At 64.8% G+C, this 52,042-nt stretch carries 42 protein-coding genes (1 of these 42 cut by a window edge); 22 read left to right on the top strand and 20 right to left on the bottom strand.

Features of this window, described 5'->3' with window-relative positions:
* Positions 1-419: 419 nt before the first annotated feature.
* Both smpB and dapA read right to left on the bottom strand, forming a co-directional pair.
* Complete coding sequence (smpB, locus tag AC1DYL_RS14860) at positions 420-884, bottom strand: SsrA-binding protein SmpB (RefSeq protein WP_477151375.1); 465 nt, start codon at positions 882-884, stop codon at positions 420-422.
* Between the two features lie 33 nt (positions 885-917).
* The gene (dapA, locus tag AC1DYL_RS14855) at positions 918-1,799 is read right to left on the bottom strand and encodes a 4-hydroxy-tetrahydrodipicolinate synthase (protein WP_477151214.1); all 882 of its coding nucleotides are present in this window, start codon (positions 1,797-1,799) and stop codon (positions 918-920) included.
* 299 nt (positions 1,800-2,098) lie between these two features.
* Here dapA and AC1DYL_RS14850 point away from each other — a divergent pair, with 299 nt between their 5' ends.
* Positions 2,099-4,204, top strand: a complete 2,106-nt coding sequence (locus tag AC1DYL_RS14850) for a lytic transglycosylase domain-containing protein (protein WP_477173742.1) — start codon at positions 2,099-2,101, stop codon at positions 4,202-4,204.
* Positions 4,205-4,216: 12 nt separating this feature from the next.
* Entirely contained in the window at positions 4,217-5,218 is a 1,002-nt protein-coding gene (locus AC1DYL_RS14845) for an alpha/beta fold hydrolase (RefSeq protein WP_477173741.1), read from the top strand.
* A 2-nt stretch (positions 5,219-5,220) separates the two neighbouring features.
* Here AC1DYL_RS14845 and AC1DYL_RS14840 read toward each other — a convergent pair whose 3' ends face one another.
* From AC1DYL_RS14840 to AC1DYL_RS14825, 4 genes are all read right to left on the bottom strand, one after another.
* Complete coding sequence (locus tag AC1DYL_RS14840; RefSeq protein WP_477173740.1) at positions 5,221-6,510, bottom strand: hypothetical protein; 1,290 nt, start codon at positions 6,508-6,510, stop codon at positions 5,221-5,223.
* 129 nt (positions 6,511-6,639) lie between these two features.
* The gene (locus AC1DYL_RS14835) at positions 6,640-9,999 is read right to left on the bottom strand and encodes an OmpA family protein (RefSeq protein WP_477173739.1); all 3,360 of its coding nucleotides are present in this window, start codon (positions 9,997-9,999) and stop codon (positions 6,640-6,642) included.
* A gap of 223 nt (positions 10,000-10,222) precedes the next feature.
* On the bottom strand, positions 10,223-11,560 hold the full coding sequence (locus tag AC1DYL_RS14830; protein ID WP_477173738.1) for a porin family protein: 1,338 nt from the start codon (positions 11,558-11,560) through the stop codon (positions 10,223-10,225).
* A 312-nt stretch (positions 11,561-11,872) separates the two neighbouring features.
* Positions 11,873-13,633, bottom strand: coding sequence for a tetratricopeptide repeat protein (locus AC1DYL_RS14825; RefSeq protein ID WP_477173737.1), 1,761 nt, complete (start codon positions 13,631-13,633; stop codon positions 11,873-11,875).
* Between the two features lie 102 nt (positions 13,634-13,735).
* Here AC1DYL_RS14825 and AC1DYL_RS14820 point away from each other — a divergent pair, with 102 nt between their 5' ends.
* Entirely contained in the window at positions 13,736-14,479 is a 744-nt protein-coding gene (locus AC1DYL_RS14820; RefSeq protein WP_477173736.1) for an SDR family oxidoreductase, read from the top strand.
* A 216-nt stretch (positions 14,480-14,695) separates the two neighbouring features.
* On the opposite strand, the gene nagA is transcribed toward AC1DYL_RS14820, so the two are convergent.
* The 3 genes from nagA to AC1DYL_RS14805 all read right to left on the bottom strand — a co-directional run bounded on the left by nagA (position 14,696) and on the right by AC1DYL_RS14805 (position 17,799).
* Entirely contained in the window at positions 14,696-15,856 is a 1,161-nt protein-coding gene (gene nagA, locus AC1DYL_RS14815) for an N-acetylglucosamine-6-phosphate deacetylase (RefSeq protein ID WP_477173735.1), read from the bottom strand.
* A gap of 106 nt (positions 15,857-15,962) precedes the next feature.
* Positions 15,963-16,973: an SIS domain-containing protein gene (locus AC1DYL_RS14810; RefSeq protein ID WP_477151376.1), complete on the bottom strand. Its 1,011-nt coding sequence runs from the start codon at positions 16,971-16,973 to the stop codon at positions 15,963-15,965.
* Between the two features lie 52 nt (positions 16,974-17,025).
* Positions 17,026-17,799: a GntR family transcriptional regulator gene (locus AC1DYL_RS14805; RefSeq protein WP_477173734.1), complete on the bottom strand. Its 774-nt coding sequence runs from the start codon at positions 17,797-17,799 to the stop codon at positions 17,026-17,028.
* A 272-nt stretch (positions 17,800-18,071) separates the two neighbouring features.
* Between AC1DYL_RS14805 and AC1DYL_RS14800 the strand changes: the two genes are divergently transcribed.
* A complete protein-coding gene (locus AC1DYL_RS14800) occupies positions 18,072-19,346 on the top strand; it encodes a neutral/alkaline non-lysosomal ceramidase N-terminal domain-containing protein (RefSeq protein ID WP_477173733.1) in 1,275 nt (424 codons plus the stop codon).
* 94 nt (positions 19,347-19,440) lie between these two features.
* Positions 19,441-20,490 carry a Gfo/Idh/MocA family protein gene (locus tag AC1DYL_RS14795; RefSeq protein ID WP_477151226.1) on the top strand — a complete coding sequence of 350 codons (1,050 nt, stop codon included), beginning with the start codon at positions 19,441-19,443 and terminating at the stop codon, positions 20,488-20,490.
* Position 20,491: 1 nt separating this feature from the next.
* Here AC1DYL_RS14795 and AC1DYL_RS14790 read toward each other — a convergent pair whose 3' ends face one another.
* Positions 20,492-20,716, bottom strand: coding sequence for a hypothetical protein (locus AC1DYL_RS14790; RefSeq protein WP_477173732.1), 225 nt, complete (start codon positions 20,714-20,716; stop codon positions 20,492-20,494).
* A gap of 127 nt (positions 20,717-20,843) precedes the next feature.
* On the opposite strand from AC1DYL_RS14790, the gene AC1DYL_RS14785 reads away from it, so the two are divergent.
* From AC1DYL_RS14785 to AC1DYL_RS14770, 4 genes are all read left to right on the top strand, one after another.
* Entirely contained in the window at positions 20,844-22,829 is a 1,986-nt protein-coding gene (locus AC1DYL_RS14785; RefSeq protein ID WP_477173731.1) for an acyltransferase family protein, read from the top strand.
* A gap of 59 nt (positions 22,830-22,888) precedes the next feature.
* The gene (locus tag AC1DYL_RS14780; RefSeq protein WP_477173730.1) at positions 22,889-23,374 is read left to right on the top strand and encodes a hypothetical protein; all 486 of its coding nucleotides are present in this window, start codon (positions 22,889-22,891) and stop codon (positions 23,372-23,374) included.
* 91 nt (positions 23,375-23,465) lie between these two features.
* Entirely contained in the window at positions 23,466-24,287 is an 822-nt protein-coding gene (locus tag AC1DYL_RS14775; RefSeq protein ID WP_477173729.1) for an amidohydrolase family protein, read from the top strand.
* Positions 24,288-24,663: 376 nt separating this feature from the next.
* Positions 24,664-26,205, top strand: coding sequence for a tryptophan halogenase family protein (locus AC1DYL_RS14770; RefSeq protein ID WP_477173728.1), 1,542 nt, complete (start codon positions 24,664-24,666; stop codon positions 26,203-26,205).
* 81 nt (positions 26,206-26,286) lie between these two features.
* Here the strand turns inward: AC1DYL_RS14770 and AC1DYL_RS14765 are convergent, their stop codons facing one another.
* Positions 26,287-26,679 (bottom strand): DUF3224 domain-containing protein, encoded by a 393-nt coding sequence (locus AC1DYL_RS14765; protein ID WP_477173727.1) that lies wholly within the window; start codon positions 26,677-26,679, stop codon positions 26,287-26,289.
* A gap of 82 nt (positions 26,680-26,761) precedes the next feature.
* Between AC1DYL_RS14765 and AC1DYL_RS14760 the strand changes: the two genes are divergently transcribed.
* The 3 genes from AC1DYL_RS14760 to AC1DYL_RS14750 are packed head-to-tail and all read left to right on the top strand — an operon-like array spanning position 26,762 to position 28,367.
* Entirely contained in the window at positions 26,762-27,085 is a 324-nt protein-coding gene (locus AC1DYL_RS14760) for a hypothetical protein (RefSeq protein WP_477173726.1), read from the top strand.
* An 11-nt stretch (positions 27,086-27,096) separates the two neighbouring features.
* Positions 27,097-27,933, top strand: coding sequence for a DUF6597 domain-containing transcriptional factor (locus tag AC1DYL_RS14755; protein ID WP_477173725.1), 837 nt, complete (start codon positions 27,097-27,099; stop codon positions 27,931-27,933).
* On the top strand, positions 27,930-28,367 hold the full coding sequence (locus AC1DYL_RS14750; RefSeq protein WP_477173724.1) for an EamA family transporter: 438 nt from the start codon (positions 27,930-27,932) through the stop codon (positions 28,365-28,367). Before AC1DYL_RS14755 ends, AC1DYL_RS14750 begins: the two co-directional genes overlap by 4 nt.
* Positions 28,368-28,478: 111 nt before the next feature.
* Here AC1DYL_RS14750 and AC1DYL_RS14745 read toward each other — a convergent pair whose 3' ends face one another.
* The 6 genes from AC1DYL_RS14745 to AC1DYL_RS14720 form a co-directional block, all read right to left on the bottom strand.
* Entirely contained in the window at positions 28,479-28,910 is a 432-nt protein-coding gene (locus AC1DYL_RS14745) for a CBS domain-containing protein (protein ID WP_477173723.1), read from the bottom strand.
* Between the two features lie 199 nt (positions 28,911-29,109).
* The gene (melA, locus tag AC1DYL_RS14740) at positions 29,110-30,477 is read right to left on the bottom strand and encodes an alpha-galactosidase (protein WP_477151236.1); all 1,368 of its coding nucleotides are present in this window, start codon (positions 30,475-30,477) and stop codon (positions 29,110-29,112) included.
* 30 nt (positions 30,478-30,507) lie between these two features.
* Positions 30,508-32,178: an ABC transporter ATP-binding protein gene (locus tag AC1DYL_RS14735; RefSeq protein ID WP_477173722.1), complete on the bottom strand. Its 1,671-nt coding sequence runs from the start codon at positions 32,176-32,178 to the stop codon at positions 30,508-30,510.
* Between the two features lie 8 nt (positions 32,179-32,186).
* Positions 32,187-33,332: an ABC transporter permease gene (locus tag AC1DYL_RS14730; protein ID WP_477173752.1), complete on the bottom strand. Its 1,146-nt coding sequence runs from the start codon at positions 33,330-33,332 to the stop codon at positions 32,187-32,189.
* A gap of 20 nt (positions 33,333-33,352) precedes the next feature.
* Positions 33,353-34,366, bottom strand: coding sequence for an ABC transporter permease (locus tag AC1DYL_RS14725; protein WP_477173751.1), 1,014 nt, complete (start codon positions 34,364-34,366; stop codon positions 33,353-33,355).
* A 106-nt stretch (positions 34,367-34,472) separates the two neighbouring features.
* A complete protein-coding gene (locus AC1DYL_RS14720) occupies positions 34,473-36,560 on the bottom strand; it encodes an ABC transporter substrate-binding protein (RefSeq protein ID WP_477173721.1) in 2,088 nt (695 codons plus the stop codon).
* Between the two features lie 160 nt (positions 36,561-36,720).
* On the opposite strand from AC1DYL_RS14720, the gene AC1DYL_RS14715 reads away from it, so the two are divergent.
* Both AC1DYL_RS14715 and AC1DYL_RS14710 read left to right on the top strand, forming a co-directional pair.
* Positions 36,721-37,647 (top strand): helix-turn-helix domain-containing protein, encoded by a 927-nt coding sequence (locus AC1DYL_RS14715; RefSeq protein ID WP_477173720.1) that lies wholly within the window; start codon positions 36,721-36,723, stop codon positions 37,645-37,647.
* Positions 37,648-37,709: 62 nt separating this feature from the next.
* Positions 37,710-38,279 carry a LysE family translocator gene (locus AC1DYL_RS14710; RefSeq protein WP_477173719.1) on the top strand — a complete coding sequence of 190 codons (570 nt, stop codon included), beginning with the start codon at positions 37,710-37,712 and terminating at the stop codon, positions 38,277-38,279.
* On the opposite strand, the gene AC1DYL_RS14705 is transcribed toward AC1DYL_RS14710, so the two are convergent.
* The 3 genes from AC1DYL_RS14705 to AC1DYL_RS14695 form a co-directional block, all read right to left on the bottom strand.
* Positions 38,276-40,006 carry a diguanylate cyclase gene (locus tag AC1DYL_RS14705; RefSeq protein WP_477173718.1) on the bottom strand — a complete coding sequence of 577 codons (1,731 nt, stop codon included), beginning with the start codon at positions 40,004-40,006 and terminating at the stop codon, positions 38,276-38,278. The genes AC1DYL_RS14710 and AC1DYL_RS14705 overlap by 4 nt on opposite strands.
* Before the next feature lie 65 nt (positions 40,007-40,071).
* The gene (locus AC1DYL_RS14700) at positions 40,072-41,922 is read right to left on the bottom strand and encodes a DUF5054 domain-containing protein (protein ID WP_477173717.1); all 1,851 of its coding nucleotides are present in this window, start codon (positions 41,920-41,922) and stop codon (positions 40,072-40,074) included.
* Positions 41,923-41,932: 10 nt separating this feature from the next.
* Positions 41,933-42,970, bottom strand: a complete 1,038-nt coding sequence (locus AC1DYL_RS14695) for a LacI family DNA-binding transcriptional regulator (protein WP_477173716.1) — start codon at positions 42,968-42,970, stop codon at positions 41,933-41,935.
* A gap of 319 nt (positions 42,971-43,289) precedes the next feature.
* Between AC1DYL_RS14695 and AC1DYL_RS14690 the strand changes: the two genes are divergently transcribed.
* From AC1DYL_RS14690 to AC1DYL_RS14655, 8 genes are all read left to right on the top strand, one after another.
* A complete protein-coding gene (locus AC1DYL_RS14690; protein WP_477173715.1) occupies positions 43,290-44,651 on the top strand; it encodes an extracellular solute-binding protein in 1,362 nt (453 codons plus the stop codon).
* A gap of 336 nt (positions 44,652-44,987) precedes the next feature.
* Positions 44,988-45,905 carry a carbohydrate ABC transporter permease gene (locus tag AC1DYL_RS14685; protein WP_477173714.1) on the top strand — a complete coding sequence of 306 codons (918 nt, stop codon included), beginning with the start codon at positions 44,988-44,990 and terminating at the stop codon, positions 45,903-45,905.
* Positions 45,902-46,732: a carbohydrate ABC transporter permease gene (locus AC1DYL_RS14680; RefSeq protein ID WP_477173713.1), complete on the top strand. Its 831-nt coding sequence runs from the start codon at positions 45,902-45,904 to the stop codon at positions 46,730-46,732. The genes AC1DYL_RS14685 and AC1DYL_RS14680 overlap by 4 nt, the downstream gene beginning before the upstream one ends.
* Entirely contained in the window at positions 46,732-47,844 is a 1,113-nt protein-coding gene (locus AC1DYL_RS14675) for an ABC transporter ATP-binding protein (RefSeq protein ID WP_477173712.1), read from the top strand. Before AC1DYL_RS14680 ends, AC1DYL_RS14675 begins: the two co-directional genes overlap by 1 nt.
* A complete protein-coding gene (locus AC1DYL_RS14670) occupies positions 47,841-49,256 on the top strand; it encodes a CehA/McbA family metallohydrolase (protein ID WP_477173711.1) in 1,416 nt (471 codons plus the stop codon). Before AC1DYL_RS14675 ends, AC1DYL_RS14670 begins: the two co-directional genes overlap by 4 nt.
* A gap of 3 nt (positions 49,257-49,259) precedes the next feature.
* Positions 49,260-50,111, top strand: coding sequence for a sugar phosphate isomerase/epimerase family protein (locus AC1DYL_RS14665; protein ID WP_477173710.1), 852 nt, complete (start codon positions 49,260-49,262; stop codon positions 50,109-50,111).
* A complete protein-coding gene (locus AC1DYL_RS14660; protein ID WP_477173709.1) occupies positions 50,111-51,193 on the top strand; it encodes a Gfo/Idh/MocA family protein in 1,083 nt (360 codons plus the stop codon). Before AC1DYL_RS14665 ends, AC1DYL_RS14660 begins: the two co-directional genes overlap by 1 nt.
* Before the next feature lie 237 nt (positions 51,194-51,430).
* Positions 51,431-52,042 carry the 5' portion of an extracellular solute-binding protein gene (locus AC1DYL_RS14655; protein ID WP_477173708.1) on the top strand. 540 nt of this gene lie beyond the right edge of the window, so the window shows 612 of its 1,152 coding nt (coding positions 1-612); it begins with the start codon at positions 51,431-51,433; the stop codon falls past the right edge of the window.

Here is a 52,042-nt window from a genome sequence, read left to right as displayed (position 1 = left end):
GGTCCCACGTTCTCGCGATGCGGCAGGGGATGCGCCCCGGCACTGGTGGCATAGGCCCAAAACCCCGGCCGGCCGGCGAGGCGTGAGCCTCATTCATTCGCGGACTACCGCTACGGGGCAAACGCCTCGCCGGTCCCGCTTCGTTCCCTCCCGGGAACGGCTCTTTGAAACCTCCGAAGCCCGGTGGGCTGTCGGATGCATCAGTGTGCCTCAGTCACTCCACCGCACCAGCCGTCATCCCGGCGAAAGCCGGGACCCACTGCTCAGACGGCTGGGTTGGTACGGGCCGCGCCGGTCTTTCGCGGCGAGGTGGCAAGGTCGGCGAGTTCCGAGCAATTGGAACGTGCTGTAACTGGGTCCCGGCTTTCGCCGGGATGACGGCCGGTGAGGGTGGAGCTTATGCAAGCGCCCGCAGTCTTCTACCCGCGCCCGCCCTCTTTCATGATGCGCGACTTATCGCGGTTCCAATCCCGATTGCGCTCGGTCTCGCGCTTGTCGAAGCTCTTCTTGCCCTTGCCGACGCCGATCAGCAGCTTCGCCCGGCCCTGCTCGTTGAAATAGAGCTTCATCGGCACGATGGTGTTGCCGGCACGCTCGACGTCCTGGCTCAGTCGGGCCAGGTCCTTCTTCTTCACCAGCAGTTTCCGCGGCCGCTTCTCCTCATGGTTGAAGCGGTTGGCCTGCAGGTATTCCGGGATATGCGCGTTGATCAGCCACAACTCACCGCGCTCCGGCGAGGCGTAGGCCTCGGTGATCTGGGCCTTGCCGATGCGCAGCGACTTCACCTCGGTGCCGGTCAGGACGATGCCGGCCTCGAGCGTGTCGGTGATCTCATAGTCATACCGGGCCCTGCGGTTCTCCGCGATCGGGCCGGTGACGATCATCGCCGGTTTGTTGGGTGTCTTTGCCATAGGGAGTTAGTTGGGGAGCAACCCCGCATGCGACAAGGCGAGATCGATCGCCTTCTCGTTGTCCCTCGACACCGGCACCACTGGCAGGCGGAACTCGTTCTGGCAGAGCCCGAGCTTGAAGGCCGCGTACTTCACGCCGCCGGGATTGTTCTCGAGGAACAGCGCGCGGTGCAGCGGCACCAGCTTGTCCTGGAGCGCCAGCGCCTCGGCGAAGTTGCCCTGCTGGCAGGCATTCTGGAACAGCGCGCTGAGCCGCGGCGCGACGTTCGACGTCACCGAAATGCAGCCGTGCCCGCCATGCGCGTTAAAGCCGAGCGCCGTCATGTCCTCGCCCGAGAGCAGGATGAAATCGGCGCCGAGCCGCATTCGCTGCATGCTGGCGCGTTCCATGTTCGCCGTGGCGTCCTTCACCCCGATGATGTTGGGATGAGCTTCGCGCAGGCGGACGATGGTGTCGACGCTCAGGTCGACCACGGTCCGGCCGGGGACGGAGTAGAGAACGATCGGCAGCGAGGTCGCCGAAGCCACGGCGGAGAAGTGCTGGAACATCCCCTCCTGGGTCGGCTTGTTGTAGTACGGCACGACCGAGAGCACCGCATCGGCGCCGACTTCCTCGGCAAAGCGGGCGAGCGACACTGCCTCCGCCGTCGAGTTCGAGCCCGCGCCGGCGATCACCGGAACGCGCTTGGCCGTCACCTCGACGCAGATTTCGATGACCCGGCGGTGCTCCTCGTGGCTGACGGTCGGGCTCTCGCCGGTGGTACCGACCGGTACAAGGCCGTGCGAACCCTCATTGATTTGCCAGTCGACGAAATGGCTGAAGGCTTTCTCGTCCAGCGCCCCGTTCGCGAACGGAGTGATGAGCGCTGTGATCGAGCCTCGCAACATTTCAGGCAATTCCTCGTCGGTATGGGCGCCGCCCCGGGCGGTCGCGGCTGTGATGAACGGCCAATCGACTACATCGCTGGCCAGAATGTGGCCACATCCCGATCATCGGGGAGCCACAGTCGCGCACCATAGTTTTTCTCGTGCGGCGCGACAAGCAAGCTGTCGACAGAGGGCGCGACGCACACCCACAAGGACCGAGTGGCTAACCAAAAGTTCACGGGCACCGTGCGAACCTATGGCTGCTGCAAGGGTGGGGGCACCTTGTTGGACGTGTACCGAGGACCAACAGGACGGTTACCATGGTCGTTGCGCGGGGCGCTCGTCGCCTAGCCGCCGCAGGTATTCTCGCCGTAGGCGTGATCGGCGCTGCATTGCTGCCGATCCTGTTGTCACGCGCCAATGACAAGCCCACCGCCGACGTCGTCGTGCCGGTTGCGCGCCATGCCCTGCAGCCCGCCGTTGAAGCGTCGCTGCTCGACCCCGTCACCACCGGCTCGATCGAAGCCAAGGTGCCCGCCGCCACCACCGACAGCTCGACCCCGTTCAAGCAGGCCCTCGAACTCCTCGCCGACGGCAAGCATGCCGACGCCTATGAGCTCGCCCGCAGCTTCACCAACACGGCCGAGCGTCACGCCATCCAGTGGGCCGCGATCTATAACGGCGAAGGCGATGTTCCCGCCGCCGCAGTTCAGAGCTTCATTGCCGACGCACCGGATTTCGCCACCGCCCCCGTGTTCAAGACCCGTCTCGAGCAGGCGCTGATCAGGGAAAAGGCCGACAACGCGACGCTAATCAAGCAGCTCGGCGGCGCCATGCCCACCACGCTGTCCGCGCAGATCGCTCTTGCCCAGGCCTATGTCGCCGATGGCCAGAAGGACCGCGCGGCGCGCATCGCCCGCGCTATCTGGACCGAGAACTTCCTCGACAAGGCCACCGAGGCCCGGGTGCTCGACAAGCTCGGCAGCCTCATCGATCGCGATGCGCACTGGGCCCGTGCCGTCCACCTGATGATGCACGACCGCGCCACCGGCGTCGAACGGCTGATCAAGTTCATGACCCCGGCGCAGAAGTCGCTGGCCCTCGCCCGCAACGCCGTTTCCCGCAACGCCAAGACCGCCAAGAAGCTGCTCGACGCGGTCGATCCGTCGATGCACTCGAACCCGGTCTACCTGTTCAGCCGCGCCCAGCGCGCCCGGCAGTTCGAACTGTGGGACGACGCCATCAAGTGGCTCGACAAGGCCAAGGGGGTCCCACCCGATTCCGAGGAATTCTGGTACGAACGCCGCACCCTGAGCCGCCAGCTGCTGGCGCTGGGCGAAGTGAAGCGGGCCTATCGCGCCGCCGACGGATATCGCGAAGGTCCGGACGGCCGGCTGGTGGAAGCGCATTTCCATGCCGGCTGGATCGCGCTGTCGTTCCTCCGCGACGCCAAGGCCGCCGCCCCGCACTTCGCGGCGATGGCCGAAAATGCGACCCTGCCCGACTCCGTCACCCAGGCCAACTACTGGCTGGGCCGTGCCCTGACGGCGCTCGGCGACGACAAGGGCGCCAAGGCCGCCTACGGCAGAGCCGCCGCGTACGGCACCATCTACTACGGCCAGCTAGCTCGCTCGGCGCTCGGCCTCAAGCCCGTCGAGATCCGCGACATGCCAGCCTGGAAGGAAGCCGAGGCCGGTTTCGAGAGCCGCGAGCTGGTGCGCGCGGTCCGCCTCCTTGCCGATAACGGCCACAAGGACATGGCGATCCCGCTACTCGACAGCTTTGCCCCCGGTCTCGAGGACGGCGCCAGCATGCTGCTCGCCGCCCGCCTGGCGCAGGCACTCGGCTCGCATCACGTGGCCATCGCCATCGCGGACGCTGCCGAACGCCGCGGCACGCCGCTGGATCTGTTCAACTTCCCCAAGGACGGCTTGCCCAGCACCAAGCTCGCCTCGATGGACCATGCCGCCATCTACGCGATCACCCGCCAGGAAAGCCGCTTCCAGGTCGACGCCATATCGTCAGCTGGCGCCCGCGGCCTCATGCAGCTGATGCCCGCTACCGCCAAGGAAACCGCAGGCAAGCTGGGGGTCAAATACTCAGCGAGCCGCCTCACCAGCGACGGCGAATACAATGCCCTGCTCGGCTCGACCTATCTCAAGGCGCAGCTCGAGCGCTTCGACGGCTCGCTCCTCCTCGCCGCGGCCGCCTACAACGCCGGCGCCGGCAATGCCCGCAAGTGGATCGCCACCTTCGGCGACCCGCGCTCGGATGCCATCGACCCGGTAGTCTGGGTGGAACTGATCCCGGTGCAGGAAACCCGCAAATACGTGCAGCGGGTGCTCGGCAACTACCTGGTCTACCGCGCGCGATTGGGCAAGGACGACCTCGGCATCGATAGCGCGCTCCGAAAGATCCCCGGCTAGCCACAGCAAGACGTGGAAGAGCTCACGGCCCTGCTTGGGGTGCCTCGAAAGTCTGCTATCTCTCTGTCGATGATGTTCTCCAGCCCGCGCACCACGCCCGAAGACTACCGCAGCTTTGCGACCCTGCCGGTGACACGCTACGCGGTCGGGCCGGCCGATGAGCTGATGGCGGTGCACGTCTCGGGTCGCCTCGCGACGGGACGCATCCCGCTGGTCTGCGTGCCCGGCTACCAGCGCAACATGACGGACTTCAGCGATTTCGCGAACCATTTCCACCGCGTATTCGGCGACGACTGGCCGGTGGTCTTGGTCGACCTCAAGGGGCGCGGCCGCTCCAGCGATCGCACGGACAAGTCCCGCTACATCTCGACCGTCGATGCGCTCGATCTGATCCAGGTCATGGCCGCCCTCGCCGTCGACGGAGGCATCTTTGTCGGCCATGGCTATGGCGGCCAAGTGGTGATGGCGCTCGCTGCGGAGCGCCCCAACCTGGTCGCAGGCGCCGTGCTGATCGACGCCGGCCCGGTCTCCGATCCGCGCGGCCTGGTTCGACTGCGCAACAACCTCAAGGATTTGCAGGGCAACCGCTCCGAGGCGGGTTTCCGCGCCATGTCTCGCCGCATGCTGGCGCCAGACTACCCGGCGGCTACGGAAGGGCTGCTGGATGTGCTGGCGGCTCGGACCCACTATCTCGACAAGCGCAACCGGGTCCACGCGCTCTTCGATCCGCACCTGATGGGCCTGCTCGAGGCGTTCGAGCACGACGATATCCTCGTGCCGCAGTGGAAGCTCTACGATGCCCTGGGAAGTGCGCCACTGATGCTGATGCGCACGCAGCTGACGGAGCAGGTACGGCGTGAGACGTTCGAAGAAATGCTGCGCCGCCGCCGTGATGCCGAGGGCTATGTGATTGAGGGGTCGGGATCCCCTGCCCTGCTCAACACGCCCGAAGATGTCGGGCCGATCGCCGAATTCGTGCGCCGGCTGGTCAAGCGGCGAGCCAAGGCGGCCTGAACCTACCGCCCTGCTGCTTTCTTTGAGGTGGCTGCGGCCACCGCAAGCTCCCGTGACTGCTCGCGCCAGTGCTCGCGGCCTATCCGCCCGGCAATGCCAAGATGCACCTCGATCCAGCCGGCGTTCTCATCGGTCAACTCCGCCACCTGATCGAAGTGGTACAGCCCCAGCCGATTCAGCGCCGTCTCGATGATCGGCAGGATACCGATGACATGAGTCAAATCGTCCTTCACGCCGTGTCGGGGAGCGGCGAGGCCGATTGGCTTGCCCGGCATCTCTTGCGGCTCGGATATGATCGCCGCGCTTACCGCCTGAGTGGCTGCGTCAACGGCAACGCCGGATGCAGCAACCGCTTCATCGCCGGACGTTTCCGGAAGCGCGGCTTTGCGTGCCCTGCCGGCGGTGCTCCGACGTGGCGACCAGTTGCCCTCGATAGCCCGCATAGCCGCCGCCTCATCATCCTCCGCAGCGGCATCCGGCGCGGCAGGCTCAGGGACTGGTTGTTCAACGGAAATGGGCGCAGCAGCCACCGGCTCGGGCTCGGACGGCTCGGCGGCAATCGGCGCAACAATCGTAGGCGCTGGCTCCGCCGTAGTCTCCGGGATCGCGGCGACGACGGCCTGTGCTTGCGTGCCCGGAATCTCAGGGACATCGGTAAGATCTTGGGCGACCACCACCTCCGGTTCCGCGACGGCATGGACCTGCTCGACCGGAGCTTCGACTTGAGGCTCCGGCTCCGCAGCCACCGAAGCGGACGGCTCTTCTGCCTTCTCGCCGACCTGCTTCTCAACCGGGAACGGGATCACGTCCGCCCCGGCACCGCTGGCTGTCTCCGTGCGCGCAGGCTCAGCCGCCACGTGCGGATGCGCAATCAGACGTCCGGACGTCGTGGCGCCAGCGGCACGCGCCGGCGCCATCTCTGCTACCGGCTTGGCAGCCTCGGAGCCGGGCAACGGTGCGAGCGTCGGCATCCTGATCGCCCGCAGAGGGGCCGCGCTACCGGGTTTGTCTCCGGCCAAGGCCAGCAACGCCTCGGTGAAATCGACCGCCGGGGTGTCAGCTGGTACGGCCGGGGCTGCTGGCTTCGACATCGGCTCGATTACGGGAGTAGCGACCAGTGCGGGTGCCGCCGCCTCGACGGGGGCGACGCCCACCACCGGCGATGGCACTGCCACCTTGGGGTGGGTCAGCCGCAGAACAGCCAATCGCGCAACGGAGCCGATGCTGGCGCCGAGCAGGAAGGCGACCAGCAGAAGCAACGCGATTTCAAGGATGTGGGCCGGATTCAGCATGCAGCTCAGCCCTTCCGTCCGCCGACAGACAGCCAGCCGGTACCCAGGCCGATCGCCCCCGCCCCGAGGACGAACGGCCAATACACTTCGAGCAGATAGATCAGCGAATCGAGGGTCATCGTGCGGCCGTTACTCGTCAGCGAGAGTGAAGGCGATGCGGCGGTTGGCCTGCTTGCCGGCGCGCGTCTCATTGCTGGCAATCGGCAGGCTCTCGCCATAGCCGATGGCATACAGGCGCTCGGGGCCAATACCGCGCAGAATCAGCGCATCGACCACGGCCTCGGCGCGCGAGACGGAGAGCGCCAGGTTCGCCTCATCATCGCCGTCGGCGTCGGTGTGTCCTTCGACGTTCACGGTCGCCTCCGGGCAGATGGCCAAATACCCCGCCAGCTCATCGACGGCCGGCAGCGATTGATCGGCGATCCGGGCGCTGCCCGACTGGAACAGGATGGCGTTGCGAGCGGCAAACGCTCCGACCTTCTCCTGGCAGACGGCGAGCGGCGGCAGCAGCGTGACGTTGGTCTCCCACTGGTCCAGCGTCGGCACAGCAGCCAGGGCACTGAGGGCAGCCTGCCGGTCCGCTTCGGTCTCGGCGCGTCCTGCGAACACCCACTTATCACCGTCCAGCCCGAACTCGCCGTCTGCGAGCAGCGCCAGTGCGCGGCTGCCGGCATCGGCGCTGCCGACGAAATCGGCGGGCAAGCCGCTACCGATAGTGAGAGCCTCAGACGGCTCCCCACCGGTGATCACCGCAAGGTGCCGGCGCATCGGCTCGGCTGGCACGGATCCGGTGAAGGTGATCGGCCCGCCGAGCGGCTTCTTGGCGTCGAATACGAAGTTGCGAACCGTCGGCGCAACCTCGGGCGTGGCCGGAACTGGCTCGGCTGCGGCGACGTCGGTCTCCGCCGGCGCCGCTTCGGGCTCCGGCTCTGCTGCGGGCGCTTGCTCAGCGGGAGCCGCTGCAATTTCGGCCTCGGGCGCCGGCTCTACCGCGACCTCGGGTTCCGCGGACTGCTCGGCCTCAGCAGGCGTCTCAGCGACCGCAGGCACCGGCTCGGCCACGGCGGGCTCGGGCAAAGCGGGCTGGGTCGGCTCGGCAAACGCCTGCTTCCATCCGGCACCACCGTTCGAGGTCGTCGCCAGGGCAGCCTTGGCAGCATCAAGGGCAGCAGTCGTCACCGGCTGGCCCGAAATCGACCACGTGCTCCCGTCATATTTGACCTCGCCGCTTTCGAGGCTCAGTAGCGCATCAAGCCCCGCCAGTGCATCGGCGATGAACCCCTCCGGCTCGCCCGAACCGACCAGCGTGGTGTCCTTGGCGACCTTGCCGGCGCGCACCGTCGCGAAGCTGCGCAGCTGCTCGGTTGGCACATAGCCGGACAGGGTGAAGCTGCCGTCGGCCGCCTTGACCGCCGACCAGACAAACGGCGCGACAACCGAAGCCGCATCCGCGGCCTGGATCGCCACATGCCAAGCCGAGATATCTGCTGCGCCACGGAGCGACTTCTCGATGCCGTGACGGTCGGCGGTGGTGGGAACTTTGCCGATCAGCGACCAGTTGCCGGCGGAAAGCGCGAAAGTTCCCTCGTCCATCGCCAGCAAGGCATCGAGCCCGCCTATCGCGGCGGGAATGAAACCTTCCGGCGCGCCGGCCCCAAGCGCGGTCCCATCGACGACGCTCGTGCCGGCATGGCCGGCGAGGTAGCGCTTTAGTTGTTCGGTCGGCACGAACCCTGCAAATGTGATGCTGCCGTTGGCCGACTTCTGGGCACGCCAGATGTAAGGATCCACAACCGGAAGCGCGGCAACATCCGCGGCCCCTGGCAGGTTGACGGTGTAGGTCCAGCCAGCGGCCCGCAAACCGGTGTCCGCGAAGGCCGACTCGGCCGCGAACGCCTTCTGCGGCGTATCCACTGCGCCGGTCAGGCTCCAGCTTGCCCCGTCGTAGCTGACCTTGCCGCTATCGAGCAGCGGCAGGACGCTGAGCGCCTTGAGCGCCGCCGCCTCGAAATCGGCGGGGTTACCGTCGGCGATGATCGTCGCATCTTTCGCTGAGGGCAATTTGCCGAGCAGCACCTTGCGAACAGCCGTGCTCGGGACATATCCCGTTAGAGAAAGCTGGCCATCGGCCGACTTCTCGGCCGCAAACGTGAAGGGCGTTGCGAGCGGCGGCTTGACGGTGGCCGTAGCCAGGATCAGCCCCTGTGGCGCCCCGAGCTCGAGCGTGGTTTCGATCGCCGTGAAATCCGCCACGGTCGCAGCCCGGCCTTCGAGCGTGATGATCGTGCCCTGGATCGCGGCATGACCCTCGCTCATTTGACGAAGCGCATTGATGACGAAATCGACGCCGGACTCGAACCGCTCGGGTGCTCCCCGTCCGAGATCGAGGCCAGCCGCATCGATGCCGTCTAGCGCCTCGAGCCGGTCACGCATGGCGGCGTCCGGGACAAACCCGTCCAGCACGATGCCACCGGCGCCGCGCTCGGCGCTGAGCCAATACTCCCCGACATGCGGCGGCCCCAGGTTGACCGTGGCGCCCGACGGGGTCATGGCCACACGCACCGCCTCCGCCGTAGCGGGGTCCGCTGGGGAGCCCGACAGCGCTGACGTAGAATCGGAGATTGTGGCGCTACCACTCTCCAGCTTCAGCAGATTCTCCAACAGCACCTTCGCCGATGGCGCGAACTCGGCCGGCGCCCCGGAGGCCAGGACGAGGCTGGTTGAGACGCCCATGCCCGACGGAACAAGCGCCTCCAGCTCCGCAACGAGCTGCTCGCTGGGTGTGGCACCCGACAGGGTAACGCGCCGCCCGTCATATTCCGCGCGCCACTCGAATGGCGACTGCAGTGCCGGCTGTACATCGCGGAACGACACGTTCACGGCGGGCGGCGCCGCCTTCGCGCCAACTTTCATGAGCGCGTCGTAGGCTTCGGCAGACTTCGCACGTCCAGTAATCGTAAGATCGAGGTCGGCCAGCGCCACCTCGCCTTCGTCGAGCTGCGTGGCATAGTCCAGAGCGTAGTCGACCGCGGCGATCCAACTCGCGCGATTTGGGGCTCCCGACATCAGCCGGGTCTTGTCGCGAGCACCCTCTCCCGCCGCGGCCAGGAGTTCGGTGCGCGCCTCTTCGTCGGGCAGACCGCCGGACAGGGTAATCGTGCCGGCTTCTACCGTGGCGATGAAAGGAAATGGGCTAACATACTCAGCTAACACGACATTCGAGGTGACCGCGCGGACGCCATGCACGGCGGCGACCCTCGCAACCACCTCGTCGATCATAGCCTGGGTGGTCGCCGTGCCGGTGAGTGTCGCATCGCGCATGTCGAAACTGATCTTGGCCCAGTCGTATTCGGGTGCGGCAATGACGGCTGCGGCGCGGGTGGCGAGATCCGGCGGGATGGCGCTGCCGCTCGTCGCGATGGCGGCGATCGTGCCGCCGATCACCGTGACGAAAGCTGGAACACCCCAGCGCAGGAAAATGCCGCTCATACCGCCCCCGGAAGAAGAATAATGCCGGCGCCATGCCGACGATGAGCCATAGCGTCAATCAGTGAATCGGAGAAGTGCGACAACGCCACTGACGATTTCCGAATGCTCAGATGAACGGATAATTGAGGCCAGATGAACGGGGGCTGACCACATTGTGAACGCCTCAAAAAGCAGAAAGGCCCGGCTGACGCCGGGCCTTTCCATTCCGATTGGGCCGTAAGGCTTACTCGAAGGTCTTCTTGAACTCGGACTCGATCTTGTAGCCGTCTTCCGAAGTGACGGTGCCCTTGATCGAGGAGGTGTAACCACCGCCCGGAGCCCAAGCCAGCTTGGCCGAACCGTAGAACAGATCGTCCACCGGGCCATCGCCGGTATCGTCGTTCAGGTAGCCAACTTCGCCGGTGAGGGTGATCGTCTCGGTAACCGCGGCAGCGACAGAAGCCGCAACCTGGTAGTTGTCGTCGTCGGCCACGTCTTCGTGGTACCAGCGAGCGCCGAGGTTCAGGGTCACGCCGTCGGTGACAGCGGCAGACAGCGACGCACCCGCACCGTAGTCGGTGCCCACGCCGTCATCAGCTGCTTCGAACGAGGCAGCGATCGTGAACATGTCGAACGTGGCCGAAGCCGACGCCAGCACGTTCCAGTAGTCCTCGAGAGCGGCCGGACGGTCGTCATCGTGACCGTAGGCACCAGCGAGCACGACCTTGAAGTTGTCGAACGTACCGGCAAAGCCAGCGTGCGCACCCCAAGCCTCGACGTCGCCATCGAGCACACCTTCAGCAGCAACGGTCAAGTGAGCCGAGATGCCTTCACCGGCATACGAAATCACACCAACAGCAGTGCCAGCACGCGACGCGACGCTGTTGTCGAGCTTTTCGAGACCAGCACCGATGGAGACGCCATTGCCGAGATCGGAAACGACCTGGATGACATGACCACCGTCGGCGAGATCGGCGCCCGCAGATTCACCCTTCCAGTTCACGCCGAGGTCAACCTTCTCGGAGTTGAACAGACCAAGCCAGTTCAGCGGCTCGTCGTCGCCCTTCTTCATGATCGAGCCCTTCTTGCCCGCCATGATGACAGTGGTGTCGCCGATCGAGACGTAGGCTTCATCGAGAACGACGCCGCCCGTATCAGAACTACCCGGGGACACGTCGACCTCGTTGTCGGTGCGCGCGTGGTCCACTTCCTTGAGCTTCAGGACGGCCTTGGCCGGACCAAAGTCGGAGTCGGCGGTAGCAACGAACTTGATCCAGGCGTCAAAGCGCGACTGCCAGTCGTTCGAACCGTTGCCCTCGGGAAGGTTGAAGTCGCCGGCCATCGTCTCGACGTCGACGCGGTAGCCCGGGAAGCCGAGGCGATAGTCACCCCAGGTGAACTTGTACTTCACTTCGCCGGTGATCTGCAGGCAGTTGGTGTCGGACGAGATCGTCAGACCCGACAGGCCCAGAGCGTCGCAAACGTCAAGCGACGTCAGAACGCCGAGATCGGCCGCGTAGGCACCGCCGGTCGAGAGACCCGCAACCGCCAAAGAACCCAGAAGAAGGCTCCTGATTTTCATTATTGACCTCCAAAGTCAGTCATTCGTTTTTGCCAGTTGCCCGGCGGTTTGTCGAAACGCGACCACACTCTTGTGTGTGTTGTCGTCGCGTTTGCGACCGACAAACGATCCCATGCATGGATTCGCATTACCCACTCTACGCAGGAGTTTGGGAGGCGCAATCGCAGAATGGCTGAATTGGGGCAGCGCCAAGGTGGTTGCAGACTGGCTGTTGCAGATTCAGCACAGCTTTGGAAACCAACCCTTAACTCTTATGAACCGGAGGCGCCGGGCGCAGTCCCCAGGCCCGGCGCGGAGAGGTTCGGAAGGGTCTCAACCCCAGAGCTGCGGACGAACCTCGCGCCACGCCGCCATGTGTTCGGCTCGATTGGCGGCGATGCGGTCGCGAGACCAGTCGCGGTATTGAGGCTCGGAACGCGCCTCGGCCATGCACGCGTCATTCCAGGGAAGCCCGCAGAATTCCAGCAGTTTGCGGATTTCGCCCTGGCGATCGAGCGACAGGTTGCCCAGGTCGATATCATAGATGCCGCCCGGGAAGCGTGCGTGCCAGCTATCCATCATCTCCCGGAAGGCAGCATGGTACGATTGGAGTTCATCCATATCGCTCGAGTACTCATACCCGTTGCCGGTCAGGTGCTTTTCGAAGATCGCGACGCTGTGGTCGGCGGGCGGCCGCACGCAGCGGATGATCCGGGCATAGGGCATGGCGAGACGGATGAAGCCGATGTGGCGGTAGTTTGACGGCATGGTGTCCACCACCGTCTTCCCCGGCGGCACGAGGCTCTGAGCCTCGCGCATGTAGGCGCGCCCGAGTTCGGTGAAGCGGTCGGGCGGGATATCAGCCACCGCCACGTCGGGCTGCTGGAGCAGAAGCTCGCGCACCAGCCGAGTCATGGTTGGCAGCTCCCCTGCTCCCGCCACCGACGGATGGCGAGAGAGAATCGTCTCGACCGTGGTCTTGCCGGCACGCGGCAGGCCAACGACGAAGATCGGCATCGCCTCGCGAAACCCGCCATTATTGTGTGGACCTGCCACGCCGTCGAACCGATCGACATCGCGCTTCAGGTCACCGATGGCCCGATCGAGCGAGAACGTGAGGCCCTGCCGGTTCATCCGGTTAGCTTCGGTGAACACGGTGATCGCTTGGTGGTGCTCGCCCAGGTCGCTGAGTGCCTTGCCGAGGCCAAAACCCGCAAACACGCGATCCTCAACCGGAGCGCTGTCGGCGTGAAAGAGGGCCTGCATGGCGTCTACAGAAGCGTCGTGCGTTTCGTGCCGAACGACATATGAGCGATGCAGGTGTGCCTCACCGAAGGCCGGGTTCAGGGCGATGGTCTGGTCGAAGCTCTCGACGGCGTCCTCGAGGCGGTTCTGATGATAGAGGGCACGGGCGCGCCGGAGGTGGAGCTGCGCGTCCTTCGGCTGGACGCGCAACGCGTCCTCGACCAGGCTCAGAGCTTCGCTTGCCCGCCCCTGGCCATCCAGCATGACGGCGAGGCCATTGATCGCGGCGCTGTAGTTCGGCCGCAGATGGACAGCGCGGCGGTAAGCGGATTCGGCGTCGAACAAATAGCCGGCGTCGCGCAGCGAGTTTGCGAGGTTGAAATGGAAGCCGGCCTCGTTCGGCTTCAGACGGACGGCGCGACGATAGACTGTCACCGCGTCGTCAAACCGGCCGAGGTTTCGGAAGGCCATGCCGAGATTGGAAAAGGCTTCGGCAAACTCGATGTTCTTCATAATGGCGCGTTGCAGCACATCGACAGCCTCGGCGCTCCGGCCGGCAGCATTCAGCGCGACGCCGAGGTTACCGAGATACTGCGCGTCATCGGGGCGGGCCTTTACGGCGCGCGAAATCCGCTCCACCGCGTCGGCCGCGCGTCCCTGTTGAAGATGGAACAGACCCAGCAGGTGGTTGGCCGCCGGCTGCTTCGAGTCGCGGGCCAGTACCTGCTCATAGAGCTTGGCAGCCTCGCCAGCGCGGCCGGACTGGTGCAGCGCCAGCCCCTTCTGCAGCAAATCCGAGATCGCCTGATTCTGCCCGCCTTTCGGCGAGGGCTGACGCGGTGAGGACATTGGGGGCCGTCTAGATGGTGGGCGGGTGTCGGCACATGGCTGCCTTGCCTATGCCGCAAGTAGTCGCCCATATGAGCGCAAACAAGGGCGGGTAACACTAAAATGACAGACGGCAAGGTGGCGGTGGTGACCGGCGCGACCTCGGGAATTGGGCGGGCGACGGCGATCGGGCTGGGGAAAGCCGGGTATCGGGTGGCGATTCTGGGGCGGCGCGAGGTGGAGCTGGCCGAGACAGCGCGGCTCAGCGGCGCCCGGTATAGCGGCACTTGCGACGTCACTGACCCCGCGGCGGTGCACCGCTACTTCACTGATCTCAAAGCGAAATTGGGTCGCGTCGATGTGGTGTTCAACAATGCCGGGCGGTTTGCGCCGCAAGCCAGCTTTGGGGATACCGACATCGGGACCTGGCAGGGCATGGTGGATGTGAACCTCAACGGGGCGTTCTATGTGGCCCGGGAGGCGTTCAGGGCTATGCGGGACCAGTCGCCGCAGGGTGGGCGGATCATCAACAACGGCTCGATTTCAGCCTACGCGCCGCGGCCGGGGGCTGCCGCCTACACCGCCACCAAGCATGCGATCACCGGGCTGACGAAGGCGATTTCGCTGGACGGACGGGCCTTTAGCATTGCTTGCGGGCAGATAGATATCGGCAATACGGCCACCGACATGACGGCCAGGATGACCACCGGATCGCTGCAGGCCAACGGCACGATGGAGCCGGAGCCGACGTTCGACGTGCAGCATGTGGTGGATGCGATTCTCTATATGGCCGGGCTGCCGCTCGAGGCGAATGTGCAGTTCATGACGGTGATGGCAACGACGATGCCTTATATCGGCCGCGGGTAAACCACGTTGATGAACGCTGGCTGAACGGAAATCGATGCTTTCGACTAGGCCGGGGGCGGTGAAAGTCTGGCGGTAGGTTGTGAACTTCTGCCGGTGGTGAGTTCTTGTGCCGACAGTCGCCCGTCGCTTCGCTCCGATCGCGCATCGCGAGCGATGCGATACCCCTCATCCGCCCACCCCTGTCCCTCCCCGCAAGGGGGAGGGACACGCTCGCATTCATATCTCAGGCCCGAACACCTTCTCGCCGCCGATCCAGGTTGAGTGGATCGTGAGATCATCCGTCAGTACGGCGAAGTCGGCTCGGGCGCCTTGGGTCAGGTGGCCGCGGTCGGCGGCGTGGATGGCGCGGGCGGGGTAGAGGCTGGCCATGCGGAGGGCTTCGTCGAGAGGGACGCCGATCGTTTCGTGCATGTACTTGACGGCGTTGATCATGGTCAGGTCAGCGCCGGCGAGGGTGCCGTCGGCGAGGCGGAGGGCGCCGTCCTTGCGATAGACGGTGCGGCCGGTGAGCTCGAACTCGGTCCAGTCCGTGCCGGTGATCGACATTGCGTCGGAGACGAGGAAGATCTGGCCCGGGGCGCGCTTTGAACGGAGCGCGATGCCGATCGATGTCGGGTGGACGTGGATGCCATCGGCGATGAGGCCGGCATCGAGGCCCGGCAGGTCGAGCACAGCGCCGACGACGCCCGGCTCGCGGTTGCCGATCTGGCTCTGAGCGTTGAACAGGTGCGTAGCCATCGACGCGCCGGCTTCGGCAGCGGCAGCGACCTGCACGTAGGTCGCGTCGGAATGGCCGATGCTGACGATGATGCCGGCTGCCGCGAGGCGGGAAATCTGTTCCGGACCAACGGTTTCGGCGGCGACGGTAATGAGAAGAGTCGGGAGCGCGCGCTTTGCGGCGAGCAGCCGCTGCAGGTCCGACTCGTCCATCGGGCGGATCAGGTTGGGATCATGGGCGCCCTTGCGCGCCACCGACAGATGCGGGCCCTCGAGGTGGAGGCCGAGGAAGCCGGGGACGTGCTGCTCGGTCGCGGCGGTGCCGGCGGCGATAACGGCTTCGTTCTTGGGCACGGTGTCGGTGATCAGCGTCGGCAGGCACGCGGTGCAGCCGAACTGCGTCAGGGTTGCGCAGATGGTGCGGATGGCATCGAGCGTCGGCGTATCGTTGAGCAGCGCGCCACCGGCTCCGTTGACCTGCAGGTCGAGGAAGCCGGGGACAAGCATCGCGCCGTCGACGGGGACGCGAATGGCGTCGGTGGGCGAGTCGGCGGCGATCAGGCCCTCGACCTCGCCGTCGGCGACAACCAGCGCCATGTGGTCGTGCCACTCGGCGCCGTCGAAGATGCGGGCTCCGGTGAAGGCTTGTTTGGTGGTCATTCGGCGATTCCTGACATTACGAACTCGACGGCTGGTGGCTGTGGACCCCCACCCCTGTCCCCTCCCCGCAAGGGGGAGGGAGACGAGCATCTGCTTCGGCGTGGACCTAGATCGTCTCGGTCACCTTCTTGAGGTGCGGCGGGCGGTCGGGGTCGAAGCCGCGGCGGCGGCTTAGGGCCTCGACGAAGCCATAGAAGCTGACGATCAGGGCCAGGGCGTCGGTGATGGCGTGGCCGGAGGCGGCGAACGGGAGGCGTTCGGCGTTGCGGGCGTTGATCGAGGTGATGAAGACGCGGGCGCCCTGCCCCGCCAGCCGCTCGGCGACCTCGGCGACAGACGCTTCGGCGGCGTCGCGGGCGGCGAGCGCCAGCACCGGGAAGTGGTGCTCCACGATGCGGGCCGGGCCGTGGATGACCTCGGCGGCGCTATAGGCCTCGGCGTGGATGCCACAGGTTTCCTTGAACTTCAGCGCCGCTTCGTTGGCGATGGCGAGTGCCGGGCCGCGACCCAGGACATAGAGCGACTGGTGCTTGTCGAGCGCGCCGAGCAGCGGTGACCAATCGCAGTGGACGGCCTCTTCGAGTACCTCAGGAAGTGATTCCAGAGCCGCGAGCAGCGCCTTGTCTTCCAACCAGTTTCCGACAAGGCCGAGGCCGGCGACGACCGAGGCGACGAAGGTCTTGGTGGCGGCGACGGATTTCTCTTCACCCGAGCGGAGCGCGATGGTCTGGTCGGACGCCTGCGCCAGTGGCGAATCCGGCGTGTTGGTCAGCGCGAAGGTGAGCGCGCCATTCCTCTTGGCCGACTGAGTCATGCCGACGATGTCGGGACTCTTGCCCGACTGGGAGATGGCGATGGCGGCTGTGCCCTTGAGCTTCAACTCGCGGCCGTAGATCGAGACGATCGAGGGACCGACGGAAGCGACCGGCACGCCGGCGAGCAACTCGATGGCGTACTTGAGGAACGACGAGGCGTGGTCGGAGGAACCGCGGGCGATGGTGACGATGGCCGTCGGGTCGGCGGCGCGGAGGGCCTTGCCGGCGGCGGCGAAATCGGCTTTGCCCTCGGAGAGCAGACGGGCGATGGCGGCCGGGGTCTCCTCCACTTCCTGGCGCATGTAGCTGGCGTTGGCGTCGGGTCTGGTCACGGTTCCACTCACGGCTTCGGGTTCACTTGCGGGGGGACTCCCCCACTCTCAATTCGGCGACGAAATCGTAGGTGTCGCCGCGATAGACCGAGCGCGTGAGTTCCACAACCTTTCCGGAGGGGAGGTAGGCGATACGCTCGATGTGGAGCGCGGCGGCGCCCACGGGGATTTCGAGGAGACGCGCGTCGGCTTCCTCGAGATTGGCGGCGCGGATGCGCTGTATGGCTCGGACCGGGCGGTTGCCGGTCTTGTCGAGATGAGAATAGAGCGACGAGCCGACCATGCCGGGATCGGGCAGCGTTTCCGACGAGAGGGCCGCCCGTTCGATTGCTAGCGGCATGTCGCCGGAGAGGCGGAGGCGCGCGACCCGGGCGACGCGCTCGCCGGGTGACAGGCCGAGGATCACGGTTTCGTCCGGCGATGGATCGTAAATGCCGCGATCGAGCCAGATGGCGCGGACGGCCATGCCGCGGCGCGCCATATCCTCGGTGAAGGAGGTGAGCTGGCTCAGCGACTGCTCGACACGGCTCTGCTGCGGAGCGACGAATGTGCCCGAGCCGTGGCGCTGGATCAGCACGCCGTCGCGCACCAGGTGCTGCACGGCCTTCCGCACGGTGACGCGGGAGACCTCGACCTTGGCGGCGAGATCGCGCTCGGATGGCAGCGCATCGCCGGGCTTGATGACGCCACGGGCGACGGCGTTCTCGATCCAGCGCTTCAGCTGCAGGTAAAGCGGCCCACCCTGCGGCAGGATGATGGTTTCGGCGCTGAAAATGGCGTTGCTGTTGCTGGTCAATTGCCTGTCCCGGACCGACCCAACGCTGATCGATCAGCGCCGAGCCCTTGGCGTCCCATAATCGTCGTATAATACCAATAAAAGACCATTTACCAAGCTGATTCTCGTAACCTCCGCAAGGTCAACCCCAAGAGCTGCAAGCTACTTCCCTGCCCACCTTGCCCAGCTGACTTCAACCCGTCGACTTTCGCAGGGTCTCGCTCGACAAGTGGTATGTTTTTGGCATTAATGGCGATCGCCAGACGATCCCACCACACGCAGGGCAGAAACAAATGACGGATATGCCCCAGTTGCTGGCCGGTGCAGCGATCGTCGACATCACGCCGCCTGCCGGGCTGATGATGTCGGGCTACGCCGCGCGGACAGAGCCGGCGACCGGCAGCCATGATCCGCTGACGGCGCGGGCCATCGCGGTCGGCGACACGGCCATCGTGGTGGTCGACGTGATCGGCCTGCACGAGGACAGCTGTGCGCGCATCCGGTCACGCTGCGTGCTGCCGGACGACCGGGTTTCGGTGATCGCTACGCATACCCATGGCGGGCCGGTGAGCATGGCTGGTCGCGGCGGGACGGACTTCGATGCGGGCTACCTGGCGCGGCTGGAGGACGGCTGCGTTGAGGCGATCGACCGGGCCGTCGCGGCGCAGCGGCCCGCTGTCCTCTCGGCTGGGGTTGGGGACAATCCCGGGATTGCGTTCAACCGGCGGCACGAAGGCGGGGTGATCGACCCGGCGGTGCCGGTGCTGCGGATCGATGGGGTGGATGGGCGGCCGATCGCCATTCTCACCTCGCATGCGTGCCACCCAGTGGTGCTGGCCGCATACAACCGGCAGTACACGGCCGACTTTCCACACTATGTGCGCGAGGCGCTGGAGGTGGCCGAGCCGGGTATCGTAGCGGTGTTCATGACCGGGTGTGCGGGCGATATCAGCACCGGGCACTCACCGCATTCGTCGATCAGCACAACGCCGACGCCGGATCGTACCTATGCCGAAGCAGAGCGGCTAGGCCGGCGGATCGCGGAGAGTGCCGCGGCGGCGAAGCTCATGCGGCTCGACGGGCCGGTTCACGCGGCGAGCGGGACGGTGAGCCTCGATCTTATGCGCAACGAGACGGCGCCCCTCCCGCAGCTGGCGGCGGAATGGCGGGCCAAAGCGAGGGAATCGGACCCCGCCTGGGCGACGCTCTACGACTGCTGGGCCGACTGGGCGCAGACGATTGCGTTGGAGCCTGCTTCGCCGTGGAGCGGGCGGGTGACGGTGCTGGACTGGGCTGGTGTGCGGCTCAGCTTCATGCCGGGCGAGATGTTCGCGCAATCGGCGCTGAACGTGCGCGGGAACGGCAAGCGGGTGCATTTCGTCAACAGCTTTGCCGATGGGGTGCCTGGGTATATTCCGCCGGCGGCCGAGTATCCGTTCGGGGGATACGAGGTGCTGGAGGCGCACCGGTATTATGGGATGCCGGCGGCCTTTGCGGCTGGATCGGCGGAGCGGATCGAGGGCTTGGCGGTGGAGCTGAATGCCGGGCTGGATGGCGTGAGATCGTGAGTCTGGCCGCCCCCTCCACCATGCTTCGCATAGTCCCCCTCCCCCGCCACGCGGGGGAGGATCGCCGAGATACCTGTGTTTGGAGCCAAGAGGAATGACTGTGCGTGTTCTCGTCGCCGGGTTGGGCAACATGGGGCGCAGTCATGCGCTGGCTTATCATCGGCATCCGGGGTTCGAGATTGTCGGGCTGGTGAACCGGCGGGCGCCGAAGCTCGAGTCGGAGCTGGCGGGTTACGCAGTGCGGCCGGACTTTGACGGAGCGCTGCGGGAGCTGAAGCCGGACCTGGTTTCGGTCAATACCTATACCGACACGCATGCCGACTACGCGGTGATGGCGCTGGAACAAGGCGCGCATGTGTTCGTAGAAAAGCCGCTGGCGATGACAGTGGCGGATGCCGAGCGGGTGGTTGCGGCCGCGCAGGCCAATGGGCGGAAGCTGGTGGTGGGCTATATCCTGCGGCATCACCCGAGCTGGATCCGCTTCATCGAGGAAGCGCGGAAGCTCGGCGGTCCCTATGCGTTCCGGCTGAACCTCAACCAGCAATCGAGCGGGGAGAACTGGCGGACGCACAAGACGCTGATGGAGACGACATCGCCGATCGTCGATTGCGGCGTGCACTATGTGGACGTGATGTGCCAGATCACCGATGCGCGGCCGGTCGAGGTGCGCGGCATGGGGGTGCGGCTGTCGGACGAGATTGCGCCGGACATGTACAACTATGGGGCGCTGCAGGTGCTGTTCGAGGATGGCTCGCGTGGCTGGTACGAGGCGGCTTGGGGACCGATGGTCTCGGAGACGGCGTTCTTCATCAAGGACGTGATGACCCCGAATGGCGCGGTGTCGATCGTCATGGAGCCGGGCGCGAAATCGGACGATCTCGATACGCATACCCGGACCGACCAGATCCGCGTGCACCGGGCGGAGCTGGGCGCCGATGGGGCATTTGCGCGGGCCGACGAGTACATCTCGATGCAGGGCGAGCCGCATCACGATGCGCTCTGCGCGCGGGAGCAGGATTATGTGTATCGTGCGATTGTCGAGAATATCGACCTCAGCCGGCACATGAACGATGCCGTGCAGTCGCTCCGGATTTGCATCGCGGCGGACGAAAGCATCCGGACGGGGCTCGCGGTAAAGCTGTAGGTCAGGTGGTCGTGACGGGTGCCTGGACCGGGTGGGCGGGTTTGCGCAGCCGGTGCCACAGAACGATGCCGAGCCAGGGCAACGCGACGCCGAAGGTGATGTAGACAAGCCAGGTCGCGGGCAGGTTGAACTTGGTGTAGACGCCGGTGATCTGCTCCCGCGTCATGAGGCCGGCCGCCACGAAGGCGAAGTTCACCAGGGCGAAGACGAACAGGTGGTGCATCATCACGTGTTTGCTGGTGGCGGCATAGCAGTAAAGCCAACAACGATTGGTAAGCGCCGACCCCACACATCAACAGAATCGCAAGCAACTGCTGGCACGTTGCAGCCCGCACGCACTCCAGTAGGAAGCGATGAGCGCATCTCTTGCAGAGGGCAGAACGGTGCTGGCTGAGCGGCCGGCGCGAGGGATTGCCGCTTACCGGCCGGACATCGACGGGCTGCGGGCGTTCGCCGTACTTGCTGTGATCGTGCATCACTTCGATCGCGACTTGCTGCCGAGCGGATTTCTCGGGGTCGACATCTTCTTCGTCATTTCCGGATACGTGATCAGCGGTTCGCTGGCTGCCCATGGCGGGGCCAACCTATCGGGGTTCCTGCGGGACTTTTATGTCCGGCGGGTGAAGCGGATCCTGCCCGCGCTCATCGCCTGCGTGTTGCTGACCGGTGTCCTTGTGCTTGCAGTCGACGCGAGCCCGATGAACTCGCTGAGTACCGGCGGCGCGGCGCTGTTCGGCATCTCCAACATCACGCTCGCGCTGGAAGAGACGGACTATTTCTCGCGATCGACGGACCTCAATGCCTTCGCTCAGACCTGGTCGCTGGGCGTGGAGGAGCAGTTCTATCTGGTCTTCCCGGTGCTGTTCTGGATCGGCTTGAAGTCAAGATGGGCTGGGACGCTGTATCCTGTCGCGATATTGCTGCTGTCCGCCGCCTCGCTGGCCGCATTCGTCGTTGGGACGAATTCTCCGGCGGCGAAGCTGACCTATTTTTCTATGCCGGCTCGGTTTTGGGAACTGGCGGCGGGTGCGCTGCTCTACGAATGGATGAGTAGCCGCAAGCAGGGCGCCGTCGAGGCGCCCGTGCCGCTGGCGCCGGTTTTTCTCGGGGCAGCGCTGGCGCTGCTGTTCGCGTCGCGCGACCACCAGGCGCTGGTGACGATCAGTGTGGTGGCTATCACCCTCGGGCTTCTGGCCTGCGTGCGTCCGGGCGGGAAGACCTACTCGGTGCTCTCCCACCCCGCGGTGGTCTATGTCGGCAAGATCTCGTACTCACTTTATCTCTGGCATTGGAGTGTCCTTAGCCTGAGCCGATGGGTCGTGGGCATCCATCCCTGGACCGTGCCCCTCCAGATCCTCGCCATCTTCCTGCTGTCGATGCTGTCGTACACGCTGATCGAACGGCCGCTGCGGCACGCGCCTTGGGGCGGAATGAAGTGGCGTACCGTCGGAGCCGGCCTTGTGGCCTCGGGTGTTTGCGCAACGCTGGTGCTGGGATTGCTGGTGGCGAGAAATACGCTTGGCATCGAGACGCTGGGAGCCAGAAACATACCTACAGCCTTCGTTGCGTTGGCGGGTTCCGGCACGCCTAACTGCGTCGTGGATGCCAAGAAGCGGCCGTTGACTGACGATATGTTCGAGCGGTGCACAGTACCGCCGACGGCGGCCGGACTGCCAACGATCTGGACACTGGGAGACAGCCACGCCGGCCATCTGCAGGGGCTGTTGCGCACCATGCACGAGAGGACCGGCGTCGGGGTTCACCTGATCGAGACGGTGGGTGTCAGCTTCCCGATGTCCCGCGGCGAGGAGTTCAAGCCGCGACAGCGCATCTACAATGAGATTCTCAAGCGGCTCCAGCCGGGAGACATCCTGCTGGTCTCGCGGCTGATGCTCAACAGGCAGGGCGAACATGCCCCGCTGCCTGGACTGAACCGATGGGTGGACGATGTAGGCGCCCTTGCGCAGCAGGTGGCGGTGCGCGGTGCGAAGGTCGTCGTGATGGGGCCGCCGCCAATGTTCGGCTTCGACGTGATCAATGCGTGCGTCCTGTTATCCCCCTGTGAGGTCAATCGGGAGCAACTTGCGGGACATGTGGACGAGGTCCTGGGCATGCTGCGACCGGCAGCGGCGGCTCACGACAACCTGTTTGTGTACGACAGCTTCGAGGTGCTTTGTCCGCCAGCGCAGGATGTTTGCTCGCCCAAGCGCGACGGGCTGGCTCTGTTCCGCGATAGGGACCACCTGAACGCGGTTGGTGCCGCGGCGCTCGCCGACGACTTCACCAGCTTTCTCGGCAAGAACCGCCTGCTTGTTGCCGGACAATCCGACGAACTGTGAGCAGCCGTGGGGAGCGGAACGCTGAGGGGCGATGGCTCGTTCTTCATGGGGAGGATGACATGCTGCTGTTGCGCGCCTTCACACTGCTCGTTTTGCTGTTTGGCGCAGTTCCGGCGCAAGCCGAAAGCTGGCGGCGTTATGTCCATCCTCAGCTTGGGTTCTCGGTTTCGCTGCCGATCGGTTTGTTCGAGGTGGACGAGAACGCGACGGATCGGTTGGAACTGTCGGAGGTGGGCGGCGAGGCTCAGCTCGACGTGTTCGGCGTGAAGAACCCGGAGGCGCTTTCGGCGGCGGAGTTCCGGGCAATGATGGAAACGGCGGACCCGTCGCGCCGCATCACCTATCGAGCGGGTGGTCGGTCGTGGTTTGTGCTTTCGGGCTATCTCGAGAATGAGACAGTGCCCACGATTTTTTACGCCAAATTCATGCTGAGCCGGGACGGAACGGCGGTTTCGGCTTTCGAGATCAGTTATCCGGAAGCTGAACGAGCGCGGTTCGACGACCTGGTCGAGCGCATCGAGGACAGCCTGACGTCGCCGCGCTAGCCACAATTGCCACATCGCCCTTGGTACTAGCGTTCCGTCGCCGGCCCCGTGCTAGCTTGCGGCCGCAAACACTCATTCATCATGGCGATTCATGCGCATTATCGATACGCACCTGCACCTCATTTATCCCGACAGATTCTCCTATCCGTGGCTCAGCGGGGCGCCAGCGATCGACAGGCCGTGGCATGTCGAGAGCTATTGGCAGGAAGCGGCGCCGCTTGGGATCGAGGCGGCGTTGCATATGGAGGTGGATGTCGCCGAGCCGCAGATCGCTGATGAGACCGAGTTCGTGCTGGGGCTCGACCGGGTGGTCGGGGCGATTGCCAGTGGACGGCCCGAGCATTCGGGGTTCGAGGCGCATCTCGAGAGGATGCAGGCGCTCGGCAGGGTGAAAGGCATCCGGCGTCTGCTGCAGGGGCAGCCGGCGGAGCTCAGCCAGACGCAGACGTTCATCGACAATGTGCGGCAGCTGCCACGCTACGGCATGGCCTTCGACATCTGCGTGAAGTCGCATGAGCTGATGCTGGCGCCGCCGCTGATCCAGGCGTGTCCCGGGACGCAGTTCGTGCTCGACCACTGCGGCAACCCCAAGATTGCCGAGGCGGAATGGGAGAGCTGGACCACGAGGCTCGAGCGGGTGGCCGAGCTGCCGAACGTGGTGTGCAAGGTTTCGGGGATTCTGGCCAACGTGGACGACACTTGGACGGTGGATACGATCCGGCCGTATGTCGAGTTCGTCATCGAAACGTTCGGCTGGGATCGCGTGGTGTGGGGGAGCGACCATCCTGTGGTGACGTTATTCGCGGACTTGACGAAGTGGGTGAACGCCACGACGGAGATCGTAAGCGGAGCGAGCGAGGCGGAACGCGAGAAGCTGTTCTGGCGAAACGCGGAGCGGGTCTACCGACTTTAACGGCTTACCCACTCGAACGTACTACTGTGATTTGACGTTCACTGCGGCAAGATGGTCCAGTGTTCGTCGAGGGGACTATGACGCCCAGCAGTCGACCGCCTGCCGACGCCGTACACCGGCGCCGCATTCTTATCGCAGCGTTGGTCCTGGTAGGCGCATGTCTTGTCGTCCTGACGCTGGTCGCGTCGATTTACGTGCCACTCGAGGATGACAGCGACATCGGGATCGGCCAGCAACAGACCGGCGCGCCGCAATAACTTACCGGTGAGCGTATGGGTCGACGCGCCGACCTGTAGTTTCCGGACTTTCGTCCGAACACAGCCCCTTGCTCGCCTCTCTCGCATCGTCTTTCCTGCGGCCAGGGAGGACTACAATCATGGCGGGGCAACCGCATTTCGTTATCGTGGGCGGCGGCACGGCGGGGTGGATCGCGGCCTTCATCATTCAGGACTCGATCAAGCGGCTGAAGCTCGATGCAAAGCTCAGCGTCGTCGAGTCCAGCAAGATCCCGACCGTGGGGGTGGGTGAGGCGACGACGGCCGCCTTCCACGTGTTCCTGACGCATTTCGGCATCGATATCTTCGAGTTCTTCAGGAAGACCGAGGCGACCTACAAGCTCGGCATCCGGCACGAGGACTGGCGGCGGAAGGGCTACACCTATTACGGGCCGATCGATGATCCGCACGCGGTCGTGAGGCCCCCGCCTGGAGCGCCGTCGGATTATCTCAACGTCTATGCCGTGTCGGTGAACGAGCCGGTGCAGGACATGCATCTGTTCGGGCCGCTCCTGAAGCAGAAGAAGGCGCCGTGGGCGCAGAAGGCGGACGGATCGCTGCAGCCGCTGGGACCGTTCCTGCCGGCCTATCACTTCGACCAGTCGCTGGTGGGGAAGTTCCTCAAGGAGAAGTCGCAGGGCGTCGAGATCGTCGACAACGTGCTGATGGGCGTCGAGCGGCATGGCGAGACCGGAGATGTCACGGCGCTGGTGTTCGAGGACGGACAGAAGCTCCAGGGCGATTTCTTCATCGACGCGACGGGGTTCCGGAAGCGCCTGATCGTCGGCGAGATGCAGGCGCCGTGGATTTCGTACCAGCACGAGCTGCCGGTGAACCGGGCCCTGCCCTTCTGGCTACCGGTGGAGCCGGGCGAGGAGATTGCCAACTACACCCGCGCCTGGGCGCAGGAAGCCGGGTGGATGTGGCAGATCCCAACGCAGTACCGGTATGGCTGCGGGTACGTGTACTCGGACGAGTTCCGGACGCCCGATGAGGCACATGCCGAGGTGGAGCGGGTGCTGGGCCGCAAGATCGAGGTGCGCGGCGACATCCAGTTCAAGATCGGGCGGCTCGAGAGGGCCTGGATCAACAATGTCGTGGCCGTGGGACTGAGCTCGAGCTTCCTCGAGCCGCTCGAGTCGACCTCGATCCACGGCACAATCGTCCAGATGATGATGTTCGCGGGGCAGTACCTGCGCGAGCCCGGAAAGATGACCCAGGCGCTGCGCGACGACTACAACAAGCGGGTCGGGCGGCAGGTCGATGACTTCCGCACGTTCGTCAACACGCACTACATGACCGAGCGGGACGACACGCCGTTCTGGCGCGAGGTGCGGGAGCACCGGATTCATCCGGAGACGAAGGAGCGGCTGGCGCGGTGGCGGACGGAAATGCCGCGGCGGGAGCATTTCCCGGACTATCTGTTCGGGCTGCCGCACGTAGAGACGCAACTGCACTATCCGGTGCTGGACGGGCTCGGGCTGCTCGATCCGGCGGTGGCGAAGGCGGAGATGGCGCGCGATCCGAAATTGCGGAAGTTCGCGCGGGAGACGCATGCGGGGCTGGTGAAGGAATACAAGCAGGCGGCCAGCAAGGCGCTGGGGCATGCGGAGTTTCTGGAGATTGTGCGCGGGATGGGTTGATGGGCACCGTGCCCTACACGGCCACTGGCCGTCACCCCGACGAAAGCCGGGATGACGGCCAGAGGGGTGGGCGAACGAGACCTACTTCAACTCGTAGTTCAGCTCGTAATGTACGGTCTTGTCGTGTTCGGCGGCGTAGCTGCCCTGCCCCGTGATGCCCTTCAACTCGCCGGTGCCGGAGCCTTCGACGATCTGCCATTTGCTGGCGGCGACGCCGTTGGTCCAGTCGCCGATTTCGTAGATGATGAACTGGCCGGCCTTGCCGTCGACCGTGCCGTCCATGACGAGGTAGCCGGAATAGTGGCAGGTCTCGGCGGTGGGATATTGCATCAGGTAGCGGCCGGGGCCGGTGGCTTCGATGGCGCCGTGCATGACGATGTCGATCTTCGCCTCGGTCGATTTCAGCGGGGCGGCTTCGTGATAGGGCTGTTCGTCCCAGTTGTTGTGCAGAATCGCGCCTTTGGCGGTGGTCATCGGGTGCTCCTTGGTTGGACCGGGAAGCTAGCGGAGCACAGCCCGCCGGGAATTGTAGTTTCGCGACAGAGGAGATCGACGGATGATCCTGCGGCAATGGTCGGCCCGCATCCGCACCGCGGACGAGGTGCGCTACGTGGCCTATATCGAGGAAACCGGCGGGGCTCATTACGCCGCGACTGAAGGCAATCTCGGCTTTCAGATCCTGACCAGCGCGGAGCCCGGCGGCCTCAGCACGGTGACTACGCTGAGCTGGTGGACCGATATCGAGGCGGTAAAGCGCTTTGCCGGCGAGGACTATCAGCGGGCTCAATACTACCCCGAGGACGACGAGTTCCTGGTGGAGCGGACGGAGTTCGTACAGCACCATGTGGTGCGGACGTCGCAGATGGGCGGCGTGAGCTGACGCGGCCCGAGATGCGACAGGACGATCCCAAGCCGATCGACCCGGCGGTGAAGCCGGCGCGTGGGCTGCTGCACAAAAAGACAAGTTTCGAGCATTTCAAGCTGACGCGGTTCGGGCCGTCGGAGGACCTGGCTGAGTGGATCGAGCATCACTGGATGGTGCTGTACGATCTCGGTGGGCGACCGCCCTACACACAGCGCAACCTCAGCCATCCGAACCAGCATGTGGTGGTCGACTCGCGTGGCGAGACCGGGATTTTCGGAGCGGCAACCGGGGTGTTCGAGACGACGCTCGACGGTTCGGGGCGTGTATTTGCGACGAAGTTCTGGCCGGGGGCGTTCCGGCCATTCTTCGGGCGGGCAGTGAGCTCCCTTGCAGATACCTACGTGCCGGTCGAGACGGTATTTGGTCGGACATCGGCCGAACTGGAGACGGAGTTGGAGGGGCTCAACGATCCGGTGGGGATGGCGGAGCGGATGGAGGAGATGTTCAGGGCGCAACTGCCGGAGCCGGACGAGAAGGCGGGGCTGGCGCGACGGATCGTGAGGTTTGCCGAAGCGAACCTGGAGCTGGTCTCGGCGGGTGAATTGGCGCAGGCGTTCGGGCTGGGGCTGCGGGCGCTGCAGCGGCTATTCGACGAGTATGTCGGGGTGTCGCCGAAGTGGGTGATCGACCGTTATCGGATGCTCGAGGCGGTGGAGACGCTGAACGCCGGGGCGCCGGACAGCTTGACGGAGCTGGCCCACCGGCTTGGGTATTTCGATCAGGCAGCGTTCAACCATGCGTTCGAGAAGCTGACGGGGGCGGCGCCGGGGGCGTTCATCGCGCGACAGGAAGGATCATCATGACTTCGCCGCTCGACAGCTGGCTGTTCTGGGCACTGCTCTCGGCGGTGTTCGCCGCGATGACGGCGATCTTCGCCAAGATCGGCATCGAGAACATCGACAGCGATTTCGCCACGCTGATCCGCACCGCGGTGATCATCGTGGTGCTGACGGGGATCGTGCTGGCGCTGGGCAAGTTCCAGCCGCTCGATACGATATCGGGTAAGACGTGGCTGTTCCTGGTGCTGTCGGGGCTGGCGACCGGAGCTTCGTGGCTCGCCTATTTCCGGGCGCTGAAGCTTGGGAAGGCAGCGGAGGTGGCGCCGATCGACAAGCTCAGCGTGGTGCTGGTGGCGATCTTCGGGGTGTTGTTCCTCGGCGAGAAGCTGACGGTGCAGAGCTGGGTAGGCGTGGGGTTGATCGCGGTTGGGGCGGTGACGCTGGCTTGGAAAATCTAGAGGAACCGCAGTCCTCGCGAAGACCGGTGCGGGATGCGTACCCAAACCTCTATCCCCTCCCCGCAAGGGGGAGGAGACCAAAACACTATCGTCGCTACTACTTCGCCAAACCTAGTGCTGGCTGTGCATGCCGCCGGGTTCGGAGATTTCGTGCAGGGCGCGGGCGCTGACCTGGCCGCTGTCGGCGAGGGCGACGTCGCCGAGCGAGATCATGCCGATGAGGCGCTTCTCGCGGCTGAGAACCGGCAGGCGGCGGACCTTGAACTCGGCCATCTGGTCGGAGACATCGCTGATCTCCTCGTCCTCGTAGCACCAACGCGGACTGGAGCTCATGACCTGCCGGACCTTGGTTTCCGGGCCCATGCCCTCGGCGATCGCCCGGATGCAGATATCGCGGTCGGTGATCATGCCGACGAGGCGATCGTTCTCGCCTACCGGCAGTGCGCCGGCATCGATTTCACGCATGGTGCGCGCGACGGAGCGGATGGTGTCATCGGGCGAGCAAAGCTCGACGTCGGTGCTCATGCATTCGCTGACTTTCATGGTGCTTCTCCCCGTTCACGGAGGGCGACCGGTCGCCGCCCCATCGAAAAAGGAAACCCGCGGTGACGCCCGCGGGTTCAGTCAGGGAGGAGAAATAGTTTTGCTTTGGTGGTGGACGGGACGTTGGGTCGCCCCTGCACCGGATTCGCCGATCCCCTTCCCCACCACGCGGGGGAGGATCCAGGCCGGTGCTTTGGGTTTACGCCACGCGCTGCTTCTTGGCCGGGCGCGCCCATTCCGGGAGCCAGTCGCCGTGGGCGGCGAGGAGGTCGTCGGTGAGGTTCCATATCTGCTCAAGGTCGAGTTCGGCAGCGGTATGGGGATCCATCATCGCGGCGTGATAGATGTGCTCCTTGTTCTCGGTCATCAGCGCGGCAACGGTCAGTTCCTGAACGTTGATGTTGGTGCGGATGAGAGCCGTGAGCTGGGGCGGCAGGTCGCCGATATAGGTCGGCTGGATGCCCGAGCTATCGACGAGGCACGGGACCTCGACGGCGGCGTTGTAGGGCAGATTGGTGATGACGCCGTTGTTGCGCACGTTCCCGTAGATGACGCCGGGCTCGCCGGTCCAGACCGAGTTGACGATCTCCGACGCATACTCCTTGGACTGCTTGACCTCGATGGTGTTGGCCTTGCGGTACTCCTCGGAGGTGGTCTTCCACTTGGCGATCTGCTCGACGCAGCGCTTGGGGTACTCATCGAGCGGGATGCCGAACTTCTCAATGATGTCCTCGCGGCCTTCCTTGATGAAGTACGGGGTGTACTCGGCGAAGTGCTCCGAGCTCTCGGTGACGAAGTAGCCGAGGCGGGTCAGCATCTCGTAGCGCACCTTGTTGGGGCAGCGCGGATTCCAGGTCGGCTTGGGCGCCCTGCCCTCGCGATAGGCGCGAACGAGATCCGGGTAGAGATCGCGATAGGAGCCGTCGGCCTGGCGGTGCTCGAACTTCAGGTAGAAGGCCATGTGGTTGATACCGGCCGAGCGGTAGCGGATTTCGGAGTACGGGATATCGAGATCGTGGGCCAATTCCATCGCGGTGCCCTGCACCGAGTGGCAAAGGCCGACCTGCTTGATGGTCGGGTACTTCTCGGCGATGGCCCAGGTGTTGATGGCCATCGGGTTGACGTACTGCAGCATCACCGCCTCGGGGGCGACTTCGAGCATGTCCTCGCAGATCGACCAGAGGTGCGGCACGGTGCGCAGACCGCGCATGATGCCGCCGACGCCGAGGGTATCGGCGATGGTCTGGCGCAGATTGTACTTCTTGGGGACCTCGAAATCGACGACGGTCGAGGGCTCATAGCCGCCGATCTGGAAGCAGACGACGACGAAATTGGTGCCGTCGAGGGCTTCGCGCTGGTTCGAATAGGTGGTGACCGTGGCGGGGACGCCGAGGGTGTTCACCAGCTTGCCGGCGATGATGGCGCTTTCTTCGAGGCGCTGCGGATTGATGTCCATCAGGCGGATCTCGGCGCCGGTCAACGCCTCGCGCTGCAGGATGTCGCCGACAATGTTCTTCATGAACACGGACGAGCCGGCGCCGATGAAGGTGATCTTTGGGTTGGCCATGAAATGAGTCTCCGTAAGGCTGTCGGCGGGCTAGGCCGCGATTTCAAACGCGGCCCTAACGAGCCGCGAGGTGTATTCGGTTTGCGGGTTTTCGAGCACCTGGCTCACCGGCCCCTCTTCGACGATCTTGCCGTACTGCATGACCATCACCCTGTGGCAGAGGGCTTTGACGACCTTGAGGTCGTGCGAAATGAAGAGGTAGCTCAAACCCTTCTCGTCCTGCAGCTTGCGCAGCAGCTCGATGATCTGGGCCTGCACCGAAAGGTCGAGTGCCGAAGTCGGCTCGTCGAGCAGGATGAACTCGGGCTCAAGCGCGATGGCCCGGGCGATGGCGAGGCGCTGGCGCTGGCCGCCCGAGAACTCATGCGGGAAGCGGTTGAGAATGGTGTCGGGCATTCCGGCATCGCGCAGGGCCTGACGGACGCGTTCGCCGCGCTCGCGGCTGTTGCCGCCGAGGTTGTTGACGATCAACCCTTCCTCGATGATCTGGCGCACCGACATGCGGGGGTTCAGCGAAGCGAAGGGGTCCTGGAAGACGATCTGCATGCGGGATCGCAGCGGGCGCATGGCCTGCCGATCCTTGGTGTCGATCCGCTCGCCATCGAACAGGATCTCGCCGCCCTGGTTGGCGATGAGGCGGATGAGGGCCTGGCCGAAGGTGGTCTTGCCCGAGCCGGATTCGCCGACGAGGCCGAGGGTCTCGTGCTTTTTCAAGTTGAGCGAGAGCTCGTCGACGGCGACCAGCTCGAAGAAATCGGGATTGAAGAAGCCGCCGCGCTTGAGCGTGAAGGCGACCTTCACGTCCTTGCCTTCGAGCACGGTCGGGGAGTTGGCCTCGATCGGTTTCGCCGCGCCCTTCGGCTCGGAGGCGAGCAGGTGCTTGGTGTAGCTGTGGCGCGGATTGGCGAACAGCGCCTCGGTGGTGTTGTGCTCCTGCACCCGGCCGTTCTGCATGACATAGACGTAGTCGGAGAACTGTTTGACGATCGTCAGGTCGTGGGTGATCAGGATCACCGCCATGCCGTACTTCGACTTCAGATCCTTGATCAGATTGAGGATCTGGGCCTGCACGGTAACGTCGAGCGCGGTGGTCGGCTCGTCGGCGATCAGCACGTCGGGGCGATTGGCGAGTGCCATGGCGATCATGACGCGCTGGCGCTGGCCGCCCGAGAGCTGGTGCGGATACTGGCGGAGGCGCGCGCCGGGCTCGGGGATCTGCACCTCCTCGAGCAGCGCGCGGGCGCGGTCCATGGCTTCGCGACGGCTGATGCGGTTGTGCAGGTGGAGGATTTCGCAGAGCTGCTGGCCGATGGTGTAGACCGGGTTCAGCGAGCTCATCGGCTCCTGGAAGATCATCGACAGGTCGTTGCCGCGCAGCTTGCGCATCTGCGGATCGCTGAGGCTGACGATGTCCTTGCCGCCGAGGCTGATGCGGGTCTGCTTGCCGATCTTGGCGCGCCGGGTCAGGAGGCGCATGACGGTGCGGGCGGTGACGGATTTGCCCGAGCCGCTTTCTCCGACCAGCGCGATGGTCTCACCCTTGTGGAGCTGGAAGGAGACGTCGCGGACGGCGTTGACGATGCCGCCCTCGACCTTGAAGTCGACGGCGATGTTGCGGGCATCGAGGATCAACTCGCGGCCGTGGCTGCCGAGGTCATAGCGCTCAGGGGGAGCGAGATCGACGTTCGAGGTGTTGCTCATGGCCATACTCAATAGGGGTCGATCGCGTCGCGCAGGCCATCGCCCAGCGCGTTGAAGGCGAAGACCGTAATCAGGACGAAGACGACGGGGCTGAGGATCCAGGGATAGGAGCCGATCACCGAGAAGGTGCCGGTGTCCTGCAGCATCAGGCCCCAGGAGATCAGCGGCGGCTTCACGGCGAAGCCGAGGAAGCCGAGGAAGCTCTCGAGCAGCACCACGCTGGGGATCGCGATGGTGACCGCGACGATCAGGTGGCTGGAGACGTTAGGCAGGATATGCCGGCCGATGATCCGCATGTCGGAGGAGCCGACGGCAATGGCGGCGCGGACGTATTCGATACGGGCCAGCGCCAGGGTCTTGGAGCGGACTTCACGGCTGAGCTGGGCCCAGCCGAGCGCCGCCATGACCCCGATGACGAAGGCGATAAAGACGTTGGACGGGGCCGTCACCGGGATCAGCGAGGTGAGTGCGAGGTAGAGCGGGAGCTGAGGGAAGGCCAGCACCAGTTCGACGAAGCGTTGCACCCAGGTATCGAGCTTGCCGCCGAGATAGCCGGAGGCAATACCGACGAACGTGCCGAGCGTCGTGGTCAGGAGCACCACCACCAGCGCGATGGTCAGCGAAATCTGGGAGCCGACGATGCCGCGCGAAAGAATGTCGCGACCGAACTTGTCGGTGCCGAGGAAGTGGATGGGGCGACCATCGACGGCGCCGAAGAAGTGGATATCGGTCGGGATCAGGCCGAGCAGGTTGTAGCGGTGGCCTTTGACGAAGAAGCCGAGCGCCGTGGGATTGGTCTTGTCCGGGCCGGTCATCGGCTGGAAGGTGACCGGATCGAACTCGCCGGTCTCGATGATCGGGTAGACGAACGGGATCGGGCTGAAGCTGCCATCGGGCGCACTGAACTCGACATGGTCGGGTGGTGCGAAACCGATCTCGGCCCGCTTGGGGTCCATCGGGGCGAAGAAATCGCCGAAGATAGCCATCAACAGCAGCGCCACGGTCAGGGTCAGGCCCATCATCCCCATGGTAGAGCGGCGGAAGCGACGCCAGACCAGCGTGATGTAGGTCTCGTTGCCATGGGCGAAACGGGCGGCGATGACCGGCTCTGCCGGCGGCGTGACGGCGGGAGGGGTGACGGTATCGGCCAGGATGGGTTTGTGGGTGATATCGGTCATTCGCGGTTCTCCCCGCCGAGCCGTACGCGCGGATCGACCGCAGCGAGCAGCAGATCAGACAGGATGTTGCCCACCATCAGGGTGACGGCCAGCACGAGGACGAAGGTGGCGGTGACGTACACGTCGCCCACGGCCATCGAGCCGGTGATCGCCGGGCCGACGGTGGCGAGGCCGAAGACGATGGCAACTTCAATTTCGCCGGTGAGCATATAGGGCAGCGCCACGCCCTGGTAGGCGATAAGCGGATGCAGGGCATTGGGGACGGCATGCTTCATGATCACCGCGCCTTCAGACATGCCCTTGGCTCGCGCCGTCTCGACATATTGCGAGTTCAGCACATCGAGCAGATTGGCGCGCATGACGCGCATGTTGTAGGCGAGCCCGCCGAAGGTGGCGATAAAGACCACCGGCCAGACGTGCGAGACGAGGTTGACGAATTTGTCCCAACTCCACGGCGCGCCGCCGTATCTCGACGAGAAGAAGCTGCCGATCTCCTGCACGTTCAGCTTGAAGGCGAGGATGTAGATGATGATCAGCGCCAGGAGGAAGCGTGGCACGGTCATGCCGAGGAACGAGATGATGCCGAAGGCGGTATCGACCCAGCTATATTGTCGCGTGGCTGCGATGATGCCCATGCCGATGCCGATGACAGACGCGAACAGGTGACAGGTCAGCGCTAGCATAATGGTGCGCGGCAGGCGCTCGGCCACAACGTCGCCGACCGGCTTGTTGTAATACAGCGAGTGGCCGAAATCGAAGCGGGTGACGATGCCGCCCATCCAGTTGATGTACTGGACCGGGAGCGGGTCGTTGAGACCGTTCTGCTCGCGGTAGATCTCCGCCTGCTTTTCAGCCTCTTCCATCGTAGCGCCACCCTGATTGATCAGCATGGAGCGGATGTAGTCGCCGTAGTCGCCCGGCGGGGCCTGGATGATGGCGAAGGTGACGATGCTCAGCACGAGAAGGATCGGCACGGCTGCCAGTATCCGCATCACCAGGAAGCGCAGCAATTGCAGCATGTTCGAAACTCCTAAGGCCGGGCCAGCCTCCACTTCGTGAGGCGGGAGGTGGCGAGGGAGCCAGAGCCCCCTCGCTTTTGGTCTGCAGTTGCGGGCGTTACAAGGATTCCGCGCCGGCAGAACCAGGGGCACCCGGGAGGGTGTCAGGATGCAGCTCGTAAGCCTGCTGCTTGTCAGCCGGAACGTAGACGCGCTCGCGGATGATGTTGTCTTCAGCCCAGTTGAACATGAAGATCGGAGCACCCGGCGGGATGTTGGCGAAGCGCTTGTTGATGATGAGCGCACCAGGGTACTGCGTCAGGCCGATACCGAAGAGGTTCTCGGTATAGATCTTCTGGTACGTCTTCATCAGATCGAGGCGCTTGGCGGAATCATCGGTAGCGATGAACGCGTTGACGGTGTCGACCAGGTCCTTCTCCCACGGCAGCAGATCCAGCGTGCCGTCAGTGCCGGCGCGGTGCGAACCGCTAACCTGCGGACCAGTCGGCGCGAGCGCCGTCGTATTCTGGACCACGGAAATCAGTTCCGACCCGTTACGGGCAACACGCCAGTCGAACTTGCCCGACTGGTAGGTCGCATCGTGCTGCGTACCGGTCAGGAAGTTGGCGATGACACGGATGCCAAGCGGCTCCATCATCGCGATGACGCCTTCCGCCAGGTTCTTGTCGGTCTGGTAGTCGGCGTTGGCGAGCAGCGTGATCTCGACGTCGCCACCACCAGCGGTGCCAGCGGGGAAGTTCACGACGCCGTTGCCGTCCGTATCGACGAGGCCGGCCTTGGCCAGCAGTTCCTTCGCAGACTCGAGCGAGTACGGGTAGTACACGGTCGAGTCCTTGTCGTAGTACGTCGTGCCGGCATAGAGGCCGCCCGGGTAGATGGCGGTGAACGGGCCCTTCACCAGAGCTTCGCCCAGACGCTGCCGATCAATCGCGTAGGTGACCGCCTTGCGGAAGTCTTCGTTGCGGTTGAGCTCGCGGACCGCCTGCTGACGCGCATCCGGTTCGCCCCAGCCATTGCCAGAGAGGTTCGGATAGAGCGTGTAGCCGATGGTGCGGGCACCGAAGGCAAGACGGGCGGGAGCGTTGGGATCGGCCGAACGCTTCAGCGCCTCGACATAGCTTTCAGCCTGTTCGAGGTTGGAGAAGTCGCCGGTGCCGGCCACTGCCTGCACGTCACGGTCGGCCCAGGTGCTCAGGCGATACTGGACTTCATTGAGGTAGGGCAGCTGGTTGCCCTGGTCGTCGACTTTCCAGTAGTACGGGTTGCGGCGCAGGACGACGATGTCGTCAGGCCGGTATTCGACCGGAACCCAGGCGCCCATCACCGGGATGTTCATGTACTCGGGCTTGATGGCGTTCTTGTACTCGTCGTACGTGGCGCCGGCCTTATATTTCGGATGCAGCGGCTTGAAGATGTGCGCCGGGCCGGGGCAGAAGTTGCCGTAGGCCATCTGGTACAGGTACTGGCGCGGGAACGCTTCCTTGAAGGTCCAGACCAGCGTGTACTTGTCGGGGGCCTCGAGCGTGGTGCCCTCACCGAACATTTCCGGCGATGCGCCGTTGAGCGGCGTCACGTTCGGGTCGACGACATTGTCTTCCCAGTAGAACATGGCGTCTTCCGAGGTGAACTCGACACCATCCGACCACTTGGCGCCTTCGACGAGGTGCATGGTCAGCTTGTGGCCGTCTTCGCTCCATTCCCAGCTCTTGGCGAGGTTGGGCATGGGCGCCAGGTCTTCGGCCTTGACCTCATACAGCAGCGCCGTACGCGTCAGGCACTCCATCGTGCCGATATCGATGCCGCCCCAGCCCTGCGACTGGCCGGCCATATAGTTCCAGCCTTCCGGCCGGCCGCCGATCACATGGCGCATGACGTCGCCATAGACGCCGATGCCGTCGGGCATGTTGGCCGACTTGAAGACCATCGGCTCCTTGGGCAGGCGATCGACCAGCGGCGGCAGTTTGCCTGCAGCCTCGAAGGCCTTCACATACTCCGGCTCGTTGTAAGCCGGCAGCGCCTTGTACTCATAGATGTCGTTGATGCCGACGAAGTTGGGCGTACCCTGTGCATCGAACTTCGGCGGATCGGGCGGCGTGGTCGGCGGTACGATCTGAGCCTGCGCAGCGATAATCGAGACGCCAAGCAGAAGCCCTGCCCCGCCAAGGGCAAATAGGTGTTTACGCATGTTTCCTCCCTAGGCTGAAGACTGGCGCAACACGCACCCAGCGGAGGGCCTCCAACCCGCCGCCACTTGTCCCAGCCTCGAAATCGTAGACCTTGCGCTGGACCGAACAATCCGATTATCTGAATGAGTATTTCCGGTTTTTACAGATTGCGTCGGAGCGATGACCGAGCAGCCCCAGCACTTTTCGCCAAACAAGCCACGGGAGAAGGCGACCGCCCCGGTGCCGCGGCCTGACCGGCGATTTTATGCGCAGATGCAAGCCTTTGGCCGGTTCGGTATCCGCTGGTTCGACCCGCAGATCATGCCGGAGGAGCACTTCCACGGACATATTGAGCTCAATTGGCTGACCGCCGGCAGCATGGATTACGTCATCGACGGGCGACCGCTCAAAATCCCACCGGAGCGGCTGGTGCTGTTCTGGGCCGGCATCCCGCACCAGACGGTCGGGCTGGATACGGGGCCTCACGCCGACAGTCGCCAGTGTAATGTATACCTGCCGCTCGACAGCTTCCTGCACATGCCCAACCTCGGAAAGCTGACCGAAACCATGATGGGCGGCGGCGTGGTGATGCTCCCCCCCGAGACGATCGGCGACGATACGCTGCGACGCTGGTACCACGACTATCGCTCGGGCGATGCGGAGCGGACCGACATCCTCAAGGAAGAGATCGCGCTGATGCTGCGCCGCGCTGCGGTGACCGGCTGGGACGTACTGATGGAGCCGTGGATCGAGAGCGTCGGATCGTCGACCCGCGCAGCCTCGCCGCTGCGCTACGTGGTGGCGATGATCCGGCACATCCTCGAGAATCTCTCGGAGCCGCTACGGGCGGAGGACGTGGCGAAGGTCGTGGGGCTGCACCCGAACTATGCGCTCAATCTGTTCACCGAGGTGATGCGGGTGCCGATGCACAAGTTCGTGGTGCGGATGCGGCTGATCCGGGCGCGTTCGCTGCTGTTCGAGGGGAGCCTGTCGATCGAGAACGTGGCGTTCGAGAGCGGGTTCACGGCGCTCAGCCAGTTCTACGTGCAGTTCCGGAACGCCTATGGACTGACGCCGCGGCAGATGCGGGCGCACTACCTCCGCTAAGAGGTCTTGCACGCCAGCCGCCGATCGGCTGGACTCACGCGTGACGCGAGGGCGACTATCGAATGACTGATCCGATCCTGTTTTTGCTGGCCGTGCTGACGATCCTGGGCACGCCCGGGCCGACCAACACGCTGTTGGCGACGTCCGGCGCGATGGTGGGGGTGCGGCGCTCGCTGCCGCTGCTCGTCGGGGAACTTGCCGGTTACCTGATTGCGATTGCGGCGATCCGCATCGTGCTGGGGCCGGTGATCCATGCATATCCGTTGGTCGGGGTCGGGTTGAAGATCGCGGTGGTGCTGTACCTGGGCTGGGTGGCGATCCGGCTGTGGCGGCACAATGAGGCGCTGACGGGGGCGCAGACGGTCGGCGTGCGCAGCGTGTTCGTCACCACGCTGCTCAACCCCAAGGCACTGATCTTCGCGCTCAGCATCCTCCCGGCCGAGCACCCTGCGCTTGCCTGGTTCATCGTGGCGTTCACTGTGGCAGTACCGAGTGTGGGGTTCGCCTGGATCCTCGTCGGCCGCGCCATTGGGGCGGCGTCGGGCGAGCGAAATGCGGGGATCGTCCGGCGGGTGGCTTCGGTGGCACTGGTCGGATTTGCCGGGGTTATCGCGGCGTCCGTGCTCGGTTAGGACGCTGCTTCGTACACTACGACCCTGCCCCGACCCAGCGCCTTGGCGGTGTAGCAGGCTTCGTCGGCTCGACGCATGAGTTCGTCGGTGGGAGGAGAGTTTTCGTCGACGCAGGTGATGCCGATGCTGGCACCGATCCCGTAGGCCGCACCGCCCGCCTGGAAGTTGATGTCGGCGATCGCAGCGGCGATCTTTTCCGCGACGCGGCTGGCGGCATCGAGCGGGCAGTCGGAAAGCAGGATCGTGAACTCGTCGCCGCCGATGCGAGCGGCGAAATCCTGCCGGCGGCAGCTGCTGCCGATCACTGCCGCCACCTTGCGGAGCAGCGCGTCGCCCGCCGCATGTCCGGCGCCGTCGTTGACCGGCTTGAAGTGATCGAGGTCGATGAAGCACAGCGCGTGCTGGCGGCGCTCGCGGGCGGCTTCCGCGGCTACCGTTCCGAGCGCTTTCTCGAACGCGACCCGATTTGGCAGGCCGGTCAGACCATCGTGGGTGGCCGAGTGGGCCAGCTGGCGCTGCAGCGCACGGCTCGAGCTGACGTCCTGGAACACCAGCACGGCGCCGATCACGGCACCCTCGGGGGTGCGCAGCGGCGCGGCGGAGCAGCGAATATCGCGGCGAGCCCCATCGCGCGACTCGAGCACGACGTCCTCGTCGACATAGGTGACGTCGCCGGTGAGCAGGCAGCGGGCGACCGGGCTGGCGGCGATGCGACCGGTGCGCTCCTCGGCCATGGGAATGATCTGATCGACCGGGCGGCCGATCGCCTCGTCGACGATCCACCCGGTCATCGTTTCAGCGACGGTATTCATGAAGGTGACGCGGCGCTTGTCGTCGGTGGAGATGACGCCGTCGCCGATCGACTGGAGCGTGACCTTGAGCCGCTCCTTTTCCTCGGCGAGCTCAGCCTCGATGGTCTTGAGGCGCGTGATGTCGGTGTCGGTGCCGATGGTGCGGGTGGAGACGCCGTTTTCGTCCCACTCGACCGGACGGCCGCGGCTCAGAATCCAGACCCAGTGGCCGTCGCGATGGCGCTCCCGATACTCGAGGGTTTCGAAGCCCTCCTCGCCGAGATCCTGCTTGTCGACATTGGCGCGAATGCGCGGGACGTCGTCGGGGTGGACGCGCGCCAGCCAGGCTTCCTGGTCGGGATCGACCCACTCGTCGGGTCGGTAGCCGCGCATGGTTCGCCAGGTGCGCGAATAGAACATGTCGTCGTTGGGCTTATCGTGATCCCATACGCCCTGCCCCGCCGCCTCCAGGGCGAAGCTCCAGCGGCTTTCGGCATGGACGAGTGCAGCCTCGGCGCGTTTCTGGCGATCGATATTGGTGGTCTGGAGGATGACGTAGAGCGGCCGGCCGGTCGTGTCCGAGCGCAGCAGCGAGGCGACCGCGAGGACCCAGATGGCGCTGCCGTCCGTGTGCTTCAGCCGGCACTCGGCGCGATGTTCCTCGGCCTCGCCGTCGACCAGGCGGCCGAGGTGAAGCGGCAGCGCGGCGTCGCAGTCCGGATGCGCGAAATCGGCAAGCTGCGCACCAGTGAAATCGTCAATGCTGCCGCCAACCATCTCGGCGAAAGCACTGTTGAGATAGAGCAGCCGGCCATCGACGCCGACCAGCGCCATGCCGACGGCGGCGCTCTCGATGACCTTGCGAAGCAGCGCGCCGCCTTGATCGAAGCGGAGCAGCTTCGGCTCATCGTCCGGCAGGTTCTGGATGCGTCCCATCGGAGGACAATAGTCGCCCGATCGTTAACATCGACTTCAGCGGACGTCGCGGGACTGCGCGGAAACTACTTAAGCTCCAGCACGAACCGGGCCGCAAAGCGGTCGGTGCCCCACCACATGGGGAAGTTGGTGCCCCATTTGTTGTTGTGGAGGTTGAAGCGCAGGCCGGCGGAGAAATCCGGTGGGTTGGGGTTGAAGGGCATGAACGCGGTCGCCGCGGGGGCGACAAGCGGGGCGTCGAGAGGGCGGAGTTCGATGCCGGGCGCGCGGACGGCAGCGACAGCCTGCAATTGGCCACCGCCCTTGGGGGCGACATGGCTGGAGTTCAGCCATTGGCCGGTTTTGAGGAACTGCCAGTCGTGCGGGCCTGCGGGCGTGAAGGTGACGAAGCTCGCTTCCGGCATGCGATTCGCGGGCTTGTCGATGAGCTCGACTGAGATCTCGAGATGGCGGTCGTCGAGCGCGCGGAAGCGGTAGACGACGCGGGCCGGCGCGCCGAGTTGGGCGTGGGCGGCCGGGTCGAGTTCGAGCTGGCCGTTGGGGGCGAAGCTCTGCGAGCGGGCGGTGGCGGCGCGGTCGAGGCCGGGCTTGATGTGATCAAGGATGGCCCACTCGGCGCGGTGCGTCAGGTAGGTGTCCATGTGGGCCGCGATGTCGGCGGCGTCGTAGCTCTCGTAACGGTAGCCGAGGAGGCTGTGGTTCTCGCCGCGCAGTTCGACGCCGGCGGGGGAGCGGATGAGGATGACGTCTCCGGTGGCGGGATCGGTTTCGACGAACCAGCCGCTGCCTTCGATGGACGGATCCTCGGGGGCCTCGGCGAGGGCGCGGTCGGCGGGGTCGAGTTCGGCGACGGCGGCGTCGAGATAGGCGCGTTGCTCGGCCCACGAAGCTTCTGAGTACTGGAAGCGGTGATCAGTCTTGCGGGTGGCTTCGAAGGCCGGGCGGTCCCAGGCCTTGTCGTCGCGCAGGTAGGACTTGATGTCGACGCCCCAGGTGTGTTCGGCGACCATGGTGAGGCCGCGGCCGAAGGCGAGGCGGCTGGGGGTGAGCTCGGTTTCGTCGAAGCGATCGTAGAGGCGCTGCAGGTGCAGGAAGCGCTTGATCTTCTCGGGGTCGGTGCCGGCGCCAAAAATCCAGTTGTCGCCGAGTTCGAGGTCGACGACCGGGAATTCCTCGCGGCGGGCCCAGAGGATTTCGCCATAGGCGTCGAGGGTCGAGGCGACGATCTCGGCATCGGGGTAGTGGCGCTGCAGTTCCCGCCAGGCGTCGGCGGTCTGCGGGACGCTCTGCGGGCCCATGTTGTCGTTGGTGTGGGCGAAGCCGAGGCCGGTGTCGAAGCCTTCGGGGAAGTGCGTCTCGCCGTAGGACTTCTGGTACATGACGACGATTTCGCTGCCGTCGGGAGCGCGCCAGCGGAAGACATCGGGCACGTCGGGCGGCGGCGAGGCACTGTTGACGCCGAGGTGCAGGAACCTGACGCCGGCCTCGGCGAGCAGCGGCACGATGCCGATAGTGTGGCCGGGGACATCGGTCATCTTCGACGCGATGGTCTGCTTGCCGAAGCGCTTGTCGAGTTCCCGGCTGTAGCTGAGGCCGGCGCGGAACACGGCCGGCGACATCAGCTCGGAATGGGTGGTGAAGGGCAGCGCGTGCCAGCGGATGAGGCCGCGATCGATCGCGCGCTCGAGGCGCTGCACGCGCTCGGGGCTTTGCGAATTGAGGTGATCCCAGATCAGCCAGGCTCCGGTGGTCCAGATGAACTTGGGGTTCTGCGGGTCCTCGGCGAAGAAGTGCTCGCCGGTGTCGATCGCCTGCGGGATGAAGCGGTCGTGATACTGGGCGCGGACTTTCGCCGCGTGGTCGGTGAAGCCGATGTCGAGGTGGGTCTTGAAGACCAAGTGGATCTTTTTGGTCACGGGGATCTCGTCAGCCCACGGTGCCGCGGACGACCAGGCGGGTCGATACGGTTTCGGTGAGCGAGGGTGAGGTGGGGTTCTTGAGGCGGCGGAGGATCAGGCGCAGCAGTGCCTGGGTGCGCTCGGGCAGATCGAGATGCACGGTGGTGAGGTTGTAGCTCTTCCAGTGCGACTGGTTGATATCGTCGAAGCCGACGACCTTGACGTCCTGCGGGACGCGCAGGCCGAGTTCGTGGCGCAGCGCGTCGATGGCGCCGAACGCGCCGACATCATTGGCGGCAAAGATGGCATCGACCGGCTCGCCGACGCGGAACTGGTTGATCGTCTCACGATAGGCGGTGTCATAGGTGTAATCGCCCGGGATGCGGATGGGCGGCGGCAGGCCGCGCTCGGCGAGGACCTTGCGGACCATTCGCTCGCGCGAGTGGGTGGCGAGCGAGTTGGTCTTGCCGGCGAGGAAGGCGAACTTCCTGGCGCCGTAGCCCTGCATCAGCGCGACGGCCTGCTCGATGCCCTCGCGCTGCAGCACGTCCAGCCGGTCGAACAGTGGGGCGGCTTCGGCCTCGCCGCCCTCCTCGTCGGGGTAGCCGATGTAGATCGGCACGGCGCGATCGAGCACGCGGGCGAGCGTGGTGGGGCGGACGTTCTCGGCATAGGCGATGACCGAGTCCGGGTTGAAGCCCTTCATGTAGGTGAGCAGTGTTTCGTCGAGCGACAGGTCATCGCGGGTGCGGAACAGCAGGGTCGCAAAACCCTCGGCCTGCAGCGCCGTGGTCATGGCGTCGAGCTCCTGGCTTTCCCACGGGCCGGAAATATCGGGCACGATGATGCCAACGAGGTGCGAGCGGCCGGTGACCATCGAGCGGGCGGCCATGTCCGGGGTGTAGTTCAGCTCCTGCGCCACCTTCAAAATCAGGTCGCGCTTTTCCGGCTTGATCGAGGCGTGCGGGTTGAAGGCACGGCTGACGGCGACGCGGGAAACATTGGCCGTGCGGGCCACCATATCGGCGGTGGCGCGGCTGCGGTTGCGGGTTGCCGGATCGCTCAACAGGTCTGCCTTGCTGCCCTAGATTGAAATCGTGTGCAAAACTGTTCTGCCGGTTCGTTTCGGCCGCTGTCAAGCCGATCCAGCGCACGAATAGGCTAAACCCATGATGTTACGGAACAATGACCGACGCCACCGCGAATGGAACAAACATTCTACTGGCGCGTCATATCGCTGTCATTCGCAACAGACATTCTACGGCTTGACGATGAATGAAAGCGTGTTCATTCTGAGATCGTGAGCTGCGACGGGGGATTTTGAACCGTCGCCGTCGCCAATTCGGCGCCCGTAATGCGGCGCCACCAAGGGAGGAATTTTAGCGATGAGCAATCGTCTGCGTGCCCTGTATTTGGGCCTAGCAACTGCCACCACCATGATCACCCCGGCCTTCGCCGTGGACCTGACGGTGATCTGTCGCTGCGTCGTCGGCGGCGTGAACAGCGAGACCGCGACCTGGATCAAGGAAAGCGTGATCCCCGGCTTCACCGCGAAGATGAAGGCCGACGGCAAGGACGTCACCGTGTCGCTGAACGAGTTCGGCGGCAAGGACGAGCAGATGACCCAGCAGCTGGCGCTCGATTTCTCGACCGGCGCGGGCGCTGACGTTGCGGCGTTCGATGGCTTTCTGATCCCCTCGTTCGTCGAAGGCGGGCTGTTGAAGCCGCTCGACGAAGTGGCCGGCGCTGATGTCAACAGCTGGGAAGGCTGGAGCCACATCTCGGAAGGCGCCAAGTCGCTGATGAGCTATGGCGGCAAAGCCTATGGCCTGGCGCTCGGCACCGACGTGCGCGCCATTTTCGTGCGGAAGGAGTTGCTGAAGTCGGCCGGGCTCGACCCGGACACCTTCCAGCCGAAGTCGTGGGCCGAACTGCTCGACGCCGCCCGCGCCATCAAGAAGGCCAACCCCGACTCGTTTCCGCTGCAGCTCAATGCCGGCGTGAACATGGGCGAAGCCACCACTATGCAGGGCTACTACATGGCGATCCTCGGGACGGGCGAAAGCGTCGTCGACGAGAACGGCAAGTACATCGTTTCGAGCCAGGGCATCCTCGACACCCTCAACCTCTACAAGACCATCTACGTGGACGAGCAGCTGGGCGACCAGCGCGCGCAGCTGCTCGGTGACGGCCGCAACCGCACCTTCACCAACTTCCGCGACGGCAAGACCGCGCTGCTCGTCGAAGGCGACTGGTTCTTCAACTCGGTGATGGCGCCGGGTGCGGAATTCGGCCTCGAGAACCGCGACGCGGAAGTGACCTGGGCCTCGATGCCGGCGCAGGAGCCGGGCAAGGGCTATCGCGGGCAGGACTATGTGACGGTTTCGGGCGGCACGGGCTTCGTGCTCAACCCGGCGACCAAGAACCCGGCCGAGGCGTGGGCGCTGCTCAGCTACATGAACAGCCAGGAATCGCTGACCGCGTTCCAAGGCTATCGTGAAGCTCGCCGCATCCGCGACGACGTGGCGACGCCGAACAATGTGTATCTGCAGAAGACGCAGGAATCGCTGCTGCCGATCACCACGGCCCGGCCGAACGACCCGAACTACAACAAGGTCTCGGCCGAGATTCAGCGCATGACCGAAAGCGTGGTTTCGGGTGAAGCGAGCCCGGCTGACGCGATGGCGGCCTACAAGGCAGCAGTGATCGCGATCGTGGGCGAAGCCAACACGGTTTCGAAGCTCTGAGTTCGGCGGGCCGCCTCCCCGCGGCCCGTCCTCCCACGCCCGGCCCTCCCTGAGCCGGGCGCTCCCTGGGAACGCCTCCCCGGCTTACTGTCTGCGGCCGGGGAGGTCTTTTTCGATTGGGGTTGTCATATTGAGACGGTTGGCTGAGATGCACGGCGAGACGCTGCCGGCGGTGCGGGAAACGCTCCCCCCACCCTGTCCCTCCCCCACAAGGGGGGAGGAGACCCTCCCGAGCAGTCTTCGTAACCTCATGCTCGGCGCCAGCGTTGGCGTCTCCCTCCCTCTTGTGGGGAGGGGACAGGGGTGGGGGTATCTTTTGCGCTCCGAGTTATCCGCATGAAGAAGCGCAACTTCTCCCTGCTCTCCCACCGCGCTGGCGCCGCATTCCTCGCGCCCGCTGCGGCCCTGGTTGGCGTGTTTGTGCTGCTGCCGTTCTTCTGGGTGATCTTTGTTTCGTTCACCAATCGGACGCTGCTGGGCAAGACCGCGCTCAGTCCCGAGTTCGTCGGCTTGGGGAATTATCTGCAGCTGTTCGACCCGGCGACGTTCTTCACGCGCGGGCAGTTCGGCTTCTCGCTGATCCTCACCACGCAGTTCGTGCTGCTGTCGGCGCTGGTCGGGCAGGCGCTGCTCGGCTTGCTGCTGGCGTGGCTGATGCAGACCATCCCCCCTGCCCTCAAGCGGATCGTCGAGGCCTGCGTGATCGCAGCGTGGATTTTGCCCGAGGTGGTGATCGGCTTCGCGTGGTTCGCGTTCCTCGACTACGACAACGGCACGCTGAACATGATCCTCAGGGGGCTCGGACTGCCGGCGGGGGATTTCCTGCTGCAGCAGCCGTTCTGGGTGATCGTGATCTTCAACACGTGGCGCGGCGCCGCGTTCTCGATGATGCTGTTCAACTCGGCCTTCGCGTCGATCCCGCCGAGCTACTTCCAGGCGGCTGACGTGGCTGGCGCCTCGAGCTGGCAGAAGTTCCGCGATATCGGGCTGCCGCTGATCCGCGGGCACGTCGTGACCGACCTGATCCTCATCACCATGTGGACGTTCAACGTGTTCACGCCGTTCATCCTGACCAATGGCGGGCCAAGCTACCGGACGGAGCTGCTGTCGATCTACAACTATCGCATCGCCTTCCGGGAGTTCGACTTCGGCAAGGGCGCGGCCGTGGGCGTGATCATCATGCTGATCAACCTGGTGTTCGCGCTGATCTACCTGTCGTTCGGGCGCAAGAAAGCCAAGGCGGTGCAGGAATGAGGCTCAGCTTCCCGCAACTGCTGGCCCGGATCGGCTTTTCGGCGCTCGCCGCGATCATCGGCATCCTGTTCGCGCTGCCGCTGATCTGGTTCATCTTCGCGCCGTTCAACGCGCGAGCCGAACTGGGCATCGCGGTGCCCGATCCGTGGACGCTGCAGAACTTCATGACGGTGTTCGGCAATGGCTTTGCTATGCGCGGGCTGCTCAACAGCCTGATCCAGAGCGTCGGCGGAGTGATCCTCGTCGCGGCGGCGGCGACGCTGGCGGCCTATGCGCTCAGCCGTTCGTCGGTGCCGGGCAAGGGTGTCGTCACCTACGTCCTGCTGCTGTTCTCGTCGGTGGTGTCGGGGACGGCGGCGATGGTGCCGATCTTCCTGATCATCTCGTCGGTCGGGCTGATGGACACCCATATCGCGGTGATCCTGGTGTTCGCCGGCGGGCTGCTGCCGACGGCGATGTTCATCCTGCGCGACTTCATCGACGGCATTCCCAAGACCTATGAGGAGAGCGCGATGGTGGCGGGTGCGTCGCCGGTACAGGCGTTCTTCGACGTGGCGCTGCCGGTGATCCGGCCGGGCATCGTGGTCGTGGTGGTGTGGGCGTTCGTCAACATCTGGGGCTCGTTCCTGATCCCGTTCATCCTGCTCCGCTCCGACGACCTGATGCCGTCCTCGGTCGCCATCTACTCGTTCTATTCGGAAGCCGGGACGCCGATCGTGACGCTGCTCGCGGCGTATTCGCTGATCTACTCCCTGCCCGTCGTCGCCCTCAATCTCTTCGTCAGCTGGAAGTTCGGCTTCCGCTTCTTCGGTGGAATCAAAGCGTAATGGCCTCGGTCGAATTCCAGAACGTCACCAAGAGCTTCGGCACCTTCAATGCCGTCTCGGACATCAGTTTCAAGGTCGCAGATGGCGAGTTCATCTGCCTGCTCGGCCCATCGGGTTGCGGCAAGACCACCAGCCTGAGGATGATCGCCGGGCTCGAGACGCCGAGCTCGGGCAAGATCATGATCGGGCCGGATGATGTGACGCACCTGCACCCGAAGGATCGGCAGATCTCTATGGTGTTCCAGGACTATGCGCTCTACCCGCACATGAACCTCGCCGACAACATCGCCTACCCGCTGAAGGTGCGCGGCGAGAGCGTCGAGAAGCGGCACAAGCGGGCCAAGGAAGTGGCCGATGTGCTGAAGATCGGCGACCTTTTGCAACGGCTGCCGAGCCAGATTTCGGGCGGGCAGCAGCAGCGCACATCGCTGGCGCGGGCGCTGGTCTATCCGAGCCGGGTGTACCTGTTCGACGAGCCGCTCTCCAACCTCGATGCCAAGCTGCGGCTGGAGGCGCGCGGCTTCCTCAACCACCTGCAGCGCGACATGGGGATGACGGCGGTCTACGTGACGCACGACCAGGCGGAAGCCATGGCGCTGGCGACGCGGATTGCGGTCATGGACCGTGGCAGGATCGTGCAGTTCGCGCCGCCGATCGAGATTTACCGGCGGCCGGCGACGACGTTTGTCGCGAACTTCGTGGGCAATCCGCCGATGAACATGATCCCGGTCGACGGGACGATCGAGGGCGAGACGCTGACGCTGCGGGCGCATGGGGTGCTGGTGCGGGATGTGCCGCTATCGTCCGGGATCAAGGCGGCGCTGGGCAAGGGCGCGGGCGTGACGCTGGGCGTACGGCCCGAGCATCTGAGCATGGGCACGATCAATGATGTGAACATGGTCAGCGGCAAGCTGTTCGCGAACGAAAACATGGGGCCGGAAAAGCTGGTGACGTTCGAGCGCCAGGATGGCGGGCGGGTGACGGCGCGGATTTTCACCGACGATGTGGTGGAGACGACGGAGAACGTGGCGTTCACTTTCGATGGGGCGCACGCGACGTTGTTCGATGCGGAGGGGAAGCGGATCGCGGCGGATGGGGAGAAGCCGCTGTGACACAGTTGGTCCGGGTTTCGATCACCCAGGCCGATCAGGCGCGGGACCCGTATTTCTACATTCCGGTGAGCGTGCCGGAGGGGACGACGCGGATCGACGTGACGCTGGCTTACCCCAAGGCGGATAACTGCGTGATCGACCTCGGGATGTTTGATCCGCGGATGACGCCCTACCCGTCGGAGGAGGGTTTTCGAGGCTGGTCGGGCGGGTTTCGGGACCGGTTCTTCGTTGCCACCGACAATGCGACGCCGGGCTACATTCACGGGCCGATCCAGGCGGGTGAGTGGAACGTTATCCTTGGGCTGTACAAGGTGCCGGCCGATGGCGCCGAGGTGACGGTGACTGTGACGCTCGACAGCGCCGAGCGGCCGACCAATCCGCAGCCGGAGCGGACGTTTCCGGTGCGGGCGGGGGCTGGATGGTACAAGGGCGACTTGCACTGCCACACGTTCCATTCGGATGCGGCGGGATCGCCTGAGACGCTGCATCGGGCGGCGATGCAGGCGGGGCTCGATTTCCTGGCCATCGCCGACCACAACACGATTTCACAGCGGCGATATTTCCATCCGGCGTCGTCGCCGGACCTGGTCTTCGTGCGGGGCATGGAGGTGACCACCGCGGTGGGGCACGCCAATGTCTATGGGGTCGACGAGTGGATCGACTTCCGCATGACAAGGCCATCCGATGCGCATGTGCTGGCGGAGATGGTGCATCGGAAGGGCGGGCTGCTGTCGATCAATCACGACAAGCCGACCATTCCCTGGGACTACGAGTTCCCGGCTGCGGACTGCCAGGAGGTCTGGCAATCGACGTGGATGGCGTGGAACTGGGTGTCGCTGGGACGCTGGCAGGAGCGGCTGGCATCCGGGCTCAGGATTTCGGCGATCGGCGGCAGCGACTATCACCAGCCGGCGAAGCTGCAGCCGGAGGGGCCGCTGGTACTGGCGCGGCCGACGACGGTGCTGTGGCTGCCGGAGCTGAGCGAGGACGCGGTGCTGGCGGCAATGAAGGCCGGGCGCGGCTATGTGACGGAGGGGCCGCAAGGGCCGCATCTCGAGATCACGGTCAACGGCGAGCCGATGGGCTCGTCGGTGACGGCACCGCTCAATTGCGAGGCGATCGTGCGCGGGGCGCGGGGCGATGTGCTGGTGTGGATCGACGGGCGCGGGACGATCACCGAGCAGGAGATCAACAGCGGCGACTGGCGGGGCGAGCTGGCGCTGCTCGACGGCGCCGAAAAGTTCGTGCGCGCCGAGATCATCGCCAAGGCGAGCCGGGGCTGGCTGGTGGAGGAGTTCACCAAGGCGGCCTCGGAGCGGGGCGAATTGCCGTGGCAGCTCAAGGGCTCGCACCTGACGGAGGAGCCGATCCGGCGCGCCATTTCCAACCCAATCTACATCGATCAGGACTAGCTCATGTTTATCGGCAATGCCCCGTGTTCCTGGGGCATCAACTATCCCACCGGCAACGCCTACACGTGGCAGGAGTATCTCGACCAGGTGGCGGCTTCGGGCTATCGCGGCACGGAACTGGGGCCGTTCGGGTTCCTGCCGAAGGACAAGGCGGTGCTCGGGCCGGAGCTCGAGAAGCGCGGGCTGACGCTGATCGGCGCGACGCACGTCCACACCTTCGGCGACCGCGCCTCCGCGCCGGTGCTGATGTCGACGCTGCGCGAACTGGCGCCGCTGCTGAAGGATCTTGGCGCCAAGCACCTCGTCATCATGGATGAGAGCAACTGGTACCCCGCGGGCCAGGAAGGCGTGCTCGATCGCGAGGGCTGGAACGGCTTGGTCGCCACGGTGCGCGAGGCGCAGGCGGTGATCGAGGGCGAGTTCGGGCTGAAGGCGAGTTTTCACCCGCATATCGGCACGGCGGTTGAGTTCGAGCGGCAGATCGACCGGCTGCTCGAGGAGACTGACATCGACCTCTGCTTCGACACCGGGCACCACGCGTTCTGGGGCCAGGATCCGCTGGCCTACATGGAGAAGGTGTGGGGGCGGATCGCCTACATGCACCTGAAGAACGTCGATGCCGCAGTGCGGCAGCGGGTGCTGGACGGCAAGCTGTCGGTGGCGGCGTCGTATGGCGCGGGGGTGATGGCCCCCCTGCCCGATGGCGCAGTCGATATCCAGGCGGTGATGCGGTTCCTCGATGCCAAGGGCTTCGATGGCCCGATCGTGGTCGAGCAGGATATCGCCGAGAACGCGGCGGAGACGCCGCTGCAGCTGGCGAAGCGGAACTATGTGTACATGCAGGCGATCGCGTGATGGCTGAGAGGATCAAGGTTGGCTTGATCGGCCTCGGTGAAGTCGCGCAGCTAATGCACCTGCCACTGCTGGCGGACGACCAGCGGTTCGAGATTGCGGCGGTGACGGACGTGTCGCCCAGCCTAGTAGGGCATGTGGCGGAGCGGTATGGGGTGAAGACGCGACATGCGACGGCGGAGGCGTTGATCGCCGATCCCGGGTTGGATGCGGTGTTCATCCTGACGCCGGATTTCCTCCATGCGCCGCTACTGGAGAAGGCGATCCGGGCGGGCAAGCATGTGTTCATCGAGAAGCCGGCGGCGCTGACGGCGGCAGAGCTGCGGCCGCTGCTGGAGCTGGAGGCTCGAAACACCAAGACGGTGTTCGTGGGCTACATGCGGCGGTTTGCGCCGGCGTTTACGGCGCTGAAGGAGCGGCTGCCGCCACGCGAGGAAATCCGGCACGTGCGGATTCGCGACCTGATCCGCGAGAGCCAGTTCTTCGTCGACCAGAGCCGCAACATCTTCCGGCCCGATGACGTGCCGGCGGACGTCATCGCGGACGGGCGGACGAAGACGCAGGCGCTGCTGAAATCGGTGATGGGTGAGGCGGCGCCAGACCAGTTGCGGGCGTATCAGGTGCTGACCGGGCTTTCCTCACATAGCTTTTCGGCGATGCGCGAGTTGTTCGGCGCGCCGAAATCGGTCGCGGCGGCGCGCCAGCATCGGGGCGAGAACGTGCTGGTGATGTTCGACTATGGAACGTTCACGGCGCTCTACGAGGCGGTGATCCACGACGTGGCGCGGTTCGATGCGGGGATCGAAGTGCTGACCATGAACCAGCATTTCAAGATCAACTACGACACCCCGTATGTGCGGAATCTTCCCACCCGGCTCGAGATCACGACCTCGGAGTTGCACGCGACCGGGACCGAGATCATCGGGCCGTTCTACGAGGATGCTTTCCGGGTCGAACTCGGCGCTTTCCATCACTCTGTCACGACCGGCGAAAAGCCGAAGACATTGCTGACAGACTCGCTTGCCGACCTCGAATTGTTCGCGGAAGTCGGCCGCCATTTCTTGCTGCAGGAACGATCCCAATAGTGGCCACAAGCCCCGGAAATCGGACCGATATCGATGTCATCTGAGTGTCACCGGAGTAGGCTTTAAGCGGGGCAGAAAGCCTCGCGGAATAAAACGGACGCGACGCTGTCACAATGGAATTTCCATTCCATTTTTTGCTTGCCAGCGGGCCCGCCGAGATTAGTCTGGGCTCCTACGGTCGGCGTCAGATTGACCTGCCGCGGGGATAATCCCGCAGGCGAACCCAGGGAGAAAACGATGAAACGTCGTGCGTTTATGCTTTCGGTCGGCGGTGCTGCCGCCGGCATGGTGTTGCTGCCGCGTATGGCCTTCGCCGAAGCGGGCCGGATCGACTGGTACACTTCGTCGGACCAGAACATCCTCGACTTCTGGACCAACATCGTGAAGCCGAAGTTCGAGGCCGCCAATCCGGGCGTCACCCTGAACCTGGTGGACGCCGGCGACGCGGCCGGGCAGACCGCGATCGGCGAGCGCGCGCTGGCCGCGATGCAGACCAAGACCGACCCGCAGGCCGACTATTTCGAATCCGCCGACTGGCGGCTGCCGGCCGGTGCGGCAGATGCCGGGCTTTATGTGAACATCAAGGAAGCCGGGCTCTCCAACTATTCGAAGATCAACCCGCTGGCTTTCGACGGCGACTTCTCGGTGCCGTATCGCGGGTCGCAGGTGCTGCTCGCCTATGACACCACCAAGCTCGACCCGGCAAATGCGCCTAAGACCTTTGCCGACCTCGTCACCTGGATCAAGGCGAACCCGGGCCAGTTCATCTACAACCGGCCGGACAAGGGCGGTTCGGGCGGCAACTTCGTGCGCCGCGCGATCCTCGAGGCCAACGGCAAGGATCTCGGA

The organism is Devosia sp. P1_H9, assembly GCF_056405135.1.
This window is presented reverse-complemented; position numbering and strand designations above follow the sequence as displayed.

Excerpts from the sequence above, each read along its gene's own strand:
- smpB (WP_477151375.1), bottom strand. The coding sequence starts at position 884 with ATGATCGTCACCGGCCCGATCGCGGAGAACCGCAGGGCCCGGTATGAC.
- dapA (WP_477151214.1), bottom strand. The coding sequence starts at position 1,799 with ATGTTGCGAGGCTCGATCACAGCGCTCATCACTCCGTTCGCGAACGGG.
- AC1DYL_RS14850 (WP_477173742.1), top strand. The coding sequence starts at position 2,099 with ATGGTCGTTGCGCGGGGCGCTCGTCGCCTAGCCGCCGCAGGTATTCTC.
- AC1DYL_RS14840 (WP_477173740.1), bottom strand. The coding sequence starts at position 6,510 with ATGCTGAATCCGGCCCACATCCTTGAAATCGCGTTGCTTCTGCTGGTC.
- AC1DYL_RS14835 (WP_477173739.1), bottom strand. The coding sequence starts at position 9,999 with ATGAGCGGCATTTTCCTGCGCTGGGGTGTTCCAGCTTTCGTCACGGTG.
- AC1DYL_RS14830 (WP_477173738.1), bottom strand. The coding sequence starts at position 11,560 with ATGAAAATCAGGAGCCTTCTTCTGGGTTCTTTGGCGGTTGCGGGTCTC.
- AC1DYL_RS14825 (WP_477173737.1), bottom strand. The coding sequence starts at position 13,633 with ATGTCCTCACCGCGTCAGCCCTCGCCGAAAGGCGGGCAGAATCAGGCG.
- AC1DYL_RS14820 (WP_477173736.1), top strand. The coding sequence starts at position 13,736 with ATGACAGACGGCAAGGTGGCGGTGGTGACCGGCGCGACCTCGGGAATT.
- nagA (WP_477173735.1), bottom strand. The coding sequence starts at position 15,856 with ATGACCACCAAACAAGCCTTCACCGGAGCCCGCATCTTCGACGGCGCC.
- AC1DYL_RS14810 (WP_477151376.1), bottom strand. The coding sequence starts at position 16,973 with ATGCGCCAGGAAGTGGAGGAGACCCCGGCCGCCATCGCCCGTCTGCTC.
- AC1DYL_RS14800 (WP_477173733.1), top strand. The coding sequence starts at position 18,072 with ATGACGGATATGCCCCAGTTGCTGGCCGGTGCAGCGATCGTCGACATC.
- AC1DYL_RS14795 (WP_477151226.1), top strand. The coding sequence starts at position 19,441 with ATGACTGTGCGTGTTCTCGTCGCCGGGTTGGGCAACATGGGGCGCAGT.
- AC1DYL_RS14790 (WP_477173732.1), bottom strand. The coding sequence starts at position 20,716 with ATGATGCACCACCTGTTCGTCTTCGCCCTGGTGAACTTCGCCTTCGTG.
- AC1DYL_RS14785 (WP_477173731.1), top strand. The coding sequence starts at position 20,844 with ATGAGCGCATCTCTTGCAGAGGGCAGAACGGTGCTGGCTGAGCGGCCG.
- AC1DYL_RS14780 (WP_477173730.1), top strand. The coding sequence starts at position 22,889 with ATGCTGCTGTTGCGCGCCTTCACACTGCTCGTTTTGCTGTTTGGCGCA.
- AC1DYL_RS14775 (WP_477173729.1), top strand. The coding sequence starts at position 23,466 with ATGCGCATTATCGATACGCACCTGCACCTCATTTATCCCGACAGATTC.
- AC1DYL_RS14770 (WP_477173728.1), top strand. The coding sequence starts at position 24,664 with ATGGCGGGGCAACCGCATTTCGTTATCGTGGGCGGCGGCACGGCGGGG.
- AC1DYL_RS14765 (WP_477173727.1), bottom strand. The coding sequence starts at position 26,679 with ATGACCACCGCCAAAGGCGCGATTCTGCACAACAACTGGGACGAACAG.
- AC1DYL_RS14760 (WP_477173726.1), top strand. The coding sequence starts at position 26,762 with ATGATCCTGCGGCAATGGTCGGCCCGCATCCGCACCGCGGACGAGGTG.
- AC1DYL_RS14755 (WP_477173725.1), top strand. The coding sequence starts at position 27,097 with ATGCGACAGGACGATCCCAAGCCGATCGACCCGGCGGTGAAGCCGGCG.
- AC1DYL_RS14750 (WP_477173724.1), top strand. The coding sequence starts at position 27,930 with ATGACTTCGCCGCTCGACAGCTGGCTGTTCTGGGCACTGCTCTCGGCG.
- AC1DYL_RS14745 (WP_477173723.1), bottom strand. The coding sequence starts at position 28,910 with ATGAAAGTCAGCGAATGCATGAGCACCGACGTCGAGCTTTGCTCGCCC.
- melA (WP_477151236.1), bottom strand. The coding sequence starts at position 30,477 with ATGGCCAACCCAAAGATCACCTTCATCGGCGCCGGCTCGTCCGTGTTC.
- AC1DYL_RS14735 (WP_477173722.1), bottom strand. The coding sequence starts at position 32,178 with ATGAGCAACACCTCGAACGTCGATCTCGCTCCCCCTGAGCGCTATGAC.
- AC1DYL_RS14720 (WP_477173721.1), bottom strand. The coding sequence starts at position 36,560 with ATGCGTAAACACCTATTTGCCCTTGGCGGGGCAGGGCTTCTGCTTGGC.
- AC1DYL_RS14715 (WP_477173720.1), top strand. The coding sequence starts at position 36,721 with ATGACCGAGCAGCCCCAGCACTTTTCGCCAAACAAGCCACGGGAGAAG.
- AC1DYL_RS14710 (WP_477173719.1), top strand. The coding sequence starts at position 37,710 with ATGACTGATCCGATCCTGTTTTTGCTGGCCGTGCTGACGATCCTGGGC.
- AC1DYL_RS14705 (WP_477173718.1), bottom strand. The coding sequence starts at position 40,006 with ATGGGACGCATCCAGAACCTGCCGGACGATGAGCCGAAGCTGCTCCGC.
- AC1DYL_RS14690 (WP_477173715.1), top strand. The coding sequence starts at position 43,290 with ATGAGCAATCGTCTGCGTGCCCTGTATTTGGGCCTAGCAACTGCCACC.
- AC1DYL_RS14685 (WP_477173714.1), top strand. The coding sequence starts at position 44,988 with ATGAAGAAGCGCAACTTCTCCCTGCTCTCCCACCGCGCTGGCGCCGCA.
- AC1DYL_RS14680 (WP_477173713.1), top strand. The coding sequence starts at position 45,902 with ATGAGGCTCAGCTTCCCGCAACTGCTGGCCCGGATCGGCTTTTCGGCG.
- AC1DYL_RS14675 (WP_477173712.1), top strand. The coding sequence starts at position 46,732 with ATGGCCTCGGTCGAATTCCAGAACGTCACCAAGAGCTTCGGCACCTTC.
- AC1DYL_RS14665 (WP_477173710.1), top strand. The coding sequence starts at position 49,260 with ATGTTTATCGGCAATGCCCCGTGTTCCTGGGGCATCAACTATCCCACC.
- AC1DYL_RS14660 (WP_477173709.1), top strand. The coding sequence starts at position 50,111 with ATGGCTGAGAGGATCAAGGTTGGCTTGATCGGCCTCGGTGAAGTCGCG.